Origin of the sequence: Chitinophaga sp. (assembly GCF_019236475.1) — a bacterium.
Taxonomy (GTDB): Bacteria; Bacteroidota; Bacteroidia; order Chitinophagales; family Chitinophagaceae; genus Chitinophaga.
This window is the reverse complement of the sequence record NZ_JAFAIX010000003.1, coordinates 57,672-115,342: the sequence shown is the minus strand read 5'-3', so window position 1 is coordinate 115,342 and position 57,671 is coordinate 57,672. Positions and strand designations below refer to the sequence as shown.

Below are 57,671 nucleotides of genomic sequence, written 5' to 3'. Positions count from 1 at the left end.
CTGGAAGGCGTTTGTTTTTTGTGCGTCCTGGTGAACATGTATTCTACCGGTGAAAACTGCGTTGGCAGTGTCCAAAAGTACGCCTTTATAGTGCTCGTTACTGTTGCAGTTAGGCTGCAGGTGATCCATAAAGGTATGGTTATCTACATGCTGAGAGCCCGTTGCAAGGTACAGTCCTTTCAGGTTTGTTTCAGTGTTGCTGCCTTTCAGGATTACGCTCAGGTTATTACGGGTGAGCGGCGTGTTAGGCAGGGTGAAACTGAAATGATGATAGCGACTGTCGGCACCCTGTTGAGCGGCAGTGGTATTTACATTGCGGAAATTCTCAGCGCCCTGTTGCACGTTATAGTGCCAGAGTTCTGCGTTTTCCAGTACTACCACTTCGGTTACGCTGTTGGCAAAAGCAACGGCTTCCTGTTTAGGGTGCACGGTGCTTTCGATAATAGTGGCCGCCGCGTTTTTGTGCAAGATCCACAGGTGACGTGGCTGAACAAAAGCATGACGGTCGGAAGTATAAACATGTACCAGGTGAATCGGTTTGTCTATCACAACATTTGCCTGGAGTTCGATGAACAGACCGTCAGCGAAGAGGGCAGTGTTGAGGTTAGCCAAAGATTCAGTGGACAGGTGTTTCTGTTGGTTGAACCATTTGCTAAAGCCAGGAGCATCCGTGCTAGCGCTCATTGCGCCGATGTGGATGCCCTTTCCTTCCGGCAGGTTGGAAAGGCTCGCTTGCAGATGGCCATTTACAAGAACAATACGATAGCTGTCCAGTCCTGCGATGGCTGCTTCATCAGCAACGTTTGCAGTGGTGGTAGCTGGTGTATTTGAAAATTCATATGGATACTCTTTCAGGAACCGCTGGATGTTGGTGAAACGCCATGCTTCCGTTTTCAGGGTAGGGAGACCTGCTGCTGCAAAACGTTCCAGTGCTTCGCGGCGTGTATCCTGCAGGCTGTCCTGCGGGGCCGACAAAGCAGTTACGTCTTCCGTTAAAGCCTGGTAAAAAGGTATCATGATATCGCTTGTCATAATTGTTGCTAACGCTTTTTAATAAATTACGAAATATGGTTTCCGTAATTTGATTATACTGATTCTTTCTCGTGTTCTGCTTCCTTCAGCCAATCGTAACCTTTTTCTTCCAGTTCCAGGGCCAGTTCTTTGGTTCCGGTTTTAATGATACGGCCGTTGTACAGTACGTGTACGAAATCAGGAACGATATATTCGAGCAGACGCTGGTAGTGGGTAATCACTACGAAGGATTTCTCTGCATCGCGCAATTTGTTTACACCGTTGGAAACGATACGGAGTGCATCGATATCGAGTCCGGAGTCAGTTTCATCCAGGATGGCGAGCTGAGGATTCAGCATAGCCAACTGAAATATTTCATTACGTTTCTTTTCACCACCGGAGAAACCTTCGTTGAGGGAACGGTTCATCAGGTTGGTGTTAAAATCTACAAGCTGTTGTTTTTCTTTGGTCAGTTTCAGGAATTCCTTCGCTTCCAGCGGAGGGAGGCCTTTATAAGTTCTAACCTCGTTTACTGCAGTTTTGAGGAAGTTGATGTTGGAAACACCTGGGATTTCTACTGGGTATTGAAAAGCGAGGAAGACACCTTCACGAGCGCGATCTTCTGGAGACATTTCCAGCAGATTTTTGCCATTGAACCAAACTTCACCTTCGGTAACAGTATAGTTGTCACGACCCGCCAGCACGGATGCCAGGGAGCTTTTACCAGAACCGTTTGGTCCCATGATAGCATGCATTTCACCTTTATTGATTTCCAGGTTAATGCCTTTCAGAATTTTTTTCCCTTCTACTTCTGCGTGCAGATTTTTAATCGTCAGCATGATTGTTTTATTTCTTTCTGTATGTTTAAATAGTTGTCAGTAATCAGTTACTGGTTAATCTTCGTAACCAATTCCCAACTATCCAACGCTTCCTTCCAATGTGATAGATAAAAGTTTCTGAGCTTCTACGGCAAATTCCATAGGTAACTGGTTCAGTACTTCTTTAACGTAACCGTTTACGATGAGCGCTACCGCTTTCTCTGTATCAATACCGCGGGCATTGAGGTAGAAGATTTGATCTTCACCGATTTTAGAGGTGGTCGCCTCGTGTTCGATCATAGCGGTTTTATTCCTAGACTCGATGTAAGGGAATGTATGAGAACCGCATTGGTTACCGATCAGGAGGGAGTCGCACTGTGTAAAGTTACGGGCATTTTCTGCGCGAGGACCTACGGAAACGAGTCCGCGGTAGCTGTTATCGCCATGGCCGGCAGAAATACCTTTAGATATAATACGGCTTCTGGTGCCTTTTCCGATGTGGTGGATTTTAGTACCAGTATCAGCAATCTGTTTGTTACGAACTACTGCTACGGAATAGAATTCACCTTCGGAGTGATCACCCTGGAGGATCACGCTTGGATATTTCCAGGTGATAGCAGAACCGGTTTCTACCTGTGTCCAGGAGATTTTACTGCGCTCGCCTTTGCAGATACCACGTTTGGTAACGAAGTTGTAGATACCGCCTTTACCGTCTTTATCACCAGGATACCAGTTTTGAACGGTAGAGTATTTTACTTCTGCATGATCCAGTGCTACGATTTCCACTACAGCTGCGTGCAGTTGGTTTTCGTCGCGCATAGGAGCGGTACAACCTTCCAGGTAGCTAACGTAACTGTTATCGTCCGCAACGATCAGGGTACGTTCGAACTGACCTGTGTTTTGTGCATTGATACGGAAGTAAGTGCTCAATTCCATTGGGCAACGAACGCCTTTAGGAATGTACACGAATGAACCGTCAGAGAATACTGCACTGTTCAGTGCAGCGAAAACGTTATCTGAGTGTGGTACCACAGTACCGAGATATTTCTTTACTAAGTCAGGATATTCCTGCACCGCTTCACCGAAAGAGCAGAAGATCACGCCCATTTCTTTCAGTTTGCCTTTGAAGGTAGTAGCCACAGAAACGCTATCGAATACCGCATCTACCGCTACGCCTGTCAGTGCTTTCTGTTCATTTAAAGGAATACCCAGTTTTTCGAAAGTAGCCAGCAGTTCAGGATCTACTTCATCCAAACTGTTTAGCTGTTTTTTCTTTTTAGGAGCCGCATAGTATGAGAGTGATTGCAGATCCAGTTCAGGAAGTTCAAAATGCTGCCAGTTAGGGAATTTCAGCTTTTTGAAAGCCTGAAAGCCCTTCAGTCGCCATTCCAGCAACCATTCCGGCTCATTTTTTTTCGCCGAAATAAAACGGATGATATCTTCATTCAGCCCTGGAGGTGCTATATCCATTTCAATGTCGGTGGTAAAGCCAAACTCATACTCCTTATTGGCTATATCATCTATTATTTCGTTACTATTTATCATACGGTTTTGTGATTTAGAGGTTGTTCGGTGGTAGCAAAGCGGTTGGTTGGTTTACACCGCGAAGCTTTCCCCGCAGCTGCACGTTCTGGTTGCGTTAGGGTTGTTAAAGTAAAGCCCCTTACCGTTCAGACCATCGGAATAATCCAGTTCTGTTCCGTATAAGTACAATAAGCTCTTCATTTGTACTACCACTTTGATTCCTTTGTCTTCAAACACTTGGTCGCCTTCTTCCTCTGTATTTTCGAATTTCATCACATATTCCAAACCGGAACATCCGCCACCTTTCACGCCTACACGAACAAAGGTGCCTGGCGCATGGTGTTCTTTTTCCATTAATGCCTTAATATATTCACCTGCTTTCTCTGATACGGTAATCATACTCAGAATTGTTTTAAATAAATAGCCGGTTTCCCGGCCAAAATATTGTGTTAGAATGCACTGCTACCGGATTATCGCAGTGGGCGGGCCAGAATAGTGACAAAGGTTCGCAAAATTACAACCTTTTCACAGAATTTCCAGTCCCATATTGACTTTTAACCTCTCTTTCAGAGGTCGCCGGACAAAAAAACATTTTGTTACCTGATACAAAAATACGAGATTTGACAATAAAACAAGTAAAAACTTGGAAAATCACCCAACTCGAATCAGAAATGCTGCCGACCGGTTATTGACTATACTCAAGACCAGAGGCCCGCTGCCAGCTTCACAACTGGCGGTTGAGCTGGGTATTACCGGTGAGGGAGCCCGGCTCCATCTTGTTAAATTGCAGGAAGAAGGGCTGGTACAGTCCGAAAGCATCTCCCGTGGCGTAGGTCGCCCGCAACAAATATGGAGCCTGACCGCCCTCGGCAATGCTCGCTTCCCTGATACGCATACAGAATTAAGTCTCCAACTGATACAAACCATCAAAACTGTTCTCGGTAAGGAAGCGCTCGCTAACGTAGTGGCTGCCCGTGAACAAAATCAGCAGGAAAAATACCATGCCGCCCTCGAAGGCATTAACGGCATCGAAAACCGCTTGGAAGCATTCGCTACCATTAGAAGTGGGGAAGGGTATTTAGCTGAATGGAAAAAAGAAGATGGGGTGTACTATTTCATTGAAAATCACTGTCCTATATGTTGCGCGGCTACAGAGTGTGATAACATCTGTACCTCTGAAATGAGAACGTTTGTCAGCATAGTAGGTAATGATGCGTCCGTTTCAAGAATGGAACATATCATCAATGGCGCCCGCCGTTGCGTATATAAAATTGTTCCTGACGGAGCGTCCGTGTCTTCCTAAATAATAACTTACTTTAATATCAATACTAAGGTGCCCGCTATAATCAGCCCGGCGCCAATCGCTGTTTTCCAAGTAAGGCTCTCATGTAGAAATACAGCGGCCATAATAATTGTCAGCGCTACGCTGAGTTTATCCACGGGGGCCACCTGACTGACCTTGCCTATTTGTATGGCTTTAAAATAAAAGACCCAGGAAAGTCCGGTAGCAATACCGGACAATACCAGGAATATCAGGCTATGACGGGAAATACTGCCAGTTCCTTTGTACTCTCCTCGAACTAGCACAATTCCCCAGGCCACGAATAAAATAACGATCGTTCGTATAGCCGTGGCCAGATTAGAGGAAATATCTGAAACGCCAATCTTCGCAAAGATGGCTGTAAGCGCCGCAAAGAAAGCTGATAGTAAGGCATAAATCCACCACATAGTAAATAGTTTAGATTTTGTAACCCAGGATTTTCAGGCTCCTGCGCTCACCATCCATGAGGGCAATGTCTGGAAGGTGCGCCCATTCCTGAAAACCTATCTTCTCAAACAATTTCAGACTGGGTATGTTGTGGGCGAAAATAAAACCTAATAATGTATCAATTTTGAAGTTGGGACTAACGGCAATGGCATAACGAAGAATTTCTCCGCCGTAGCCTTTGCCTCTGGCATTTTCATCCAGGTAGATGCTGACTTCCACCGTGCCGTTATAAGCAGGACGGCCATAGAAAGACTGAAAGCTCATCCAGCCGATGTTTACGCCTGCATCATCAATCATCCATAAAGGTCTGCGGTCTGTATCATGGGCGTAGAACCAGTGTTGTCTGCTCTCTACGGTAACAGGTTCTGTATCTGCGGTTACCATACGGCCGGCAATAGTGGTATTGTAAATTTCCACGATGCGGTCCAGATCTTCAATTGTCGCGTGTCTGTAAGTCAGTCTCATTTTTTATCTCCTAAGAATTTTCCCAAAATTGCTCTCTCGCATGTTCGGCTTTCAACAGGCTGTAGATATGTGCATCCACGAAGCTACCTTTTTCAAAGAAAGCATCGCGGAGGAGGCCTTCCTGGGTAAATCCAATCCGCTGCAGCAATTTGGCTGAAGCGGTATTCACTGGGTCCACAAAGGCTTCTACGCGATTGAGATCCATCTCCTTAAAACCAAATGCCACCAGGGCTGCAATCGCTGTGGTCATAATGCCGCGGCCCCAGTATTCCGGCATCAGATCATATCCGATTTCCGCTTTGTAATGCACTTTACTCCATTTATGAAAGCCGCATGTGCCGATCAGTTCATCCCTTCCGGTAAAGGTAATGGCCATTCTAAAGCCTTCGTCTTCTTGTTGTCGCTCTCGAAAAAGGGTGATGATCTGTGCGGCCTCACTGATATTGCTGAAAGAGGCAATGTCCATAAATCGTGTAACCTCATCATTGGAGAACAATTTGAATAATGCCGCTGTATCTTTATCTTTAATAGGACGAAGCGTTAGCTCACCTGTGATTATTTCCGGTACATGCATGGTAGGTCACATTATTTGGATGATGTGTAAAGCTAAGGAATTTAATCCCGCTTTAATAACCATCTCTGCAACATTACCTAATTTCGTTTCCATACAGATCAATTAGCACAACTTATGAAGATTTTGGTTATTGAAGATGAGACTAAAGTAGGCGCGTTTATCAAACGTGGCCTGGAAGAACACCAGCATCAAGTAGACGTAGTAGCCGATGGGCCTTCGGGGCAGCATATGGCCATTCAGGAAGAATATGATCTGATTCTGCTGGATGTTATGCTTCCAGGTATTAATGGTCTTACTATCTGCAAAAACCTGCGTGGTTCGGGATTACAAACGCCCATTCTCATGCTTACCGCCCTCAATGCCACTACCGATGTAGTGGATGGCCTGAACTCCGGTGCAGACGACTATCTCGCCAAACCATTCCATTTCTCCGAATTGCTGGCCCGCATCAATGCATTGGGCAGAAGAAAGAACTTGTTCCGTCCGGAAGCCCCTGTGCTGGCCTTGGGAGACTTACAACTGGATACCAATACTAAAACTGCTCATAGAGAAGGCCGGGAGATTATCCTCACTGCCAAAGAATATGCACTGTTGGAGTTATTTCTTAAAAATGTAGGGAAGGTACTTTCTCGCGCCCTGATTGCGGAATCCGTATGGGGACTAGAATTTGATACTGGCACCAATACCATTGACGTTTACGTGAACTATCTCAGAAATAAGATTGAAAAGGGATTCAACGGCGATAAACTGATCCATACGGTTGTAGGTATGGGTTATGTCATGAAAATTAAGAGCTGATATGAAGATACGTCATCGTTTGTCCCTTCAGTTTACACTGATATCCGGTATATTGCTTACTGTAGTATTTGTTCTGGTATACCTATTGTCTGCCCGCTATGTACGTAATAACTTCTATAAACTACTGCAGGTACGTGCCCTCGTGACTGCCCAGGTCTATCTGGAAAAAGACGAGTTAACCAAAAAGAAGTTCCTGGAAATTGAAAAGAGTTACCAACAGAGTATTCCCGGAGAATCCAGTAATATCTACGATAATAATAATCAAGCCGTATTTATTGAGAAGGTGAAATATACCTGGCCGGTATCCCTCATGGACCAGGTACGAAAACATGAAATCTACCGATTCACCTTTGGAGATAAATATGGACTGGGGATGTATTATCCCGATAACCAGGGAGACTTCGTGGTCATCGTGACCGCCCGCAACTCCCAAGGGGAGCAGCAGTTGCAGTACCTCCTCTGGATCCTGGTATGTATGGGCTTTGTGGCGATGTTGGTAGTATATCTATTAGGTCAATGGTATGCCAGTAGGGCCTTGCAGCCTATTCAAAGCATCAACAGGCAAGTGAAGCGCATCCGTGCCAGTAACCTGCATATGCGGGTGAACCGTGGTAAGAATAAGGATGAAATAGATGAATTGGCCACTAACTTCAATGAGATGCTGGAACATATGCAGCATGCCTTTGAAATGCAGCGCTCTTTTGTGTCTAATGCCTCGCATGAACTGCGTACGCCACTGACCACTATCATAGGGGAGATTGAAGTAACCATGCAGAAAGACCGTTCAGTGGAACAGTACAAAGAAACTTTAGGTACCCTACTGGATGAATCAGAGAAGCTGAAAATCATTACAGATGGCTTGCTGCAACTAACCCGCGTAGATGCGGTGCTAGACCCTGCCCAGACGGAAGACATCCGCATGGACGAATTACTCTGGGAAATCCAAGCCTACTGGCAGCAGCAGGAAAAGCCGTTACCGCTGGAAATACAACTGGCGCAGTTGCCGGAAACCCCTGCCCAACTGACCATTAGAGGAAATCGGCAGCTCCTGGCGCTGGCCATTAATAATATTGTGAGGAATGCCTTTAAGTTTTCCCACAATGCCCCTGTGCAATGCCGGTTGGAAGTCACCAAAGAAGGTATCCTGCTTTCCATCAGTGATAAAGGGATCGGGATCGATAAGGAAGAACAAGAGAAGATATTCCTGCCACTATACCGGGCTACAAATGCACACAGCTTTGCTGGATACGGCATTGGTCTTTCTATGACCCATAAAATTCTACAGTTGCATCGTTCGCGCATTACAGTGAGTAGTGTTAAAGGGGAAGGCACTACATTTCACATTTTTTTCGATAATGACATCTAATTCTAATTTAATTCCAATTTAATTTCTAATTTAATTTTAATCCCGTTCTAACATACTGCTAATAGGCTATTGGCATCTTTGCAACTCAAATTTTGTTGTATGACTAATAGACTAGCATTGTTCGTATTACTAATGCTGTATGAAACCTTCTCTGGCAGTAGCATTTCGGCGCAAAGCAAAGATTCCCTGCAGCTCACCCTTACGCAAGCTGAGCAGTTGTTGTTACAGAAAAATATTCCTTTACTGGCACAACGGTATAACATTGACTCTGCAAAAGCGGGTATTATTACAGCCCGCCTATATGATAATCCGCAGGTGACATTTGAGAATACTTTGTATAACCATACTACGGGCAAATTGTTCGATTTTGGTTATGATTCTGAAAACACCCTCCAGGTGCAACAGTTGATCAAAATGGCGGGCAAGCGTAATAAGGAAATTCAACTGGCCCGCAGTGGGGTAAAGATGAGCGAATTTCAGTTCTTCGATCTGCTCCGTACCCTGCGATTCTCTCTGGCTGATAATTTCTACGATCTTTATTATAAGCAAAAATCGCTGCAAACCTATAGCAGCCAGATTGTTTTCTTACAAACGGTAGTTAAAGTTTTTGAGCAACAAAAAGCAATGGGGAATATCGCCCCAAAAGAAATTATCCGTCTGAAATCATTGCTGTACGATTTACAGCATGATGAACTACAACTGCGTTTAGATATTCAGCAAACCCAGTCTGATCTGGCACTCTTGATTCGTGTGCCCGCCACTGTTACTATTGTTCCGGATGTGCCGGTAGCAGCGCATTTGCCAGTAGTAGCGCAGTACAGCTATCAGACCTTGCTGGATACAGCGATGGAAAACCGCTATGATCTGAAGATTGCAAAGGAGACTGTGAACTACAGTAATCTCAATCTCCGTTTGCAGAAAGCGAATGCCGTACCGGATCTGACCGTAGGTTTCTCCTATGATAAACAGGGGAATTTCGAAAGAAACTATAATGGTCTGAACGTGAGTATGCCATTACCTTTCTTTAACCGTAACCAGGGTAATATTAAGATGGCCAAGGCAGTCCTGGAAAGCAGCAAACTGCAACTGGAAGGCCAGCAGGACCAACTGCAACATGAAGTGATGAACAGTATGAAAGAGGCGTTGCAGACAGAAAAACTGATGTCTGACTTTGATCCCGGTTTCGAAAACGATTATACCGCGATGATGAAAGAGATCGAAAAGAATTACAGTCTGCACAACATCGGCCTGCTGGAGTTCATCGACCTCTACGACGCTTACCGGAGTAATGTCCTGAAGATGAATGAGCTGAAATACAATAGGCTCAGCGCGCTCGAAAAAATCAATTACACCACCGGTTCACAGATCTTCCATCTCTAAACTTTACGATTCAACATGCAAAATATTATCAAATCCTGCTTACCTGCAACTGCCTCTATCATAATCTCTGCCGGCATACTCACAGGCTGCGGCACCAAAGCCAAGACACCTGAAGCTCCTACGCAGTGGGCACTCACCGATTCTTTAATCAAGAAACTGGAAGTAGACACTGCTAGCGTGAAGCAAGTAGAGAACCAAATCTCATTAACGGGAAAAATCACGGCCAATGAAGATAAAATGGCCAGGATTTTTCCCATGGTGAGTGGTATCGTTACGAATGTGAAAGTGAATGCTGGCGACCATGTGCAGCCAGGCCAAACCCTGGCAGTCATTAAAAGCCCTGAGATGGCTGGCTTTACCGCCGATCAGACCATTAGCCAGCAGGATATGCAAATGGCTAAACGCAGTCTCGAAGTAGCCGAGTCTTTCTACAAAAGCGGTTTAAACTCCCGTAAAGACTACGAAGAAGCCAAAGGAAATTACGACAAAGCTATTGCCACCTACAACAAATCAAAAGCCATTGCTGATATCAATGGCGGTGCGCATCAGACTTTCTATAATGTAAAATCACCAGTAGGCGGGTTTGTAGTAGCCAAGAAAGCCGTTGAAAACATGCAATGGCGTCAGGATAACAATGATCCCATCTTCGTGGTGGCAGATCTGGCCAATGTTTGGGCGATTATCAATGTATTCGAATCTGATATTGCTAGTATTCACGAAGGTGATAAAGTGCAAATGACCACTCTATCTTACCCAGATAAAGTATTCGAAGGCCGTATAGACAAAATTTATAATGTACTGGACCCGGATAATAAAGTGATGAAAGCCAAGGTAGTCATAAATAATCCTGGTTACCTGTTGAAACCGGAAATGTTTATGAGCATTAAAGCACAGCGACATTCCGATTCTGATTTAGTGAGTATCCGTGCACGTGGTATCATCTTCGACAGAGACAAATATTATGCACTGGTACTGACCAATCAGAAGCCAGGCGTAGTTATCCGTGAGGTGAAAGTGGACCATACCGTTGAAGGCAGAGCCTATATTACATCAGGTCTCCAGGCTGGCGACAGGGTGATTGCTTCCCAGCAGGTGTTTATCTATGAAACACTGAAGGATCAACAGTAACCACATTTGCCTACTTATCAAAATTTCCGTACATGAATAAGTTTTTGAAGAAAGTCTTTGCTTTCTCACTTGTCAATAAATACTTCATCTTCTTTGCGGCCGGCGTAATGGCGGTGGTAGGCTACCTCAGCTTTAAGCAGATAGGGGTGGATGCATTCCCGGATGTAACCAATACTTCCGTTACCATCATCACGCAATGGCAGGGAAGAAGCGCCGAAGAGGTAGAGAAATTCGTTACCCGTCCGATAGAAATTGCCATGAACAGGGCCCAGAAGAAAACGCATATACGTAGTTCTTCCCTGTTTGGACTGTCGGTGGTAAAGATCATTTTTGCTGATGATGTAGATGATACTTTTGCCCGTCAGCAGATCAATAATAATATTACCTCCGCCAACCTCCCAGATGGGGCCGATTTTGAAATCGAGCCACCATACGGGCCTACAGGTGAAATTTACCGTTATACACTGGAGAGTCCGAAACGTTCTGTGCAGGAGTTGAAAACCATGCAGGACTGGGTAGTAGAACGTAACCTGCTGTCTGTTTCCGGTGTTGCCGATATCGTTAGTTTTGGTGGAGAAGTGAAAATCTACCAGGTAACCATGGATCCTGCAAAGGCTGTACAGTACAGCATTACCGCCCAGGAAATGTTCCAGGCCCTGCAGAAAAGTAATATCAACGTTGGGGGAGATGTGATTGTGAAAAATGCCCAAGCCTATGTGGTGCGTGGTATCGGGATCCTCAACAACGAAGAAGAGATCAAGAATATTATTGTAGACCATATCAATGGAACCCCTATCCTGGTAAAAGATGTAGCAGATGTCAGTTTAGCGGCACTCCCACGTCTTGGCCAAGTAGGGCGCGACAGAGATCATGATGTGGTAGAAGGTATCGTGGTGATGCGCAAAGGGGAGAACCCCGCCAATGTGATCCAGGAGCTGAAAGTGAAAATTGATGAGCTAAATACCAAAATTCTTCCAGAAGATGTAAAGATCAAAACTTTCTACAACAGGGAAGACCTCATCGAGTTCTCTACGCATACCGTATTGCATAACATGATTGAGGGTATCATCTTCGTAACGGTGATCGTATTCCTCTTCATGGCCGACTGGCGTACTACCATCATCGTATCGATTGTTATTCCACTGGCATTGCTCTTTGCGTTTATATGTCTCCGTATGAAAGGCATGAGCGCCAACTTGCTATCGATGGGGGCGATCGACTTCGGTATCATCATAGATGGGGCCGTGGTAATGATGGAAGGGATCTTCGTAATGCTGGACCATAAGGCCCATAAAGTGGGGATGGAGCGTTTCAACAAGCTGAGTAAATTGGGTATGATCCGCAAAGCTTGTATGGAAAACGGTAAAGGTATCATGTTTGCTAAACTGATCATCATTACTGGTTTGCTCCCGATCTTCACCTTTGAGAAAGTAGAAGGAAAAATGTTCTCTCCGCTGGCATGGACATTGGGCTTTGCTTTGTTGGGAGCGCTGATATTGACCTTTACACTGGTGCCTGCACTGGCAAGTGTATTGTTGAGAAAGAATGTAAAAGAGAAGAACAACCCATTCCTGAACTTTATACATACCAGAACCCTCCGCATATTCAATTACTGCTTCAAACGCAGGCGCGTTGTATTTTTCAGCTCGCTCATTGCGTTGGTATTTGGCCTGTACTGCTTTAAATTCCTGGGTACAGAGTTCTTGCCACAGTTGAATGAAGGCGCTATTTATATCAGGGCTACTGGTCCGTTGAGTACTTCTTTGGATGAATCCGTACGTATCGCTAATGATATTCGCCGTAAACTGTTGCAGTTCCCTGAAGTAAAACAGGTGATGTCTCAAACAGGCCGTCCGAATGATGGAACCGATGCTACTGGCTTCTATAACGTGGAGCTGCACGTGGACATTTATCCGCAAACAGAATGGAAGAGCGGCATCAGTAAGGAAGAGTTGATTAAGCGCATGAACGCCAAGCTGGAAGGGATTCCGGGTATTACCCTGAACTTCTCGCAACCGATCATGGATAACGTGGAAGAAGCAGTGTCTGGGGTAAAAGGGTCTCTCGTAGTAAAACTCTTTGGCGATGATTTCAAAATAGTAGAAGAAAAAGAAGACCAGATTGAGAAAATCCTGAAAACAGTTCGTGGTATTGAAGATTTAGGTATTCTGCGGAATATGGGTCAGCCGGAACTGCGTATCAACCTGGATCAGCAGAAGATGGCCTTGTATGGCGTTACGACAGAAGATGCCAACTCTGTCATTGAAATGGCGATCGGTGGTAAAGCGGCCACTCGCATTTACGAAGGAGAGAAATACTTCGATCTGCGTATCCGTTATCCAGAAAACTTCCGTCAAGATGAAACCGCCATCGGTAACCTGACCGTACCTACTCTGCGTGGTAATAAAATTCCGTTGAAGGAGATTGCAGACATCAAACATATTGTAGGTCCGAGCATGATTTATCGCGATAAACATATGAGATATGGGGCGATAAAATTCTCTGTACGTGAACGCGACCTTGGTAGTACGATCGCAGAAGCGCAGCAGAAAGTAGCCGCGCAGATTACGCTGCCGAAAGGCTATAACCTGGAGTGGGCGGGCGATTTCGAGAACCAGCAGCGTGCCACGAAACGATTGACGCAGGTAGTGCCAATCAGTTTACTGCTTATCTTCCTGATTCTCTTCATCCTGTTCGGAAAGGTAAAAGATTCCTTACTGGTATTGAACAACGTACCGTTTGCCATTATCGGGGGTATATTCTCTCTCTGGCTGACGAATACCAACTTCAGTATCTCCGCAGGTATCGGGTTCATTGCCTTGTTTGGTATATGTGTACAGAATGGGGTGATTCTCTTGTCGAAATTCAAGACTAATATCCGCACCTTACCGGATGGGACAGAAGCAAGTCTGAAATTGGCTATTCATGAAGGTGTGGAATCCCGTATACGTCCGGTGGTGATGACAGCCATGATGGCGGCTATCGGACTGTTGCCGGCCGCGATGAGCACCGGTATTGGTTCTGAAACGGCTAGACCGCTGGCACGTGTAGTGATTGGTGGATTGATGACAGATACCGTTTTCAACCTGTTTATCTTCCCGATTGTGTTCTATTGGGCTTATCGCCGAATGGTGACGCATCCGAAGAAATAATATTTTGATTTAGTACAACAAACAAAAAATGCCACCATCGGTGGCATTTTTTGTTTGTTGTTTTTTTAGTGAACCTCCCGCCATTGGCGGTAGGTTTACAGTTCGTTATGTTATTTTCTTGCGTTTATGCCTCGCCTTCAGGCTGGGGCGCAGGAGGAGGAATTTTTTCTTTCTTTTCCTTCTCTTCTACACCCAGTAGAATAGCCCATGGATGCATGCTATCCACGCTTTCGCAAAGGATTTTCACGATAGCGATAATTGGAATAGCGAGGAACATACCAGGAATGCCCCAAAGCATATTTCCCAAAATAACCCCAACGATAGTGGCCAGCGCATTGATTTTTACCTTACTGCCCACGATGCTTGGGAAGAGAATATTACTATCTATCAAGTGAACTGCGAATAGGGAGACAGCCACCTGCAGACCTGCCACTGGTACACTAGTAGCCAGTGTTACGACGGTACATAACAACAGCGCCACGAATATCCCGATGTAAGGAATGAGGTTAAATATAGCAGACATCATCCCCAACAAAATGGCGTATTTAATGCCTAGGATGGAAAAAATGGTGCAGTTCAAAATGGCTACTACCACCATTTCTATCATCAATCCACCTACATAACTTTTAATGATGGAGCGGGTACGATCTACTACGCCCATCAGCGTTTCCCGGTGTTTGGCCTCAAACAGGGATACGAGGAATTTCACCAGCAGCTTACGATACAGCAGTATAAAGAACGTATACAACAGTATAAAAACGATGAATATCAACAAAGAAGAAACCGACAACAGGGTGGAGCTGACAAAGCTAGTAGCCGTGCCCAATGTGCCCATGGCTAGTTTTTCCAGGTAGCTCATTTGCATATTACTGTTGATGTGGAACTTTTCGTTTACCCATGCCTGCATGCTGTTTAAAGTGATGATCAGCTTATGTTGCAACTGGGGAAGATCCGTAATAAATGATTCCATTTGTTTGATGAGCAGCATCATTACCGACAACAACAAAACAATGAAAACCAGCAGGGACGTTATCGCTGCTAACCCTCTAGGGAAGCGCCATTTCTCCAGCAAGCTTGCCAACGGCAACAGCATAATGGAAATGAGAAAGGCAAAAATCAGCGGGATGATAACCTCGCTCCCTGTCCGCACAATCATGACGATCAGTACCAGGGATAACAAGGTAAGAGCGAGTTTGGCGTAAAAGGGTAATTTCAATTCGTTCATGAAGAATAGTATTTACCCAAATTTATTAAATATCAACATTTTTTGCATTAAGATTTTAGTAATTCCGCGAACGGCATCAAATCTTTATTTCCAATGTCTATTTTGTGATCCACCTTATCAAAACCCTTATTTACATGAAAAGTTTAGCAACCATTGTCTTATTGTTAGTTGCAACACTGACAGTCACCGCACAACAAAAAAACAACATCGATTCCCTACCGGTACGTGGTTTTTGTATCGGTTCACCACAAGCTACCAGGGTGGAGTCCTTTATTAAATTCATTCATGAGGAACTGGCGCCCCGACATATTAACACGTTGATATTAAGGGTGGATTACAATTATCAGTTTAAGTTGCACCCTGAATTGCGGGACTCAGGTGCTTTAAGCGAAGTCCAGGTTAAACAGTTGGTGAATGCTTGTCGCCAGCACAATATCCGGCTGATTCCACAGATCAACCTGTTGGGACATCAGTCGTGGCATGGGCATACCATGAATTTGTTGCGGGTATATCCTGATTTTGACGAAACCCCTTGGGTGAAGATGCCAGACAAGTATGAATGGCCTAATCCAGATGGTTTGTACTGTAAGAGTTATTGCCCGTTGCATCCGGGTGTACACAAAGTAGTTTTTGATTTGGTGGATGAAATTTGTGATGCATTTGAGTCCAATGCCTTTCATGCGGGGATGGATGAAGTATTTTATATAGGGGAGGATAAGTGTCCACGTTGCGGAGGGCACGACAAGGCCGAGTTGTACAGTGGAGAGGTTTGGAAGATACGGAACCATCTGGCGGAGAAGAACCGCCAGTTATGGATTTGGGGCGACAGGCTGTTGGATGGCAAAACCACTGGTTTAGGTATGTGGGAAGCCAGTTTGAATAATACGCATCGTGCGGTAGACTTGGTACCGAAAGACATCATGGTATGTGATTGGCATTATGAGCGTCCTGATAAGACGCCGGTATATTTTGCCATGAAAGGTTTAAGTGTAGTTACTTGTCCATGGAGGATGCCGGATAATGCAGTGTTGCAATTGCAGGATATGTTTGATTATCGTAGCAGTGCCACCAAGGAAATGAAGCCTCGTTTCCAGGGCATGATGCAGACGGTTTGGTCAGACGCGGGCTCTTTCTTGGATGAATTCTACGGCGTATGGAAACCGCCAGTGGATACTACCACGGGTAAGCCTTACAAGGATTTGCCTTCGAATTGTTTCAAGGCAATTTTTCCTAAAAAGTAATCAGTAATGTTTTCTTAGCAGTGGAATAAATATTTCGCTGAAGTTTGGCTGGGTAAGGGATATGTAGAAATGATTTCCACTCATTTTGAATATCCCTTCCTTGCAATTACGGCTAATAAAATCGTACATAGGAATCCCTGCTGTAGCGAAGTCCATTGGTAATGGCAAGCGCAGGTAGGTACCTCCAGGAATACGTTTTTTCATCAGGTAGGAGAAATTGCCTTCCAATTGAATCAGTGTTTTATAATCAGTGGCTGGGATTGCGATACCTGCATACATGGAGAGTTGCTCATAATTCGTTACGGGAACGGAGTCCAGCGTGCCGGTGATGATCTTGCTTTGCGGGATATCATACAGCATTCTCATTTTCTGGAAGATGCCGGTGAAGTGCGTCATTCTGGCCACCATTTCCGCGATTGGATTTTGACCACGAGAAATGAGGGAATAATAGAGAATTTTATCTGACAGGGTTACACGTTCACAGCGATCGTAGGAGAAGAAGGAGCTGAGTGGGATATCGCCTGCGGCAGATGTGATAGCCTGTGTGATTTGGATGGTTCTTTTTTCGTTGGGTAGTTCCAGTATTTTGCGGAATTGCAATGGACTCTCTCCGAAATGTTGTTTAAAGGCTTTGCTAAGGGCGGCGGTGGTAGCGTATCCGCAATGATCACTAATTTCTCCGATGTTGTAACCGCTGTGGCGGAGTAGGCCTGCGGCAAGTTCCAGGCGATGTCTTTTTACATACTGCCAGAAGGGTTCACCCAAAACGTCTGCGAAAGTGTGATAAAAATACGAATAGGACATTCCTAAACGCTCGGAAACCTCTTTGATGTTGAAAGGGTCACTCACATGATCATCTGCATAGGACAAACCCTGTAACGCCAGGTTCTCCAGCTGTTCCCTGGTAAAACTGGAAGATTTTAACATAGTGCAACCTATTTAAGGTTATTCATGGGATTTTGAACAATATAATTTTGGTCCTACGGGCATTCATAACAATAATGGAAAATAGATAAAATATTCGTAAAAACGCATATTATTTTAAGCCGGAATGGATCATATTGATAATCAACCTAATGTGAAATAATTCTTCTGATAATTTCAAAAAAAGCTGAAATGGACAAATCTGTTTCAGAATGATTGGATAATTTTAACCCGCAACCACCCCATCATAGTTTTGGTCCATTTAAGGGGAGTGTCATGCGGATTTACCTGTTGTTGAACGATTGTCAACTTTAGTTGTTGAATGTGTTAGTGTTCCAAGAAACATGCTTTTCTTATCACTGAAAAAAAGAAATCATTGTTAGTTCGAATCTCCATAAAGCATTTGGTCCTATCAATCCTGTTTTGGGGTTGCGCGAGTCGCAACGCCTTTGCTAGTCCTCATGGCAGTCATGCTCCTTGGGGATTTTCTGTATCTATGTTGATTTTGCTGGGTATTTTTTTACTAAGCGTAGCTATAGTCCTCTATTTGGGCTGGCAGATATTGGGTCGGCTGGGGCGGAAGCTGCAGGTTGCCAATATTAGTTTATTACAATCGGAGATCAAGGAAGTGACTTATCGTCATCGCATCAACGAGGCCGTAGAAAAATGCCGGCGTTTGGAGCAGAAGTTGCAGGAAACGCAATATGAACTGCTCAAGGCCAAGCAACAGGTCTGAATATACTCCTCTGAAATTTTTCCCCCATCTTAAACCCGAATGAGGCTGTCGCTGTTATGAGCAGTAGTCGTCTCCCTAATCCCCTGAAATATTTTTTTATTTCATATTTGACTGATATTGTTATATTTACAATATGCAAGTCGTATTTCAAATTACATCAACTGCGGAAGATGCGCATAAAGCGATGTTGGGGCAGTTGCATAATCTGTTGGACTACTGTAGGAATCAACATAAAGATATCCGGATAGAAGTGGTGGTACATGGGCAGGCTTATGGCTTATTGCTACGTGCGGAGGGGCCATTGGTGCTGCGGGTGCAGGCTTTGGCGGAGCAAGGTGTAAGGTGGCTGATCTGTAGGAATACGTTGAATGGTAATGACATCAAGGATTCGATGCTCTTTCCTTTTGTAGAGGTAGTACCGGCGGGTATTGCTCATTTGGTGGAAAGGCAGCAGGAGGGATGGGCATATATTAGATGTTGATGTAATTCTTTATGGTTGAATTGTATTATTAGATTATTTTTACATTTTAAATATTAATATTTGTACGGTGTAACGTGAATACATACACGTTAAGCTGCTTTAAACCAATAAAAGAAGCTGGAATTACGTTATATAGCATATTCGTTATTATACCGGACTAACCTCTTAAAAAACTGACACCTTGAAAATCAGAAAAACTACCGGAATACTGTTGTTATTCTTGGCAATCCCTTTTATCAGCATGGCGCAAGACTGGCATTTAGGCGCATTTCTGGGCATCAGCAATTACAGTGGAGATCTCGTGGAGAAGAGGGTGGACTTGCGGTACACCCGACCTGCGTTAGGTATATTGTTGAGAAAAGATTTTAATCGGTACGTTTCACTGAGGGGAGCCATCACCTATGGTACTGCAACAGGAGCAGATAGTACAAATGCAAGTCCTGCTCTGAAAGCGCGTAACCTCAGTTTCCGCAGCCGTATCATTGAGTTTGCGTTGATTGGAGAATTGAATTTGTTGGATATTGATGAAAAAGGTTTCACGCCTTATGTGTTTGCGGGTATAGCAGGTTTTGGTTTTGATCCAATGGCGAAAGACAAATCTGGCAACTGGGTACGTTTACGTCGTTTAGGAACAGAAGGTCAGGGATTACCACAATATCCTGATCGTTTGCCTTATGATTTGTTTACTGTTTCCATTCCATTTGGAGCGGGTGTAAAATTTCTCTTGAATGATCGTTGGACATTAGGAGTAGAAGTGGGTTTCCGTCCTACTACTACGGATTACCTGGATGATGTCAGCAAAACTTATGTAGATAAGAATACTTTGTTGGCATATCGTGGACAGGCGTCTGTTGATATGGCTTACAGAGGAGATGAAGTAAGTGGTAAACTGACGCCAGGTACTTATCCTGTAGACGGTACCATTCGTGGTTCTGACAAGCATAAGGACTGGTATGGTTTCAGTGGATTCACACTCACTTATAGATTGGGCAATAATGGTAATCCATGGGGTAAGGTAAAAGCTACTCGTTGTCCACGTTGGTAACACTAATTAACATTGGCACAGAGTTTGGTATAACAGGCTGACTTTCAAGCCCCCAACAAAGTCCATTTATAAATTAGATCCCTCGCAAATGCGGGGGATTTTTTTTGGCATAGATGTTGGATTTAGTTGATTGAACAGGTACTGATGCCGCCACCAGCTTATCATCTGGAGGAAATCTAACGAATCGCGGAGAGGAGTAAAGTATCAAAATCGAGTGTAAGTTGGGGCGCAACCACCTGTAATCATCATTAAATTGAAAGTGCCATGAAAAAGATATTAGCCATAGCTGCAATGATTGTGATGGTTGGTACAGTGGAAACAAGTAGTGCACAATTCCCGCCGCCGCCACCACGGCCGCCGGTACCAAGGCATCTACCACCACCTCCGGTTCCTCCTAGGCCTCCGTTGCCTCCGAGACCACCACTGCCACCGCCTCCACCATTCGTTCATGGTCATAGGCACCATCATTATTATCCTCCGGGATATTATCACGGACATTATCATCACAGATATCATCACAGACATTATCACCATGGTTATACCGCAGTTGTCAATAAAAATTCCATCGGCGCCTTTGCCGTCAACGGTGTGTACTACTATGGCAGTCATGCATGATTCGCGCTCTAATAATATACCAACCAATCTTGAATTAAAAACCATAGACAAATGAAAAAGCTGATTCTTTTAGCCGTGCTGTTGGGCGGCGTTGTTACAAGCACTTACGCTCAGAGAGGCCACGCCTGGGGACATTACAAGCACAGGGATTGCGACGACGACAGATGGGAACGCAGACGCGAACGCGAATATCGTCATTGGGATGACGACTGTTACAGACCAAGAAGGAGAGTGGTGGTATATGACAGACCTTACTACAGACCTGCCTATTATGTACCAGCACCACCAGTAGTACCCGTACCGGTTCCAGTACCAGTAGGTAGACCTAGAGCTGTAATCCATGCTGGTGTAACCATCGTGAACTGATAAACTGCAAAGAAAAAAGTAGGATGCCTTCCGCTGAACAGCGGAAGGCATTTTTTATTCAGCCCCTGGATAGTTACTTTTGTGGGAATTTGTTAGGAACATGGCATATAAAAATCTCAGGCATTTTATAGATACACTGGAGCAGGCAGGGGAACTGGTTCGGATTAAGACATATGTGAACCCTGAACTGGAAATCGCAGAAGTAACAGACAGGATTAGTAAATCTCCTGACGGAGGAAAAGCATTGCTTTTCGAAAATACGGGGTACGACTTCCCGGTGCTCATCAATTCCATGGGCAGCTATAAGCGTATGTGCATGGCCTTGGGCGTGCAGGAGCTGGACGATGTAGCAAAAGAAATAGAAGGACTCTTTAAAATGCTTTCCAAACCGAAGGAAAGCATTCTTGATAAACTGGCATTGCTCCCTAAACTGGGGCAATTTGCCTCTTGGATGCCGAAAGTAGTGAGTGGTAAAGGCGCTTGCCAGGAAGTAGTGATGACTACGCCTGACCTCAGCAAGCTCCCTGTGATGAAATGCTGGCCTAAAGATGGCGGTCCGTTCATTACCCTGCCAGTTATCCATACCAAGGATCCTAATACTGGCAGCAGAAACGTGGGTATGTACCGTATGCAGATCTTCGAAAAAGATATGACCGGTATGCACTGGCATAAGCACAAGGTATCTGCCAAACATTTCATGGAGTACAAGAAGCTGAATAAACGTATGCCCGTTGCCGTTATCCTCGGAGGAGACCCTGCATATACTTATTCCGCTACTGCTCCACTGCCAGAAAATGTGGACGAATACATGCTGGCCGGTTTCCTTCGTAAGAAGAAGGTGGAGCTGGTACGCTGTATCACTCAGCCAGAAATAGAAGTGCCAGCAGATGCGGATTTCGTGATTGAAGGATATGTAGACCCAGCAGAAGAACTCATCTGGGAGGGGCCTTTCGGGGATCATACTGGGTATTATTCCCTGGCCGATTGGTATCCACGTTTTCATGTAACCGCTATCACGCATCGTAAAGACGCCGTATATCCGTCTACGATAGTAGGTATCCCTCCACAGGAGGACGCTTGGATCGGAAAGGCTACAGAACGTATTTTCCTGGCGCCGATAAAAATGACATTAGTGCCGGAGATCATTGATATGGACATGCCAGTGGAAGGCGTTTTCCATAACCTCGTGATTTCACAGATTCATAAAGATTATCCAGGTCAGGCGCAGAAGGTGATGAATGCCATGTGGGGCGCGGGCCAGATGATGTTCAACAAAATTTTGGTGGTAGCCGATCAAGGTGAAACCATTACGGATTATAAGAAACTGGCGCAATACGTTTTCCGCAATCTCAATCCTGCTACAGATATTTACCTGAGTCAGGGTCCGATGGATGTATTGGATCATTCCTGCTCTAAGATGGGCTTTGGCGGGAAAATGTGCATAGACGGTACGCGCAAATATGAAGAGGAAATCGACAGTGCATATTTACAGGTGTCTTCCCCAACTACTGTTGATGCCAAAGCTATCATGCAACAGTTCCCAGAAATTAAGGCCATCAATAGCCAGTTGTTGGCCATGGATATATCTTGTTTGCTGGTAGCTATTGAGAAGACACGGCCATTCCATGTGAAAGAGCTCACTGAGCAACTGTATACCCTGCCTGCCTTTGCCGGCATCAAAATGATATTGTTTGTAGAGCATACGGTAGATGTGATGGACTTGCCATCCGCTTTATGGCGCTTCTGCAATAATCTGGACCCTAAACGCGACAGCTTTATCATCCACCAGCCATCCCAGCAGCCAGGTAAATATATTGGTGGTATTGGTATGGATGGTACCCTGAAAAACAAAGTGTTGGATGGGTTTGAGCGTGATTGGCCAAATATCATTGTAGCAGATGATGCTACTATTGCCAAAATTGATGCGAAGTGGAATGAACTGAACGTTGGGCCATTCATTGCATCTCCATCCCTGAAATATAAACATCAGATTTATGGTGAAGAAGCTGTTGTGGAGCTGTAGTTGCATGCTCCTCTTGATAGTTGGCACTGCTGTCAGCAGTGCTGCACAAGCTAATATCGCTGATTTCAAATTCCTGGATAAACTCGCCGGCACCTGGACGATGAATACCAAAAGGGGCTCGGTGGTAGAGCAGTGGCAGAAACTGAATGATTCATCCTGGATCGGGAAAACTTGGCGTATAGCCGAAGGAGATAGTTCTCTGCAACAAACTATACATGTTGTCCGACAAGGAGATGCTATGTACTTTATCCCGGATTATGCCGGCAGACAGACGTTTGCGCCTATTAAGCTCAAACTGCGGGTGCTGAAGGCTATTGGATTTGTGGCGGAAGATTTGCATAATGATTTTCCGCAGAAAGTGACATATCGTTTTTCGTCTGCGAAAGTGTTGGAGGCCAGGGTGCAGGGGACTAGGGATGGGACGATTGAAGAGTATATTTTTAAGTTTAACAAATAGTGGAGTTTTTCTTTCTTATCCTTTCCCGCCCGGAGGGGGGGAAAGGATAAAGGCCGGAGTTTAACTGATTATGTTTTGTTATTTGAGCCCGATGGCGGGAATGGCAAAGGGACAGGAGGTTAATTGATGGTGTTTTGATGTTTTTGCTCGCACGGCGGGAAAAGTTGAGAACCGGGGTATAACCCAAAGGTGTGCAGGCCTGTGAAGTTCCAGCCCAGCGGGCTGGAACTTCACGAAATAGCATAAACGAGAGAGGGTCGACAGCGAAGCTGTCGACCCTCTCTCGTTTATAAAAGATATTATTTATGAATTTCCGAAGTGAAATTGAATTGAATATCTGGATTATTGGTTCTTTCCGTATTCAGATACCATTCTGATTGCGCTAGGTAAACCAGATGTCCATCTTTATCTTCCACGATGTTGGAAGATTTAAAGCGGATGAAATCTTCCACTTTATTTTTAGGGCCAGTGATCCAGCAAGCCTTATAGAAAGGCAAGGTATTGAATTCGCAGGCAGCGCCGTATTCTTGGAGGAGACGGTACTGGATAACTTCGAACTGGAGATCACCTACGCAACCGATAATTTTACGGTTACCGCCGTGTTGGGTGAAGAGCTGTGCCACCCCTTCATCTGTTAACTGGCGGATACCTTTTTCCAGTTGTTTGGTTTTCATTGGATCCTTGTTGACCAGTTCTTTAAAGAGTTCTGGAGAGAAGCTAGGGATACCGGTGATGTAGAATTTCTCCCCTTCTGTGAGGGTATCTCCGATTTTAAAGTTACCCGTATCGAACAGACCTACCACATCGCCTGGGAAGGCATCATCCACGATGTTTTTCTCGCGGGCGAGGAAGCTGTATGGGTTGCTAAAACGAACGTCTTTATCCAGACGAACGTGTTTATAGAATTTATTTCTTTCAAATTTACCGGAGCAAACGCGGAGGAATGCGATACGATCGCGGTGGCGTGGATCCAGGTTCGCATGGATTTTGAAGATAAAGCCACTGAACTTGTCTTCATGCACATCGATTTCGCGGGTGCTGCTCATACGATTGCGAGGAGTAGGCGCAATTTCCACGAAAGTATCGAGGAGATCTTTCACCCCGAAGTTATTTACCGCGCTACCAAAGAATACAGGGGCCAGTTTACCATCTAGGTAAGCGGCTGTATCAAATGTATCGTACACGCCTTCAATCAGTTCCACATCGTTGCGGAGTTGGGCGGCATCTTTAGTGCTGAAGTGTTCATCCACGTATTTATCGCTCAGATCGGCGAGTGGCACAACATCTTCGTCGGTTGCTTTTTTGTTGGGGAGGAAGTTTACGAGACTTTTGTCGTAGAGGTTGTACACCCCTTTGAAGTCTTTACCGCCGTTGATAGGCCAACTGAGTGGGCGAACGCGGATGCTCAGTTTTTCTTCCAGTTCATCCAACAGATCGAATGGGTTTTTACCATCGCGGTCCATTTTATTCACGAAGATGATCACTGGGGTATCGCGCATACGGCATACTTCCATCAGTCTTTCCGTCTGGGTTTCCACCCCTTTTACGCAGTCGATTACCAATACTACGCTATCCACTGCGGTGAGGGTGCGGTAGGTATCTTCAGCGAAGTCCTTGTGACCAGGCGTATCCAGGAGATTGACGAGAGTATCGCGGTATTCGAAGGTCATTACCGAAGTGGCAACGGAGATACCTCTCTGCCTTTCTATCTCCATGAAGTCGGAGGTAGTATGTTTTTTAATTTTATTGGATTTCACCGCACCGGCAGTCTGGATGGCACCGCCGAACAGGAGGAATTTCTCCGTCAGGGTGGTTTTACCGGCATCCGGGTGCGCGATGATGGCAAAGGATTTTCTTTTATTGATCTCGTTAACGTACTTCATATAATTGTCCGAAAAATGGCAGCAAAGGTAACTAAATTTTTTATCCGGCTATATTTCGTGTTCACCGGAGGTGATACTGTAAATAAATCCATTAAATTTGAAATATGATCGCTACCCTGAAAATTTTATGGAACAGTCTGAAAATGGCAATGCAGGAGCTGCGGGTAAACAAGCTGCGGACCTTCTTGTCATTATTGGGCATTACAATCGGCATATTCTGTATAATATTCGTTTATACCCTTACTGGCAGTCTTGAAACCAACATCAGGAGCAGTTTAAATGAACTGGGGGAAGATGTGATTTATGTCCAGAAATGGCCCTGGGGAGGCGGTGGTGAGTACGCCTGGTGGAAATATATGAACCGTCCGGAGCCTGAATATAAAGAGCTGAAATTGGTGGAAGACAAGGTGCAGGGAGCGGGATTTAGTGCTTTTGGATTTGATGTAGGCGGGAAGAAAGTAGAGTATGGGGATGATTATATGGATGGTGTGTCTATGGTCAATGTGAGTCAGGATTTTAACCAGATTCAGCAGTTACAGATCATGGATGGTCGTTATTTTGCCAATGCAGAGAGTAATAGTGGCGCCAATGTAGCTATTTTGGGAGCTACCATTTGGGATGGACTTTTTGGTTCGGCGGAGGCTGCTTTGGGCAAAACGGTGAAAATATTGGGCCGGGATGTGAAGGTGATTGGTGTGATGAAGAAAAAAGGGGAGAGTATGGTAGGTGTGGCCAATTACGATAATGCAGTCATTGTTCCGTATAAATTTGGGCGCACGTTGATTGATGAGCGTCGGAACGGGAATACTTATATCCTCGTAAAAGCGAAGCAGGGAGTGACATTGGAGCAGTTGAAAGATGAACTGAAAGGCGTGATGCGGGCAGCGCACCGTTTGCGTCCTACGCAGGAAGATGATTTTGCCTTGAATGAGATTACTACTACCAATCAGAACTTAACCGCCATGTTTGCGGGGATTAATTTGGGAGGAGGGTTTATTGCCTTTTTCGCCCTGTTGGTAGGAGGTTTTGGAATAGCCAATATCATGTTTGTGACCGTGAAGGAAAGAACAAATATCATAGGTCTTAAAAAGGCCATAGGCGCTAAAAGGGGAATCATATTACTAGAATTCTTGTTGGAAGCGATATCTCTTTGTTTGATGGGAGGGATCATTGGATTGCTGTTAGTGTTGCTGGTAGCTACTTTGATCAGTAACTTCACTAGTTTCCAGGTGATTCTGACAGTGGGTAATGTGGTATTGGGGCTGGTGATATCCGCCATGGTGGGGATGATTTCTGGGTTTATTCCAGCTTATACCGCTAGTAAGCTCGATCCGGTGGTTGCCATAAGAAGCAATTAATTCGTAAATTTGCCGCTTATGTCAGTGAAAATATTAGCAATAGAATCATCATGTGATGATACAGGAGCGGCAGTATTGGTAGATGGTAAGATATTATCCAATCAGATAGCCAACCAGAAAGTACATGAAGAATATGGCGGCGTGGTACCGGAGCTGGCATCCCGCGCGCACCAGGAGAACATCGTACCGGTGGTGGATATTGCCCTGCAAAAGGCGGGTGTAAAGAAGGAAGAGCTGAGTGCTATTGCCTTTACGCAGTCGCCGGGCTTGATAGGCTCTTTGCTAGTAGGCAGTTGTTTTGCCAAATCATTGGCGATGGCCTTGAATATTCCGTTGATAGGTGTGCATCATATGCAGGCCCATGTACTGGCCAATTTCATTGACGATCCCAAGCCGGATTTTCCTTTTCTCTGTTTAACAGTTTCCGGAGGTCATACCCAGATTGTATTGTGTGAGAGTCCGTTGAACATGCGGGTAATCGGCGAAACGCTGGATGATGCAGCCGGAGAGGCGTTCGATAAGAGTGCCAAGCTGCTGGGACTTCCTTATCCTGGTGGGCCATTAATAGATAAATACGCCAAAGAAGGCGATCCCAATAGATTTAAATTCCCTGAACCAAAAATACCGGAGTTGAATTTCAGTTTCTCCGGCCTTAAAACTGCCATCCTTTATTTTATACAGGAGAACCAGCAGCAGGATCCTCAATTTATAGAGAAGCATCTGGCAGATATCTGTGCGTCTATACAGCAGCGGATTGTGAGTATTTTGTTGAACAAGGTGGTAAAGGCCGCGCAGGAAACCGGTATCCGTGATATCGCGATAGCTGGTGGCGTGAGTGCCAATAGTGGCCTGAGAAACGCGTTGGAAGCCTATGGCAACAAATACAACTGGCGCACTTTCATTCCCAAATTTGAATACTGTACGGATAATGCTGGTATGATTGCCATTACTGCTTATTACAAATACCTCGCAGGGGAGTTTGCTGGACTGGATGCCGTTCCTACGGCTAGGGCCGCGTTCTAACCCTTATGGGTATACGTAGGCCAGCCAAGTACGTGTCTGCCGAAGGCGTAATAAATAATACTACTTTAACGATTTAGCACTATATTGTTTTCATAACGTCAACTTGGTACATTATGAAGAAACTTGTTATGGGGTTACTGCTCCTGGGCGGATTATCGGCTAGGGCACAGCAGCATGATGCCCTGACAGACTGGAAGAACCAGAAATATTCCATGTTTATTCACTGGGGTGCGATCTATAGCACGCTGGGAGGTGTTTGGGAAGGTAAGCCAGTTACTCGTGGTTATAGTGAGCAGATACAGTCGCATGCCGGCATTTACAGTGATGTATACGGAGATGTAGCTAAAAGGTTTAACCCAACCTATTGGAATGCTGATTCTATTGTACTGTTGGCAAAAGCGGCTGGGATGAAATCTGTTGTGATGACTTCCAAGCACCATGATGGCTTTTGTATGTTTCATTCCGCCTTTACGGATTATAATGTTGTAGATGCGACACCGTTTAAGCGGGACGTATTGAAGGAATTATCGGATGCTTGTAGGCGTCATGGGTTGAAATTCGGGATGTATTTTTCGTTGATCGACTGGCATTTCCCGCAAGCGTATCCTATCAGTAGCAGTAATAGTGATCCGATTACGCCGGAGCATCATGCCTATAACCTGCAACAGGTAAGGGAATTGATGACTAACTACGGACCGGTGTCTGAGATTTGGTTTGACATGGGATCATTGACCGCGCAGCAGAGTAGGGATTTAGCGAGTTTGGTGCATGAGCTGCAGCCTGGATGTATGGTGAGTGGTAGGTTAGGAAATGATGCCGGAGATTTTTGTGTAATGGGAGACAACCAGTATCCCGACTATGCCATTGCCTCACCATGGCAAACGCCAGCGTCTGTATATGATGAAACCTGGGGTTACCGCTCTTGGCAAAAGCATGGCAAGGCCGAAGATAAAGCAGATGAGAAACTCCGTGGGCTGATAAAAGTAGTGAGTAGGGGAGGTAATTACCTGTTGAATATTGGGCCACGTGGGGATGGGTCTGTAGTAGATTTTGAAAAAGAAGTATTGATATTGAATGGTCAATGGCTGGAACGCAATGGGGAAGCCATTTACAGCGCATCTCCAAATCCATTTGACACCACTTTTGCTTGGGGAGAAGTGACTGCCAAACCGGGTAAAATTTATCTCTCTCTATTACAACAACCGGTAGGAAATTCGATTTTTCTGCCTGGATTGAAAAATAAAATTACGGCAGTACAAGAACTCGGGGCAGCAGGTCCTTTAGCTGCAAATGTTACAGCGGTGAATGGTGGCGTGCGTATACAACTGCCATCAGGAGTGCTGCAGCAGGCACATATACCCGTGATCGCATTGAGTTATGAAGGAACACTGGATATTCAGCCAGTGCATTTATTATCGCAGCCATCTTTGCTGGATCGTGGGAATGCTACTCCCTTGTATAGTTTTTCCGGCATTGATTATGAAAGTTATTATCGCAGTGCGGTAGGAGATACTTGGGCGTTTGTATCATCGAAACCTAAGCAGGTAGTAGCGAGATACAGCGATGCAGAGAAAGGCCGTACGTTGGCGTTTACGCTGAATGGTCAGTCGCAAGAGATCTTGTTGGTTGGTGGTAAAACGATTGCATTGAAGAACGATTTTCAGCAGTTGAAATTTGGGTCTATGTATGTGGCTGGACCGTATCGTGGCGGTATTGGCGGGAGTGCTGGCGATCTTCATAATATTCGTCCTGCCGCCGCATGGGCGGGTAAGGATACTGCATGGATACAGCATCCGGAGTGGCGGAATGATCAGGTGCAAACGTTAGCAGGAGGTAGGCATACCAACTGGTATGTAATGCAGGAAATTACATCAACGAAAGGTGGCGAATACCTGATAGGCTTTACCAGTGGGGATGGTATACAGGTGTATGTGAATGGAGAGGAGCAGGTTATTCATAATCATCCTGATAGGGGAACTACTCAATCGGAAGTAGTATTACTGCGCTTGAAGCCAGGTGTGAATCAGATAGTCGTGAAATTATACACACGTTTTGCGAAGGAGTTGCAATGGGCTATTAATAAGAATATTTCACAGCAGTTGTATGAGCAGGTATTGCCCGTGGAAATCCGCAAGGATGCAGCGGTACAGCATATTACCATTCAGGATGCCAAAGCAGTATCTCCGCATCGGAACATGAGAATGCCTAATCTCTCCCTATCTTTGCGGGCAAAATAGGGTATGGCCAATACATTTTTTCAGTTTAAGCAATTTATTGTGCACCAGGAGCACTGCGCCATGAAAGTCTGTACAGACGCCTGTATACAAGGGGCTTTCACCGCGCAGTACCTCCAGGGAGCAACACATGTGCGCACTATTCTGGACATAGGTGCTGGTACGGGTTTGCTTAGTCTGATGTTGGCGCAGGCGCATCCGGCGGCTATTACCGCCGTAGAGTTGGATGCAGGAGCGGCGAGGCAGGCGAGAGAGAATTTCGCGGCATCTCCATGGGGAGATAGATTATCCTTACTGGAAGCCGATGTACGGGAGTTGCAGCCCAGTGCATTATATGATTTTGTGATTACGAATCCGCCGTTTTATGAAGTGGCATTAAAGAGTGGGCATGCGCAGAAAGATCAAGCTATGCATGCAACGAATTTGGGCTATGGCGCGTTAATACAAGCCATTGATGCGCATTTAACACGGGATGGCGCATTTTCTGTATTGTTGCCTTATCAGGAGTTTATTATTTTCCGGGAACTAGCCGAGCAGGCCGGTTATCATTTAGGAACGCATTTGCAGGTGAAGCAAAGCGTGCGTCATGGATATTTTCGGAGTGTGGGTATCTTTTCTCGTGAGTCGAAACCCATGTTGGTGCAGGAGTTGGATATACGAGATGCCCACAACAACTATACAACGGCATTTATAGCCTTATTACAGCCTTATTACTTGAAGTTATAGTACATCCTCCACATAATCTTGCAGATAGCTGAATTTCGCAGTTAGCTGTCTATTTTGCGTAATGGTAGCATTCAGCAGCATTTCGCTGTTATCTTTCAATAATTCTTCAAAGACATATTTCATCAGTTGATCTCCGAAATATTGGGAAGCATCCCGGGGTAATTCATTGGGGAGATTGCTGACACACATCATATCGACGGTATCTTGTAGGTATGGTTCGGTGCGGGTATTGGTTTGTTTATTGACGCCGTAGACGGGATCTTCGATGGTGCTATCGCCGAGATTGGAGGGGACGGAGCCATTGGTATCGTCTGTGATATCTGCGATCACTTGGATGTGGAAGTTATCTTTTTTCAGGTCGTTGGCAGTGAATAATCGGGGTATATTCTGATCCCAGTAGATACCGTTCATGAGGATATCGCTCACGGTAACATAGGGGAGGAAGCGGCAGTCGTACATTTCCGGGTGTGCGTGGAAATCGGCGCGACTATAAGTTTTCTCACCTTTGCGAAGATATAGTTCACCTGCTTTCAACTGCGTATATACGGGATAGTTATATTGGTTCATGAGGTATTCTTCTGGTGGGAGGTATTTAATACCAAGGAGTCCCATTATTTCCAGGATGCCGGCGGCTACGCGTCCGGAGCCGGTGACAACGATTTTTAGAGGTGGTAATTTCACACCGAAATAGTGGGTGATGAGTTCTTGGAAATCGTGGCATTGGTGTACAGGCTTCAATTTGAAGGTGCCGGTTTTATGGCCGTAGGCCATTAGGCCGTTGTGGGCGCCTACTACGCCCGCGAAGAAGCCGAAGCCGAGGATTCGTTGTCCATCGGGGTGGACGAGGCATTCGTAATCTATCAGGCGGATATTTTTTTGCAAGATGGCTTGCAGCATTTTACGGTTATGTGGTTGTTTCTTTTTGGTATGGCTGAAGAAGAGATATGTTTTATTGGGGATGAGGAATGGAGGAGGCACTTCTTTGATGCCTAAGAGGAGGCTGCATGCGCTGAGATCTTCTGTAATAGACACGCCGGCTTTAGCGTATTCTTCATCTTTAAAGCAGCGATGCGGAGAGGGTTGGGCATGTACCATTACGTGAGGGTAGTGGTGCATGATCCACTGGCATTGTTTGGGAGTGAAGGCAGCGCGGTTATCGTGCGGTATTTTTTCTTCCCTTATGAGACCAATGTGAAGCGTCTTTTCCATCTTATAATTTACGAAAAAAAATAAATATTTGTTTATTTCAAATTAATATCTACATTTGCATCCCGTTAACGCGGGAACGCATTGCGAAAGGCAATTGCCCAGATGGCGGAATTGGTAGACGCGCTAGACTCAAAATCTTGTTTCGGCAACGGAGTGCAGGTTCGATTCCTGTTCTGGGCACAGAAACTACCACAAGGAAAAGGCTCTCGGAAGAGGGCCTTTTCTATTTTACGAGCTTGTATATATAGATATGCATACAAACAAGTTGACAGCATATTAAAGAGCCAGATTTCAAAAGTACCTCATTCCATCTGCCTAAGCATTTATCCTACTGCCGGATCAAATCCGAGTTATTACGCATAAGGTAGGCCAACGCTTCTGTCAAAGCCTACTCCGTATTTTTGGGATTAAAACCTAACTCGTTTCTTGACTTGGAAATATCAAAGTCCTGTTGTAGGCCAGAAAACATTGCAATATCTTTTGTAGTGAGTACCGGGGCTTTCCCACTTAGCTTTGCAGAAAATTCCATCAATCCGGCAATGGCATACAACATAAATTTAGGTACTGATCCGGGTACTTTGAGTTTCAGTTCGGGATATAGTTTTTGAGCCAGTCTGGTGGTATCTGTAATGGTCATACATTTTTCGTTGGCAAGAATATAGCGTTCTCCTGAACGCCCTTTTATTGCTGCGAGGTAACAGCCTTCAGCCACATCCTTAACATCAATCCAGTTCAACGTGATTTTGGTATCCATCGGAATTTGTTTATTCAAAATCAGTTTCAATACACCATAAGAGACATTAAGAGGAAGAAATGCTTCACTGCCAATCATCGCTCCCGGCATAACGGATACCAATTCTATTCCCAATTTTTTTGCCATTGCGAAAGCCAGTTGTTCACCATCATTCTTGGAATTGTAATACATATCTCTACGGTCAGGATTGTAGCCGTTGCTTTCTTTTGTGGGCAGTGTAGTATAGTTTAACGCTGCAATGGAGCTGACATAGACTATCCTCTTTACACCTGCTTCCGCGGCAGCCTCGATTGTATTTCGTGTTCCCTCTATGTTCACATCGTAGATTTCCTTTTTGGGATCCTTAGCCCATAATTTGAAAGCAGCGCCTACAGCATAAAATGTATCCACGCCTTGCAGGGATCTTATAAAAGAAGCCTTGTCTGTAATATCAGCCTGTACAACCTCGCAGTTCAAACCGTCGAAGGGTGTTTTGTTTTTGATGTTACGTACGGATGCCCGTACAGGGATACCTTTTTTTAGTAGTAATCGGACTAAATTATTACCTAAATGTCCGTTGGCACCGGAAACCAGTGCTAAGTTTTTCTGTTCCATTCCAATGATTTTAAATGACAAGCCAAAGGTCAGCCTTGCGCATTCAAAAACACTTCACAAATGTTACCTAATAATCTGTTTGCGGATACGACTTAAACTTTTAGGGTTCATACCGAGAAATGAAGCAATGTATTGCATCGGAACATGCTGAAGAACATCGGGATGTTCATTCATCAATTTCAGGTAGCGTTGTTCAGCACTAAGCGTAGCCAGCTCTTTGGAACGCTTTTCATTATAAGTTAAGGCTTGCTGAAACACCAACAAACTGAAATCTTTAAAAGCCGGGCTTTGTTGGATCAACAAATCGAGGTCTGGTTTTGTAATTCTTAATAGTTCACAAGCTGTAATACACTCCAGATTTTCGTCCGACTTGCTTTGACTCACAAAATTGGAGTAGGAAGTAATAAATCCGGGGGGACAATTGATGTGTGTTGTTACCTCTTCACCTTTGTCGTTGTAATGGAATAGACGTACGAACCCCGAAACAACAAAATACAGATAACAAGGGATTTTCCCTTCTTCTTCAATAATACGATTCTTGGGGTACAACACTGGTTCGAAGAATTGCACACACATATCCTTTTCTACATCAGAAAGCGCTACGTTTTGTCTAATAAGATGGATAAGTTGATCGTGCATAATACAAAGGTAAAATAAAGGGTGGTGATTTTGTCCGGATCTTTTGAAAATTGAAGCCAAAGGATCGTCCTTGTAGTAGTCTCCTGGTGTGAATATCTTAAAATAGTGGAGGAGCAGTGATCTTAGCATAAAAAAGTTGATTTTTGCAGTTATCTTTAAATACTATGAAAAAGAAAGCTGCTATCAAATTGCTGCTAAGCATGCACCCGTTAGAGAGGGTCACAGTAAGTTTAGGGTTGACCTTATTGGTATTTGCCTTATTTCATTTCTGTCACATACCTTTTAATCCATTGGTGCTTTCGGTGTTATTATGGGATGTATTTGCTCTTTCGTTTATAACGATGGGGTGGATTATATTTTTTAGCAGGAATGTTGATGAGATAAGAACCTGGGGTAGAATAGATGACGGTAACCGGGTATTTGTCATGACTGTCGTTATAATCGCCTCGGTTGCCGGTCTGGTAATTGTTTTATTAATGTTGTTATCAAATGATTTAGGACCTTCAAAAGGAGTATATGTGCCTGTTGCAGTCGTTGGGATGTTGGCCTCCTGGATTATGGTTCATACTACCTTTACCTTTCATTATGCAGATATTTATTATGACGATGATGTTACTGACCCAACCAGGCATGCAGGTGGGCTGATTTTTCCTGAAGAAAACAATCCTGATTATATCGACTTTGCCTATTTTTCGTTTGTGATAGGTATGACATTCCAGGTATCTGATGTGGAGGTCAGCAGGAAGCTATTGAGGAGGATCGTACTGTTTCATGGCCTTATTTCCTTCATCCTGAATACCTTTGTATTAGCACTCACTATTAACCTGATTGCAGGGTTGAGATAATGTTAAAGGACAGACTTGAGCAATAGTTTCAGCATCTGATACATAAACTGGGCATCGAAGTCCACAAACCTTTTAATCAGCCAGGGGCATGCCAGTCGGTCAATTTTAGGGCGTTCACGGGTGATCCAACATGCAGAAATCCCATCCAGGGGGAAGAGATTTTATCTCCCCCTGCAAAATTAGTATATGAAATGGTCAATTTGTTGGAGAGAAAAATGAGGAATTTTTTGCACCTTCGTCAACCTGATATTTCCGTTTATATAATACAGATACAACCAGTGAACATTTAGCATAACGTGCTCCTTGCTATTATTCAAGGATAATAGTTTTCCCGGCCAGGATACGTTATCGATTAAAAACACCAATTATTATTGAATGCAACCACTTTGGTGTGGTTGGCAGGGATATTTTGCCTGCACTATTGCCAAACAACTGACCGCAAGGTGGTGCGCATAATTTTTTATTGCAGCAATGAAATCAAATAGTTTGATGTTTGAAAGAACGACTGCTGTTGCCGGTTGGCTCAGCATATTAATCATATTGTTAACAAGTAGTCCGGGAAATGCACAGGTACGCTCATTTAATACTGGCTGGAAATTTACCGCAGTTGAATTTGCCAGCAGTGAGAAAGTAGACTCTTTCCGGCGATTGGGTATAAATTGGAGCGATCAGTTCCTGATTGAACAAACAAATGAAACTGAGGGTATCCAGGCAATGGATACAGCGATCGACAAGCAATGGTCGGCGCTGAAAGATCGTCAATGGTATCCCGTATCACTGCCCCATACTGCATTCCCGGAACCGTTGGTGATTGTTAAACCGCGGGAAGGAGTGGCTTACTACCAGAAAAAATTTGAAGTGGCTCCCGCCTGGAAAGGCAAACGTCTAACCATAGTATTTGAAGGTGCGATGCAGGTAATGCAGGTATGGATAAATGGAAAATACATGGGCCGTTTCACAGGCGGTTACCTGCCCTTTGAGGTAGATTTCACGGATGTAGCAAGATATGGCGCGGAGAATATGGTGTTGGTAAAACTCAACAATAAAGCTAATCCAGTGGTTCCCCCAGGAAAGCCGGTGGGGAAAATGGATTTTATCTATTATTCAGGAATTTACAGGGATGTATGGTTGCATATCCGCAATCCTCTTCATATTTCCAGCAGTATTACTGCCAACAAAATAGCAGGAGGTGGCATCTTCGTGACTTACCCGACTGTTGCCAAAGAACAGGCTACCGTGGAGGTACAAACGCACCTGGAAAATAATAGTGATCAGCCGCAAACTTTTTTCATTGAACAGGCAATTATTGATAAAAGCGGTAAGAGCGTGGCTATTGAAAAATCAACACCCTATAGCCTTTCCGCTGGCGCCGAGAATCATTACCTACAGCAGTTGACTGTATTGCGGCCTTCACTCTGGCATCCAGACCATCCTTATTTGTATCATCTCAGAACAAGGATCTTCCGTGGTAAAGAGATGGTGGATGAGCAGATAACGCAAATAGGCATACGAAGTTTTGATATCAGCGCCCAAAAAGGGCTGTTGATCAATGGTGAACCTTTCCGGATTGCAGGTACTAACCGGCACCAGAATTATCCTTATATCGGAAATGCTATTTCAGATCAGGCATCTTACCGTGATGCATGGCTGATCAAAGCAGCGGGGATGAATGCTGTACGCGCCGCCCATTATCCACCTGATCCCTCTTTTATGGATGCCGCTGATGAGTTAGGAATACTGATCATCAACTGTATTCCTGGTTGGCAGTACTTTAATAAGAACCCGGCCTTTGAAGACAATGTGATGAGGGATATACGCCAAATGGTACGGAGAGACCGTAATCATCCCAGCGTTGTGCTGTGGGAGGTGAGCCTGAATGAAACCTATCCATCGGCAGCATTTCGTTGTCGCCAGGCAGAAGTAGCCCGCAGTGAATGGAGAGGCGGAAAAAACTTCTTTACCAGTGGAGATTCCTATTTTACCAAAGCATGTTATGATGTGCCTTACGATGACTGGAATGGAGATCCTGGTGCCCGCAACAATACCACTTATCCCGATCACGCATTCCTGATCAGGGAGTATGGCGATTATGAATTCGGAGGAGGTAACAGTACCAGTCGCCAACTGAGAAGTACTGGAGAAGCAGGTTTGCTGGCACAGGCCTGGAATCTTCAATGGTCGCATAATAAAAACCGGAAGATTTATCCACGGGCCTTGGGCGATCTTAACTGGGCTTTTTATGACGGCCTGGCGGGTGTTGTAGTAGGTATTGAAGGATGGGGTGTGGCAGACATATTTCGCATACCAAAATACAGTTACTATATGTACAAAAGCCAGCAGCCATTGGCACTGAACCCTATGTTACCTTTTGCCAGCGGCCCTATGGTGTTTATTGCGTCTAACTGGAATTCCCAATCAGACCCTTCTAAAGTGGTGGTATATAGTAACTGTGAAGAAGTGTCTCTCTATCTTAATGATAAATTGATAGCAACACAAAAACCGGATCATGGTCCTGAAACAGAGCATAACGACTATAGTCCGCAGGGACACGGTTTTGATGGTGGCAATGCAAGTAACCTACTGCATCCGCCGTTTACCTTTAGTATAAACGGTTTTGTTCCGGGTACGCTTAAAGCTATAGGGCTGGCCGGAGGAAAGCCGGTGACGGACTACAGCATATCTACTCCTGGCAAGCCGGCAAAAATACAGCTCGAAGCAGGGATTAATGGTAAACCATTTCAGGCAGGTGGTGATATGATATTTGTATATGCACATATCACTGATGAAAAAGGGCAACTGTTGTGGGATACACATCAGCCAGTAAACATCAGTATCACGGGAGATGCGCGCTTATTGAGTCCTGCTACTGTAGACGCAGAAGCAGGTATTGCCACTTTTATCGTACAATCCGGAGAAAGCAAAAATGCTATTATAGTGCAGGCTACTGCAGGAGGGCTTAAAAGCCAGCCATTTTTGCTGAAGGCTAGTGGCAAATGATATAAAGATTTTTGTTTTGAAATTTCACCTGGAAGCTGGCGACAAAATTGGCGCCGGAATAATGCCAATGCCAGCGTTATAAAGACAACAATTACCAATAGGTTTTCCGTGAAATGTAAGTTTTAAATAAGTATTAAATGAGAAGCATATTACATCTTGTACTCCTGTTGATGGTTTATGTGACTACTTATGGTAGCGCAATGAGCCAGGATACAGTTAAGACGAAGTACTTTCCGCATCCCGACAGGATTCGCTATGATGGCGACTGTATGACTATTGATGGAAAGGATGTATTTATTTATAGTGCGGCTTTTCATTATTTCCGTTGTCCGCAGGAACTCTGGAGGGATCGTTTCAGAAAAATAAAGGAGGCAGGGTTTAATACGGTGGAAACCTATATTCCCTGGAACTGGCATGAACGCAGTATGCCTAAAGATATCAGTGACAGGTCGAAATTTAATTTTAGTGATCTGAAGGCCTGGTTGAAAATGGCGCAGGAAGAATTTGGCCTTTATACTATAGTACGCCCTGGGCCATTCCTCTGTGCTGAGTGGTCGGGTGGAGGATATCCCCGTTGGATCAGTTTATTGGGGCCAGGTAAAGGTGATCTCTGGTTGCGTAGTGCAGATCCGGAACATATCAAATGGTCAGTACATTGGATAGACGCGGTATCGCGGGCCGTGGCAGGGGAGCAACTTACCAGGAAAAAGAAAGGGCAGAAAGGAATTATCCTTTTTCAATTGGAAAATGAATATGATGCACATGGTACACTGGATAAGGAAGTGCTCCTAAAATCGTTGTATCGGTCGGCAAAAAGCAATGGCATAGATGTACCATTGTTTACGTGTCTTACACAGGAATGTCGTGCCAGTAAAGATCCGGAGTTGTCACAGGTATTTGATTGTGATAATTATTATGTAGGACTTACAGAAGCGCCCAGTTGCGCGCGTCGGATGGTAAACCTGCGGAAGGTCCAGTCAAATGCTCCTGGTTTTGTAACAGAATTACAGGGAGGTTGGTTTTCGCTGGTGACACAACGTTTGAGCGAAGGGCATTATTCCGACGACCGGCATTTGAATGCCATTAGTCTGATGTCGATGTTGGGAGGGGCTACCGGACTGAATTACTACATGTTTTATGGCGGTACTCATTTTGCCGGTTGGGGTGCCAGAGGGATGACGACCAGCTATGATTATAATGCCGCTATCAAAGAAGATGGTGCTGTAGGTGCTAAGTATGAGGTGGCAAAAAATATAGGTGCGTTTATCCGTCAGTATGGTAAACAGCTTGCACGTGCTACAGGTGGTCCTTGTGAGTTGCAGGCGCCCGGAAAAATTTTCGGTGGTGTACGTATAGCCGCTGACGGTACCCGGTTTGTGTTTCTCCATAATACTGATCCGAATCATGCCGTGCAGGGAATGGTGACACTAATTCCGGGAAAGATAGGTAAACCTACTGCCCCGATGTATAACATTAATCAGTATGGAGAAAAAGTACTGATAAAAGATGCGGATACATCTTCCACCACTTCTGCGTTAACAGGTACGTTTACTGTAGCTGCAGATCTGCCGGCTCTTGGCGCACGGGTGCTGGTGATACCTCCTGGTGTAGCGCCGGAGAAAGGTGAGTGGTGGCCTAAAACGACTAATCCGTATGTTCGTCCTGAGGTGAGTCTACAACCGGTACGTATTGCTGTTGCCATGCATACGGAAGATCCGGTAAGTAAAGCAGTATGGAAACCTTTACCAGCGGCTACTTCATTGCCTGCATTGGATATTAATGATTTCAGGTACAGTCTGTACCGGACATCCTTCCGATTGTCATCCCAGGCAGTGGCCACGGAGAAATACTTGCTATTTAACATGTTCACAAGGGATATTGTATCTGTTACCGTAAACGGACAACCAGCCAAAAGGCTTTTCCCCGAGAAAGCGGATGCACAGACCTGGGTAACACGGGGTGCCGGGGAACGTATTCAATCCAATGAATTTGATAACCGCTTTGATGTATCCGGGCTCCTGAAAGAAGGGCCGAATGAAATAGTGGTGGCCTATGAAAATTTGGGTCATGCACACGGGTATGTGCCCATGGAGGAAGGCGCAGGTATCAGCACTGCGGGGCTATCGGTGACGGATACACTGTTATCGCATCCATTAAATTGGGAATATGCGGCTGACGTAGCAGGTGTTACACAAAATTATTGTCAACCCATCTTTGATGCTTCCACTTGGGAACGAATTGCATTGGATACCACCGGTGAAATACCCCGTAAAGGAAATGGGGTGCAACCTAAAGGAACGCAAACAGGTTTGTTTACCTGGTACCGCATTGAGTTCTATCTGCCGGATACTCCTTCCGGCGTATGGCTACCTTGGATGGCAAGGATCAATGCCTCCGGTAACGGATACATGTGGCTGAATGGACATAACATTGGCCGGCACTGGGAAGCAGGCCCACAACGGGAATTCTGGCTTCCTGAATGCTGGTTGAATATGGGGGAGAAGAAAAAGAATGTACTCGTATTGGGGCTTAGGCAGACCATTAATGGCGCGGAACTCCATGCTGTAGAAATCAGACCTTGCCCGGAGGATGCCGCATTTAAAACCGTAAAGTAATCAGTCATGATGAGGAAAATATTCATCCTATTTTTTTTATTCACGCCATGTACGATTTTCGCGCAAAAGGCGAATAGTTCACATGAATGGACCGCTGATAATGGCAACGGAACATTTAAGAATCCTCTCTTATGGGGCGATTGGCCCGATCCGGATGTAATCCGTGTGGGCGACTGGTTTTATCTGATATCCACCAGTATGCACTATGTTCCCGGCTGCCCTATATTACGCTCCAAAGATCTGGTAAACTGGGAAATGGCTGGTTATGCAGTAGATCGCTATGACGAAGATCCCAGATATGATATGAAAGGTGGCACGCTATACCTGAATGGTTCCTGGGCAGCTACCATCAGACATCATAATGGTCTTTTCTACGTTGGATTTTGTACGCCTTATGGATGGGGTACAGAGAAGGGGAATTTTTCTATCTGCACTGCAAAAGATGTGAAAGGTCCCTGGAAGCGGACAATTTTTCCCGAGTTCCTGTATGACCCGGGATTGTTTTTTGATGATGACGGAAAAGTATATGTTGTACATGGACAAGGGACACTCTACCTGACCGAACTCGCATCCGACGCACTGTCGGTGAAGGGAAAGGCGGTGAAGATCTGGCAGGGGGGAATTAAACGTCCACAGGGATCTTCAGCGCCCAATGAAAGTTATGGCATGGAAGGGTCTCATGTTTACAAAATCAATGGCTACTATTATATCACCAATCCTGCCGGTGGTACAGAAGGATGGCAGGTTTGTCTGCGCAGCAAAAATATTAACGGACCTTATGAATCAAAAATCATTTATCAGGATGAAAGCTCATACCCCAATAATGGTCTTCATCAGGGAGGCATGGTACAACTGAAAAATGGTGACTGGTGGTTTATCATTATGCAGGATCGTGGTCCTATTGGAAGGGTACCGCACCTGTTGCCTGTTACATGGGTAGATGGATGGCCCATACTGGGAGAAAACGGAAAAGGATATATTATCGGGAAAAAACCGGATGTAGGTAAAACATTCCCTATAACGGTTCCAGCTACTTCAGATGAGTTCAATACAAGTCAGTTGGGACTGCAATGGCAATGGAATCACAACCCTGACAATAGTAAATGGTCGCTTACCGAGCGAAAAGGATTTTTGCGCTTGCATGCCTCTTATGCAAGAAAAATAAAAGAGGCACGCAACACGCTTACACAGCGAGTGCAGGGCCCATCCAGCATGGGTATTGTAGAAATGGATATTAAAGGATTAAAGAATGGTGATGTGAGTGGATTGGGTGTTTTTGAGGAGCCATATGCTTTTATTGGTGTCAGAAAAGAGGGAGGTAATGCTACTTTGATAATGGTGAATGATGGTAAAGTGGTGGATAGTATCACAGGTGTATTACAGACAAAAATCTGGTTTAGTGCTGCCGCAACGCATACCGGATTTACTGTTAACTTTTCGTATAGCCTGGATGGTAAACATTTTATTCCTTTTGGCAATCAGTTGAAAATGGGACTGGGTCTTCCATGGACGGCGAACCGTTTTGCCCTGTTTAATTTCAATACGATGCAGGAACATGCAGGTGGTTATGCTGATGTTAACTGGTTCCACTTTAGTGGCGGTTCGCAGTAAAGGCTTGTTTTCTAGTAACCTGTTGAATCACTAAGTATAAGCCTCCCGTTTTTTCGGGAGGCTTTTTTAGCTATTAAAAGTGCCTGTGTCGGTAAAAAAAAATATAAATAAATCAATTTTGATGTAGTTTTATAGAGTGTCGCCCGATACTTTAGTGAACATTGCGATTTTATCCTAGCGAAAGAAAAACAGCAGCTACAAAGAGACATGTCTGACTGACCTTATCTGGCAGTTTTTTCAATTAACTGGAAATGCATATTTTTTTAATTTACTAACTTAAGGTGCTGGCCAGGCTATGGTTTTAGAAGTATTAGATGAAGAGGGTTGTTATAACCGGTTGAAGGCAGGTGATGAGGCTGCATTTCGTCATCTTATTGGTGTTTATGGCCCGGTGCTTTGTCGCTATGCCGACAGAATGATCATGAATAGCGCAGCGGCGGAAGACGTTGTAACAGAGGTATTACTAAAGGTATGGCAGAAACGGGAAACGTTTAACTCTTTTAGCAATATAAAGCGCTTCTTTTATGTAGCTGCCAGAAATGCTTCACTGCAATATATAAGAGACCGGGAACGGGAACAACGAAAGTTCGAAGCTTTTAACGAAGTAAGTGCAGCGGTGGCTGTTGATGAAGTGATCTATGCGGAAATGATGGTGGAGTTACAGAAAGCCATTGCTGAATTGCCCGCCAAAATGCGGGAAGTATTTATCCTGGGATATGTGCACCAGTTGAGTAACCAGGAAATAGCAACACAATTAAACCTCTCCGATCAAACGGTTCGTAATCAGAAAACGAAAGCACTCTCCATTATCCGAAATAAGATGGGCAACAGGTCTCATCTGGAAATTTATCTCGCCTTACTATTGCTATTTCGCTAATGCTTAAGGGCTTTTACCTTTAACGACGCCATTTTTTAAATATCCTCCCGGCGTTTGTATTCTCTATAGAAAAAAATTATTTATTCCGATGGTACAAAATGCCATCCGCGGCATTATAACTATATATAGCAAATTCCTTTACAGGCCATGAATGATGAAAGAATAGAAGAAGCATTGCATATAGCGGCGCTGATACAGCAATTGAGAGAAGGTAAAATAACAGCGGAAGACCAGGAAATATTGCATGCATGGGTGGCAGCGGATAAGGAAAATGAAGCCATATTCCGGCAGATCAGCGATCCTGCACACTGGGAGCGTGAGCTGCAGGCTATTGAAAAGTATGATGCCAACGTGCTTACACAACGGGTATTTACAGCGGCAGGATTATCGCAGCCAGCAGCATCAGTAGCCACCAATCGTTCTATTTTCCATTTGCGGAATTACTGGCAATTGAGTATAGCCGTAGCCGTGATAGGTATTGTGGTGATAGCCATCCGCCTGCATATGCAGCAACCGGAAAGGCCTGCAATCACCAATAAACCGGTTGCCAGCACTGTTGCTATTAATCCCGGAGGTAACAAAGCCACATTGGTATTAGGAAATGGCGCTATAATGACATTAAAGGATAGCGCTGAAGATACCGTAGCCTTGCAGGGGGGCAGCCTCATTGCACAGCAGCAGGAAGGCGTACTGGTATATCATAAAGCCGCTGCTACTGCGCAGAACGAAAGCATCTGGAATACCGTATCCACACCCAAAGGAGGTAAATATGAAATTGTATTGTCGGATGGTACCCACATTTATCTCAACGCAGCATCCTCTGTTAAGTTTCCCGTATCCTTTAATAATAATTATCGTGAAGTGGTATTGTCGGGGGAAGCTTATTTCGAGGTAACACACCGTATGGCGGAAAAAGGAGCATGGCCGTTTCTGGTAAAAATACAGCGTGCAGGTGAAGATGAAGGAGAGGTAAAGGTCTTGGGTACTCATTTTAATGTGATGGCCTACGACGACGAGAAAACGGTGAAAACCACACTGGTAGAGGGCTCGGTGAGCATGCAAAAAGGAGCGAATGCAGTGCTGCTTAAACCGGGTCAACAATCGGTATGGAATCCCAAGGCCAATAAATTAGAAGTCAAACCAGCCGATATCGAAGCGGAAATTGCGTGGAAGAACGGGAGGTTCCTGTTCCGGTCTACAGATATAAAAACAATTATGCGGCAGCTCTCCAGATGGTACGATGTAAGTGTGGACTATAGCGGAGATATGACGGATATTCGGTTTGCCGGAAATATAGAACGAAAAGAAAATATCAGGGAATTAATAGAAATACTGGAAGCGGACGGCCGGTTGCGCTTCAGTATCTCAGGAAGTAAAATTATTGTATCACGCATTCAGAATAAGGAGGAACAATGAAATAAGACCATTTAAAACCACATCAACGTATCAACCAAAATAAACCGGAACCCGCGGCCAGGCGGTATTCCGGTAGTAATGTCCGCTTTTTGACAAGGCGTAGAAATTCCTGTTATCAAAAACGAAACAATACAAATATATGTATTTGCTAGTGCAAAGTGCCCTCTCGTTCTACAGAAGAGTGCGCAGAACCAAAATCCTGTCTCCCATCATTATGAGACTTGCCTTCTTTATATTGTTGGTCACCTGTCTGCAAGTCAGGGGCAACGCTTATTCTCAGAGAATTAATTTATCGGGGAAAGAACTTTCCCTGGAAAAAATTTTGTGGATGATCGGTCAGCAGAGCGGTTATCAGATTGTTTATAATCCTGACCTGGTAAAGAATGCCAGGAACCTGGATTTGAACGTAAAGGACGCTCCTTTGCGGGAGGTACTGGATCTATGCCTTAAAAATCAAGGACTCAGCTACCTCGTCAGGTATAACACGATTATACTGAAATCTGCCACAGGCGTCGGTGAAAAAGAAGGAACCGCTGCTCCTCCGGTAACTGTAAGGGGGCATGTTACGGACGACAAAGGTCAGCCACTGGAAAGAGTAGGGGTACAGGAAAAAGGAACCGCCAACGGTGTTTATTCCGATAAGAAAGGGGATTTCGAGATTCATGTGAAGGATGGAAATGCAGTGCTGTTGTTCAAATATCTCGGATATACGCCCAAAGAGATGCCGGTGAATAACCAGCCCTACATGGAAGTGCAACTGATACCTTCGGCCATAGGTATCGATTCTGTAGTAGTTACTGGTTTTAATACCAAACAAAAGAAGATCAGTATCGTAGGCGCCATCACGACTATTTCTCCGCAGGAGTTGAAGACGCCCTCCAGTACTTTGTCTTCTTCCTTTGCTGGTAGATTATCAGGGGTGATTGCCCGTCAATCTACCGGAGAACCGGGCAGCGGTGCTCAATTCTGGATCAGAGGCGTATCTACCTATGGAGGTACTGGCGCATTGATTTTCCTGAATGGTGTAGAAATATCTTCCGGCGACCTCAACAGTATTGATCCCAGCAATATAGAAAGCTTTTCTATCCTGAAAGACGCGTCTTCTACGGCGTTGTACGGTGCCAGAGGTGCCAATGGGGTTATACTGATCGAAACCAAGCATGGTAAAATCCTGGAGAAACCCAGGATTACAGGACTGGTGGAAAGCGCTGTATCTTCTCCTACAAAAATTGTAAAGTTTACAGATGGTGTTTCCTATATGAAGCTGTATAACGAAGCGTTGCGTAACGACAATCCTTATAATGCCGATCGCTACTCGCCCGAAAAAATCAATGGTACCGCGCAGGGATTAGACCCTTATATATATCCGAATATTAACTGGTACAAAATGCTGTTTAAGGACTATGCGTTCAGTCATCACGCTAACCTGAATGTGCAGGGCGGTGGACAAGTAGCGCGTTATTACATGGGGGTGGCCTATTATAAAGATATGGGTATACTCAATAATGGGTTGCTTACCGGTTTTAAAAACAACATCGATAATAACCGCTTCAACTTCGTGAACAATGTTAGTGTAAAAGCTACAAAAACAACAGAGCTGGAGTTGAATATCAATGCCGACTATTACCGGAACACAGGCCCCGCCACCAGCGCTTCCTCCTTATTTGGCAGCGTAATGGGCGCCAATGGAGTAGACTTCCCTGCATACTATCCTACACCTGCCGACGGTGCACTGGACCATATTTATTTTGGTAATAAAACAGATGGTTTCCTGGGCGCTAATACGCGTGATAATCCTTATGCAGACATGATTAAGGGATATAGTCAGTCTGCCGCGTCTACACTCTTAACTACATTAAGAGGAAAGCAGCAACTGGATATGATCACAAAAGGACTGAGCTTTAATGCACTCATCTCCTTTAAAAACTGGTCCAGCAGTAGTATAAACAGAACCTATACCCCCTACTATTATACGCTGGATAGTTACCGCAAAGATCCTGATGGAAAATATGTATATAATCTGAACTGGATTGCAGCAGCCGGAGGTTCTACCGCATTGGGACAGTCGGGCGATAACAACGGAGACAGAACGCTCTATATGCAAACCACGCTTAACTATAACCGGGTATTCCGGGATAAGCATGATGTAGCAGGTATGTTGGTGTTTTTAAGAAATGAATACAATACCAATACGCCTGGTGATAATATAGTAGACGCATTGCCTTCCCGCAAACAGGGATGGGCAGGCCGCCTGGCTTATGGTTATGATTCCCGCTATTATTTAGAAGCGAACCTCGGTTATACCGGTTCTGAGAACTTCGCCGCCGGGCATCGTTATGGTTTCTTTCCCGCCGGAGGTATTTCCTGGGTGGCTTCCAATGAGATGTTTTTCAAAGCTGCCACATGGACAAGCCATATTAACCTGTTGAAGATACGCGCTTCCTATGGTTTATCCGGTAACGATCAGATTGGGGGCGATCGCTTTCCTTACCTGAGTGTAGTGAATATGAGCGGTAAAAATGGTTTCACCACCGGATACAACTTCGACAATAGTATGTCAGGTATCCAGATTACCCGATATCCGAATAATAATATTCAATGGGAGATCAGTAAAAAGTTGAATATAGGTCTGGATTTGGGCTTGTTTAACGACCTTACCCTTAATGTGGACTGGTTCCGGGAAATGCGTAGTAATATTTATCAGCAACGGGGTACCATCCCCGCTACCGCTGGTGTGTTGAGTGCATTACCTTATTCCAATATCGGGCGGGTACTTAACCATGGGATAGATGCGACTTTACTATACAATCGTATGATCAACAAGGATCTGGCGATTTCCTTCCGTGGCACCTTTACTTATGCCCGCAATAAGATATTGTACTACGACCAGCCAAATTATGCGGCACTAGGCCTTGGTAACTTGTCATACATAGGGCATCCGTTGAACACTAACTTTGGCCTGATAGCAGAACGATTATTTATTGATGATAAAGAAGCTGCCAACAGCCCTGTATTTATTGCTTCCCATGCTGGAGATATCAAGTATAAGGATCTCAACGGCGACGGAACGATCAATAACAATGACCGTGTGGCGATGGGATGGCCTAGAGTGCCTGAAATTGTTTATGGCGCCGGGTTTACGGTTACGTATAAAAAAATTGATGTAGGTATTTTCTTTCAGGGCTTGTCGCATATGTCTGATTATATCAGTGGATTCCGACCTTTCGGACGTTCTCAGAATAACATGATTGCCGCCATTGCTGATAGTCACTGGTCGCCTGATAATCAAAACCTCTATGCATTTTACCCCAGGTTAACAGCGTTGGAGTCGGCCCCCAACAATGAACAGTCTTCTTCCTGGTGGTTGCGCAACTTCTCTTTCCTGCGATTAAAGCAGGTGGAAGTAGGCTATAATCCTGCAAAGTTTGCCCGTGTATACCTGAGAGGGATTAATCTGCTTACGTTTTCTAAGTTTAAATTATGGGACCCCGAGCAGGGAGGAGGGAATGGTTTAGGATATCCTCCACAGGAGGTTGTCAACTTAGGCGCGCAGTTTAATCTCTGATAAACATCCATTCATCCGCTGAAAAAAAGATTTATGAACTTATTCAAACGCAAATATATATTCGGGGGCGTTTTTGTTTTTCTCTTTATAACAGGATTATTGTCCTGCAAAAAGTACCTCGACATTGTGCCGCCCAACACGGCAACCATCAACACCGCCTTTCAGAATTATAATACAGCATTGCGGTTTCTGTATTCGTTGTATGCTTACATGCCCAGAGAGAATGATGCCAGCTATGGAAATATCAGCGCCTGTGCAACAGACCAGGCTATTACAGTATGGCAGAATAACGTCATTTCACGGTTATTAAGAGGAGAACAAAATTCTTCCAATCCTCTGTTTAACTATTGGGAAGGGAAGAACAGTATTCCCGATATCAGCCTGTTTGAAGGGATACGGCAATGTTATATTTTCCTCGACAATGTGGAAAGAGTACCTGGTATTACACCTGATATAGTGAAACGTTGGAAAGGGGAGGCTATTTTTCTCGCTGCCTACTACCACTACATCCTGATGCGTCAATATGGTCCCATTCCACTAATTGATCATCAGATCGATTTCAGTGCTACCAGTGGTACCGACATCTTCCCCTTCCGTCAGCCTTATGATACCTGTGTGAACTACATCGTACAGCGCTTTGATGAAGCGGCAGCCATGTTACCATCCACTATTCCTGCTCAGAATGAGCTGGGAAGGGTAACTTCTGTGGCCATAAAGGCCATAAAGGCGAGATTACTGCTCACCGCCGCATCACCCTTGTTTAATGGTAATAGTGAATACTACGCCAATTTCAAAGATAAGAATGGGAAGTCACTGATGAATATTTCCTATGATAAGGAAAAATGGAAACATGCTATTGATGCGATCAAAGATGCGATAGATGCGGCTCAGCAAAACGGAAGACGTCTCTATCAGTTTGCCGATTACAAGGGACCGACCAATTTCTTTGACAAAACACGTCGCGACACGGGCATGATTGCCTATCGTTTTGCGATGGTAGATCCCTGGAATATAGAGTTGATATGGGGATACTCTGTACCGGAAGGACAGTATCAATGGCAACAGAACGCTACTCCGCTGTCAGGCAATTCCTACAATGGCATCGGTCCAAGTATGAGAACGGTAGAAACTTTCTATACAGAAAATGGATTGCCGATAGATAAAGATCCTACCTGGGCTTATACAAAAAGATACGATGTAGATCCTGATGCGCATACCATGAACGTAAACCTCCATCGAGAACCCCGATATTATGCATCTGTTGCCTATGATAATGGTAAATATCTGGTAAATGGTACTGCTGAAACAATGCATTTTAAAGCAGGAGAGGATCAGGGCTGGCGTTCCGGCGCTACCAACTATTCCCTGACTGGTTTCCTGGTGCAGAAAGTAGTGCATCCGCAAACTGTGGCGGACGACAACAATTTTACGCTCGTTCGTTACCCCTGGCCGATCATCCGTTTGTCAGAGTTATACCTCTCTTATGCAGAAGCATTGAATGAATATTATGGAGTAGCACAACAACAAACCGTGTTGGACAACCTGAATATGATCCGACAACGAGCCATGTTGCCTACTATACAGGATTCCTGGGCTATTGCCAGTCATGCTCCTGTGTTTACACAGGATGAAATGAGGGACATCATTCGCCAGGAGCGTACCATAGAACTGGTGTTTGAAGGGCAATACTTCTGGGATGTGCGTCGTTGGAAACTGGGTGATAAGTACCTGAATCAAACCATTTACGGTATGAATTTCCAGGGCACCGATGAAAGTAGTTTCAACCAGGTTACGCCGGTAATCAACCAGCTATTCAAAACACCTGCCAGTTACCTTTTTCCCATCAGTGTACAGGAGTTGAGCAAGAATACCAACCTTGTTCAAAATCCAGGGTGGTAGCGCTTTTTTAAAACACTTTATTTATCCAAACAACTTTCCTTTATGCTGCATAAAAAACTATTAGCGGGTATGTTATCAGGGGTGTTATTCCTCCACCTGATGAGTTGTAAAAAGAAGGAGGATGTAGGTATGCCGCCTCCTGTGTTGAGTAATCTGAAAGGCACAGCGGGCTATGGTGAGGCTGTTTTCACCTGGGACCCTATTGGTCGCACGCCGAAGGATTCTGCCGATTACCTCTATACCTCCATTAGCTATACCGATAGCACGGGTAAGATCAACGAAACGAAATTCAGTCGTTATACCGATACAGCGGTGGTGGGCAGTTTAATAGATCGGCCCTACACTTTTACCATCAAAACAGTGGGGCCCTTAGGAGCGGTGGGCGTTCCCGCTATGCTGTCGCTCACTCCTAAGCCACCAGTATACATCGCTATTGCCAATACCCTCAAAATTGAGGCTTCCATTGGAGGCGCCAAGATTTCATGGGATAATAACTCCGGAAAAACGGTTATTGTAAACGCCGCCTATACAGATCCCACCACTAACAAGGTGATGAGCAAATCCTTCACCTCCGCCCAACAAGCAGGGGTAGGATTTCTCTCTGGTATTCCAGGTGGTAGTCCGGTTACAGTGGTAGTAACGGTAACGGATATATCCAGACGTCAGTCAAATCCTGTGACGGCTACTGTCACGCCACTGACAGAAGTGAAGATTTCTCGTGCGGGCTGGTCCATTGCGGGCTTCAGTGACCAGGAAGATGGAGGGGAAGGACCGGTGAACGGATATGCTACTGCAGCGATAGACGGTAATATCAACACTTTCTGGCATACCACCTGGTCCTCTGCCGAAACGCCGTATCCGCATTGGATTGCAGTGAATATTGGTCGATCCGTGACTATTTCAAGGGTGGGCCTCGTGAACCGCCAGGGGCATAAAGACGGACAAACTGAAATACAACTGATGGGAAGTACCGATGGACAAAACTGGACAGACCTGGGTACCTATCCCTTTCAACAGAAAAATGAGGAACAATTTTTCCCGGTACCCCCTCAGCAATGGAATTATGTGAAAGTAGTACTCACCAAAGGCCCTAATTTCTTTGGTTTCCTGGCGGAAATCAATTTGTATGGAGCACTGTAAAAAGCAAGTTTTATAAAAAGACTCAAATAAAACCGGGTGGCCAAGAGTCACCCGTTGCTTTAAATAAAATACGAACTTTTAACTTTCACCTTTTATCGAGGGCCTTTTTTATTTTAACAAACTCCAACCCTAAGACCCCACCCATTGATCAATTAGACTTCCCATTAGTTTGGTGAACAAGAAGGCTTACGTATTGTTATGCGGTAGATCATTTTTATAAATAGGTTTTAATTAATACACCAAAACTATTATTGATGGAAGGACCAATTCTGATTGCGATCATCACCGCAATTACTTCATGTGTTGTTGCAATTGTTAGTCTAATTTCAACTAAAAGTACGAGTAGGAGCAGTGGGCATATGGCACTTGAACTGGAAAAACTAAAATTCGAATTAGAGCAAAAAAGGAAAGCTCATGAGCTTAAATTCGATTTAAGCACAAAGCAGATTAGTTCTATAGAAAGGATCATCACCGTTACGCAGGATATTAAGGAGATTTTTCGTCAGATTGTATTAAGCAGTGGTGGTAATATTGCGACGGAGTATTTTTTAATTCGGTTAAAAGAATTGTCTTGCCAGTTGACAGAGATATACAGTAATGAGAGTTTCAACTTTGATAATGATACTAGGCAATTAACACATGACCTTAAAAGTTGGGTGTGCAATTTAGAGATTTGCACCAGCTTCATGGTAAAAGGGGCATTTGTTAATCTATCTGATTGTCAAAAGTCACAACTTTTAAACGCACGAAAAAGATTGACTCGATTTCAAAATGCTTTACAGGAAAGGAGGAGAGGTCTTGTTGATGCGAAGATTGGGAAGTGAAAAATTAATAGTTGTTACAGAAATAATATTTGGAATTAATAAAAACATTTTTACATTTGCAGCCCGTTACGGCGGAGATGCATTGCGAAAGGCAATTGCCCAGATGGCGGAATTGGTAGACGCGCTAGACTCAAAATCTTGTTTTCGCAAGGGAGTGCAGGTTCGATTCCTGTTCTGGGCACGAAAGGCTTGTAAGGATTGACTTACAAGCCTTTTTTGTTTGTACGATTTTCTGCTTATTCTTCCTAATAGGTGGAGATACTATAGAGTATCGTTGCTGAATATATCTCCTTAGGTTTTCCAACAAGGTCTTTGCTTTTTGAGGCAGGGATTTGGTAACGGATATTTACGGTTGTCTGGCCGTTTGGGTTGTATCCCTGCACAAGAATCTGATTGGTGGTTGTCATTTGTACTGTACGGATACTGGTACCTGAAATACCTCCTACGTAAAGGTTTCCAATTGGAAAACTACTACTTGCGGAATTGAATGTCGCATCCAGCGAACGAACCGAAAGGTTCATCCGATAATTTCCTATCCATAGCAAATGTCCGCGCTGGTCGGAAATAACCCCATTCTGATAATCTTCTATTGTTCCAAAAGTGATATCTACATGTTTGTCAGTAGCAGCGAAAGCCATCACTTCATCCACTACTACTTCGAGTTGAACGGCAGTTTGTTTTACTACAGTTGGACTCGCAGGATCGTCAGCTATTTGAAGGTTAAGGGTAGTGCGGTAGATTCCAGGATTATTAAAATAGCGCTTTAAATCCTCGGCTGATATAGTAAAACGTTGCCCAAGATCCGTATGGTTACCTACTGGGATCACGTTATTGGTATATGCGGGTTGACTCGTTGTATTCAAGGCAATGGGGGGCACGCCCCCGTTGCCACTCAATTGATATTTGACGGCCCCCACAGATGCCTTGATGTTGGTAGCCTCACCGGTTCCTATAAATGAAAAATAGGGAGCATCGGTGCCGGCGCTAATATTTAAGGGAAGTGTATGTATGATACCCAGTTCTTCCAGACTTGGTGATACATAACCAGTCAGGTATTGTTGGGCATCATTGATATGGAGTCTGATTAAGGATGGAGTGTGTTGCACACTGAGCACAGGCGCCACTTCAACTTGCAGCCCTGTTGCCAACGACCGGTGCTGCTGTCCTTTCCCACTGGTAATGCCAGCGACCAATTCTGTTTGGTATCTTCCGGCTTTCCATGCATACCTGGAAAGGTTTTCTATATCAAATCGAACAAACAATGGATCATCGGCCGACTTGTTAGGGTTTGGTGAAAGAAGTCTTACATTCTGTTCGTTTTGACCTAACGTAACTGATCCCCGTTCTGTATTATCTTGTATGGGCGTAACACGGACCTGGTTAACAGGAATGCTACCAGTTGCACCATTTAAGTTTGGTGACTGGGAACGGATAACAAACCTCGGATCGGATGTTACCGGGTTAATGTTAGCAACTGTTGTGCTGGCGCGATCTCTGCTAAGCTGTGATTCGCCTAGAATAATAGTAGCCTGTTGTCCCCGCACGGTTTGCCCGTTCAGTGAGAACAATGCAGCAATTAATACTGCCCATATGCTATTGGATCTGCTACTCAACATGAAAATTTTTCTCTCCAACTTTTAATCGATACCCTGCCCCGGTATCCAACATGCCAACTGCCAAATAATCTCCTTTTGGAAGATCAGCCGGGAGGACAACGTTGATGAATTGCTTGCCAAGGGGCATAATGGCGACCGGCGATGGCTGCAATTTGATTTCTTGGCCTGTATGCTTATTGGTGAGTTCCACCCTCAATTGGCCTGTCTTGTTGATTTCACCGGTATTATGATATCCCACCACTAGGGATGAAGGTGTATTTTTATCCGAAGTTGGTTTGTAATCAAAACTATCAAACTCCACTTCCCCTTTTTTAGCCAAGTTAGAATTGTAAAACACCTGGATAGCAAACTCGTAACCTATTTTAATGCCAATGGCACCCTGTGCAGCACTTTTACGTTCTGAAGGGTTGGTCTGTGTAAAAAAAAGCATGCTATTGGTGGCAATAGGATCATTCGCCTGGGGAATATCCATATAAACTGTTACTGTTTTGCGTTCATGTGGCGCTACCACGAAATGCGTTTCTGTTAGGCGCACCTGTTCCGCATTGCTATGCGGTAAAGTACCTGCAGGTTGATACAGTTTGTTCCCTATAGCGTCCCGCTTCCAATCTTTTACACTGGTAACAAATTCAAAATTGGTATCCCCGCTATTGCTAATTAAAACTGTTTCGCTTACTGTCTGTCCCGGTTCCCCGTGAAAGGTAATCCTAGCAGGGGAAATGGAAATTTGCTGGGCACCGGCATGGACGGATCTCGCCAGTATCAGCATGATTGCAAAAGCAACAATTTGATATTTAAAATTTTTTTTCATCTCTTTAATTATTTGGGGTTAACACGGATCAAAGAGTGGGGTTGGTGTTATTTGTTCCACCAACCTCTTTAATCTTATTCAGCAGCCACTGTATACGTCAATGTAACGTTATAAAGTTCTTTAGGGGCTTCTACCATTGTTTGGTTAGGAGTAATTGTATAGTTAAAATCGAAATCATCACCCACTGTAGCCTTACCTCCTGTATAGATTAGTTGATCTACGGTAGTTGGGGTAACGTCTGTTTGGTAAGAACCGCCATTTGACTGTTTTGCAGCAATGGTTAAAATATTCAGTGGCAAGGTTGCTGCGGACTCTGTAGAATTGAATGCTGGTGTTTCAGCTCTTACGGTAATCTTGTAGTTCTCCGTGCTTACCACATGCAATTGCTTATTTTTATTTTTTTGATGGGGGTGTGTATAGTCGTCCGCATTGTTAAATTCAAAGGTTGGCAGATCAGTACCGCCATCACCAGGAAATAAGCCCATTGCATCCTTCAGGTCCACATTAACGATCACCTGTTGTGATTGTGGAAGCGCCTGTGCCATCGCTTTGTTACTTCCAAACGCTAATCCTGCTACTACCACGGCTGCTGTCAAAACTTGATTTTTCATTCTATCTGCTTTTTAAAATTAGTGACTACTTTTTTACGCTATTGCTGAGCATATGGCTTCTGCCTGTATTGAAAATGCAAAATTACGATCGTCCTTATCCAAGGCTTTTGCACCATTGCCTGATAATCTTGTACTATTTATAACTAGATTCGTTTTAGTCGATGAAAAGTTTGCCCTTTGCTTTACCATTTGTATATGACCGATGCCGGACTTCATATATATTTCGCTGGTCCTTTTAAAACCAAAAGAAGTGTAGAACTTCCGTCCGTAGCATGGTGTGCTGATCCTAATGGGATGATCTCCATAGTACCTATAGCAAGCAGCAATTACTTTTTCGGTTAATATGTGCCCGATATGTTTACCACGGTAGGAAGTGGCAACAACAAATTTATCTGCGGATATTTCATCATAAACCAAGCCTGGTGGCAGCAGCCTTGCATATCCGCATATCTTATCGTTTTTATACAACAAAAGATGACGGGAAAAACGGTCTTTACTATCCATGCCTTGCTGCCCCAAATGCTGCGCTGTATGGAATACCTCATTACGCAGCACCTGAATTCTTGACTGTTCCTGCTGCGTAAGCTCATCAAAACATTTACATTTAACACTTATTTTCATCCTGCACTGATTTTATTCTTTATTCGTTTTCATCATATGCGGCCATCATCAAAATTTTTTCACATCTACTTCAACACGTTCGTCTTTATAATGGAAAATAAGAGGGTGTGTGTTTTCCTTATCCACCTGGATGGATTGGTGTTCTTCGGCAACAGAAAAAGTTTGTCCGACCGTGTCTACGGAAATAGTATAGCGATTCTCCGGTAGATAAAAGGTGAACTGTCCTTTATTGTCAGTTAAGGTTTGGTAAGTCTTCCCGGATGCAGCTACTGCATGGATACGGATACCTGATAAAGCGTGTTCACCGTTAATATAACCCCCTGAAATCTTTTCGAGATTGCCTGTTAGTTTCACGGACCTAACCAGTGGAACCTCCACTGTTTTATTACGGTTCAGCAGTATCGTATAATCGACTCCTTGCATCCAACCATCGGTAGAGAGAATGGTCGGTGTATAGCCTTTGTCTGCAGGGGCATCAAAGACCACCTTTCCTTTTTGATCTGTAACGGCTGTCAGGTGATTGATTTTCACTAGCAGGTCACTTACGGCTGGTTCGTTAGCATCCCGAACACCGTTACCGTTGCGGTCTTCAAAGTAACGGAGGGTAAGTTTATGGTCGCGGATATTTCGGTTCTTGCCAAAGCGCTTTACAATGCCCACGGTAATCTGTCTGGAAGTCAGTAAACTGGCCTGGTCACCAGTGTATTGTGGTGGTATTGGGTTCAAGCCAGTCTGCGGGTCATACATTGATAGCTGACTGAGTTTGTTAAGCCCCAGGAAAACATCCGCCTTCAGCATCCAGTTATTGGGGAGTTGGTAGCGTGCATCTACATTCAGTACATAATTTTGGCTGTGGTTGTACCCGTAATCGTAATACCTAACTGAAGTATTTACCCCAAGCCGGTCTTTGAGCGCAGTAAACTGGCCTTTTAACCCCAAAGAGAACACGTTATAGACAGTGCCTGGCTTGCTCACAAGCGCGTCTGAAAGAAAATAGGGATTGTGTTGGTAAAATCCATCTAATCCCCAAAAACGGTAGTTATAATTTATATTGATCCGTGCTGAGTAAAAAGGCGCTTCTGGATGGCCGGAGGTATTCTGATAAGTAAAACCCTGGTCCATGTCAAAGTAAAGACTATGGGTCCCCTTGTTAAAGGTTGCGTTGAATTTAGCCCTGACGGAGCTAGAGCGCCACATCTCCCCGCTAAAGGTATCTGCCGGAAAATAATTTCTCGGCTCCATATATTGTCTGAAATAATAAGGATTTACGGAGAAATGCCATGATGATGCCGGGGTGAATCGGATACCTGCTTCGTAAATCTGGTTTCCGTATGCATTCGTGCGCATCAGGAAGTTATTAAACTGCCTGACAAGGTATTTTGGACGGCTGTCTAAGACACTGATCCTACCGCTGATAGCAGTTGTAGCATTCAGGCCATAAGAGATCATATTTTCCGACTGGAACATCCCGCGCCGGATACCGCCATAGTAAGGAGATGCATAATATTGACGCGTCGTCACGGTCATATCAGGTTGCCTGTAGGTATAATCGGCACCGAGCGCAAAACCATCATGGTGTTCATTACCTTTACGTTCGTAGGATTCTGTACTGATTCCGCCTTCTATGTTCAGTTGCTCTTTGCTATTATGCAGGATCTCTTTCTTGGCAGAAGCCAGTTCCGTTGTTACATGATCCAAAGTGTTTTTATTGGTTAGGGCAATAACACGGGTCTTTTCGTGGTTACGGTCACCGTCGATGTATTCTGCTGCAAAGGTGCTGCCACCAACGCCAGGGTTAAGGCCATCTGCATACAATAGATAGTTGTTCCTTAGTCCGTAAATATTGATCCGCTTTTTGTCATTAAAATAATAGGAGCCTTTTGTGCCGATACCGTTGACATTAAAGTCCAGGTCTTCATAAATATTACCAGCCCGGATGCCATATTTCCCCCGACGGTAGTCAACAAACGTGTTAAACATCGTGACCTTGTTTTCACCGTTCGTAAAATAGTTCAGATTTAGATTATAGCCCAGGTGCTCTTGCTCACCTAGCTTGTAATGGCCGTTGGCCGATAGTTGTACAGAAGAATAGGTATTTGCATTGACATAACTAATCGACGCGGTATTGGGGATGCTCGAAGAGAGCAAATCGCTTTCAGGGCTACTAAGGCTCCTGCGGTTGGAGAGGGACATCACACGGAGGGCCTTACGGTCCAGTTGCCCCTTTACGCTGTCTATAGCCCTGATGATTACTGAAAAATCCGCCGCCTTGCCGGGTCCGCGTTTGTCTTTTAAGAGGTAGGATTGCGTTACCTCTTCACCACCTGCAACAGTTATAGGCCCTCTTTCACCAATGATTTCCAGGCCCTCTGGGACTTGTTCAAAGTCCAACATAAAAGTTTTGGACACCAGGCTGTTATTGAGAAGCCTTACAGGTATAGTTGCTAGATGATCCCGTGTACTTAAGTAAATTTCGGGAGACGTTGTTCCGATAACGATACTTCTGCCTTCCTCTATTTTCGTATAAAATACGGCTGGCGAACCTGTTTGAATATTGTGTTTCACGTCCGTAAGTGTAAGGATGAATTCCTGGACCTGTTGATGAATGGTAGCCGCTTCTGCGAAAAATTTTACGGGGATAGATCTTGTTTCTTTGGGAGCTAGTAGGATGCTGTTAGGAACCCTTAATATGCCACTGTTCATGGC

The 57,671-nt window shown here is 44.5% G+C and carries 47 protein-coding genes and 2 tRNA genes (2 of these 49 cut by a window edge); 30 read left to right on the top strand and 19 right to left on the bottom strand.

Going from position 1 to position 57,671, the window contains the following annotated elements; genetic code table 11:
- From sufD to JO154_RS02600, 4 genes are all read right to left on the bottom strand, one after another.
- Positions 1-1,032, bottom strand: the 5' portion of a protein-coding gene (sufD, locus tag JO154_RS02615; protein WP_291941592.1) for a Fe-S cluster assembly protein SufD. It extends 273 nt beyond the left edge of the window; 1,032 of the gene's 1,305 nt are visible here — the first part of the coding sequence; it begins with the start codon at positions 1,030-1,032; its stop codon lies off the left edge, out of view.
- A gap of 53 nt (positions 1,033-1,085) precedes the next feature.
- Positions 1,086-1,850, bottom strand: coding sequence for a Fe-S cluster assembly ATPase SufC (sufC, locus tag JO154_RS02610; RefSeq protein ID WP_291941591.1), 765 nt, complete (start codon positions 1,848-1,850; stop codon positions 1,086-1,088).
- Between the two features lie 78 nt (positions 1,851-1,928).
- Positions 1,929-3,374 carry a Fe-S cluster assembly protein SufB gene (gene sufB / locus JO154_RS02605; protein WP_291941590.1) on the bottom strand — a complete coding sequence of 482 codons (1,446 nt, stop codon included), beginning with the start codon at positions 3,372-3,374 and terminating at the stop codon, positions 1,929-1,931.
- A 51-nt stretch (positions 3,375-3,425) separates the two neighbouring features.
- Entirely contained in the window at positions 3,426-3,752 is a 327-nt protein-coding gene (locus tag JO154_RS02600) for an iron-sulfur cluster assembly accessory protein (RefSeq protein ID WP_199073021.1), read from the bottom strand.
- Positions 3,753-3,996: 244 nt separating this feature from the next.
- Between JO154_RS02600 and JO154_RS02595 the strand changes: the two genes are divergently transcribed.
- Positions 3,997-4,656, top strand: a complete 660-nt coding sequence (locus JO154_RS02595) for a metalloregulator ArsR/SmtB family transcription factor (protein WP_291941586.1) — start codon at positions 3,997-3,999, stop codon at positions 4,654-4,656.
- Positions 4,657-4,664: 8 nt separating this feature from the next.
- Here JO154_RS02595 and JO154_RS02590 read toward each other — a convergent pair whose 3' ends face one another.
- Genes JO154_RS02590 through JO154_RS02580 form a run of 3 tightly spaced genes read right to left on the bottom strand, consistent with a single transcriptional unit; the run spans position 4,665 to position 6,160 of the window.
- Positions 4,665-5,081 carry an EamA family transporter gene (locus tag JO154_RS02590; protein ID WP_291941585.1) on the bottom strand — a complete coding sequence of 139 codons (417 nt, stop codon included), beginning with the start codon at positions 5,079-5,081 and terminating at the stop codon, positions 4,665-4,667.
- Between the two features lie 10 nt (positions 5,082-5,091).
- Positions 5,092-5,586, bottom strand: a complete 495-nt coding sequence (locus JO154_RS02585; RefSeq protein ID WP_291941584.1) for a GNAT family N-acetyltransferase — start codon at positions 5,584-5,586, stop codon at positions 5,092-5,094.
- A 10-nt stretch (positions 5,587-5,596) separates the two neighbouring features.
- A complete protein-coding gene (locus tag JO154_RS02580; protein WP_291941583.1) occupies positions 5,597-6,160 on the bottom strand; it encodes a GNAT family protein in 564 nt (187 codons plus the stop codon).
- Positions 6,161-6,274: 114 nt separating this feature from the next.
- Here JO154_RS02580 and JO154_RS02575 point away from each other — a divergent pair, with 114 nt between their 5' ends.
- The 5 genes from JO154_RS02575 (at position 6,275) to JO154_RS02555 (ending at position 13,984) form a co-directional block, all read left to right on the top strand.
- Positions 6,275-6,958: a response regulator transcription factor gene (locus tag JO154_RS02575; protein WP_291941582.1), complete on the top strand. Its 684-nt coding sequence runs from the start codon at positions 6,275-6,277 to the stop codon at positions 6,956-6,958.
- A gap of 1 nt (position 6,959) precedes the next feature.
- Complete coding sequence (locus tag JO154_RS02570) at positions 6,960-8,324, top strand: HAMP domain-containing sensor histidine kinase (protein WP_291941581.1); 1,365 nt, start codon at positions 6,960-6,962, stop codon at positions 8,322-8,324.
- 99 nt (positions 8,325-8,423) lie between these two features.
- Entirely contained in the window at positions 8,424-9,704 is a 1,281-nt protein-coding gene (locus JO154_RS02565) for a TolC family protein (RefSeq protein ID WP_291941579.1), read from the top strand.
- A gap of 15 nt (positions 9,705-9,719) precedes the next feature.
- Positions 9,720-10,832: an efflux RND transporter periplasmic adaptor subunit gene (locus tag JO154_RS02560; protein WP_291941577.1), complete on the top strand. Its 1,113-nt coding sequence runs from the start codon at positions 9,720-9,722 to the stop codon at positions 10,830-10,832.
- 32 nt (positions 10,833-10,864) lie between these two features.
- Complete coding sequence (locus tag JO154_RS02555; protein ID WP_291941575.1) at positions 10,865-13,984, top strand: CusA/CzcA family heavy metal efflux RND transporter; 3,120 nt, start codon at positions 10,865-10,867, stop codon at positions 13,982-13,984.
- Between the two features lie 124 nt (positions 13,985-14,108).
- Here the strand turns inward: JO154_RS02555 and JO154_RS02550 are convergent, their stop codons facing one another.
- Positions 14,109-15,209, bottom strand: coding sequence for an AI-2E family transporter (locus JO154_RS02550; RefSeq protein WP_291941573.1), 1,101 nt, complete (start codon positions 15,207-15,209; stop codon positions 14,109-14,111).
- 134 nt (positions 15,210-15,343) lie between these two features.
- Between JO154_RS02550 and JO154_RS02545 the strand changes: the two genes are divergently transcribed.
- On the top strand, positions 15,344-16,450 hold the full coding sequence (locus tag JO154_RS02545; RefSeq protein ID WP_291941571.1) for a family 20 glycosylhydrolase: 1,107 nt from the start codon (positions 15,344-15,346) through the stop codon (positions 16,448-16,450).
- On the opposite strand, the gene JO154_RS02540 is transcribed toward JO154_RS02545, so the two are convergent.
- Complete coding sequence (locus JO154_RS02540; protein WP_291941570.1) at positions 16,451-17,377, bottom strand: AraC family transcriptional regulator; 927 nt, start codon at positions 17,375-17,377, stop codon at positions 16,451-16,453.
- A 493-nt stretch (positions 17,378-17,870) separates the two neighbouring features.
- On the opposite strand from JO154_RS02540, the gene JO154_RS02535 reads away from it, so the two are divergent.
- The 7 genes from JO154_RS02535 to JO154_RS02505 all read left to right on the top strand — a co-directional run bounded on the left by JO154_RS02535 (position 17,871) and on the right by JO154_RS02505 (position 23,097).
- Positions 17,871-18,110 (top strand): hypothetical protein, encoded by a 240-nt coding sequence (locus JO154_RS02535; protein WP_291941568.1) that lies wholly within the window; start codon positions 17,871-17,873, stop codon positions 18,108-18,110.
- Positions 18,111-18,243: 133 nt separating this feature from the next.
- Positions 18,244-18,591 (top strand): DsrE family protein, encoded by a 348-nt coding sequence (locus JO154_RS02530; RefSeq protein ID WP_291941566.1) that lies wholly within the window; start codon positions 18,244-18,246, stop codon positions 18,589-18,591.
- Positions 18,592-18,772: 181 nt separating this feature from the next.
- On the top strand, positions 18,773-19,636 hold the full coding sequence (locus JO154_RS02525) for a DUF6089 family protein (RefSeq protein WP_291941564.1): 864 nt from the start codon (positions 18,773-18,775) through the stop codon (positions 19,634-19,636).
- A 264-nt stretch (positions 19,637-19,900) separates the two neighbouring features.
- Positions 19,901-20,251 (top strand): hypothetical protein, encoded by a 351-nt coding sequence (locus tag JO154_RS02520; protein WP_291941562.1) that lies wholly within the window; start codon positions 19,901-19,903, stop codon positions 20,249-20,251.
- 51 nt (positions 20,252-20,302) lie between these two features.
- Positions 20,303-20,617, top strand: a complete 315-nt coding sequence (locus JO154_RS02515) for a hypothetical protein (RefSeq protein ID WP_291941560.1) — start codon at positions 20,303-20,305, stop codon at positions 20,615-20,617.
- A 100-nt stretch (positions 20,618-20,717) separates the two neighbouring features.
- Positions 20,718-22,640, top strand: a complete 1,923-nt coding sequence (locus JO154_RS02510; RefSeq protein ID WP_291941558.1) for a menaquinone biosynthesis decarboxylase — start codon at positions 20,718-20,720, stop codon at positions 22,638-22,640.
- The gene (locus tag JO154_RS02505) at positions 22,612-23,097 is read left to right on the top strand and encodes a DUF6265 family protein (protein ID WP_291941556.1); all 486 of its coding nucleotides are present in this window, start codon (positions 22,612-22,614) and stop codon (positions 23,095-23,097) included. The genes JO154_RS02510 and JO154_RS02505 overlap by 29 nt, the downstream gene beginning before the upstream one ends.
- A 299-nt stretch (positions 23,098-23,396) precedes the next feature.
- Here JO154_RS02505 and JO154_RS02500 read toward each other — a convergent pair whose 3' ends face one another.
- Entirely contained in the window at positions 23,397-24,980 is a 1,584-nt protein-coding gene (locus JO154_RS02500; protein WP_291941555.1) for a peptide chain release factor 3, read from the bottom strand.
- Between the two features lie 104 nt (positions 24,981-25,084).
- Between JO154_RS02500 and JO154_RS02495 the strand changes: the two genes are divergently transcribed.
- From JO154_RS02495 to JO154_RS02480, 4 genes are all read left to right on the top strand, one after another.
- Positions 25,085-26,338, top strand: coding sequence for an ABC transporter permease (locus JO154_RS02495; protein ID WP_291941554.1), 1,254 nt, complete (start codon positions 25,085-25,087; stop codon positions 26,336-26,338).
- An 18-nt stretch (positions 26,339-26,356) separates the two neighbouring features.
- On the top strand, positions 26,357-27,361 hold the full coding sequence (gene tsaD / locus JO154_RS02490; protein ID WP_291941553.1) for a tRNA (adenosine(37)-N6)-threonylcarbamoyltransferase complex transferase subunit TsaD: 1,005 nt from the start codon (positions 26,357-26,359) through the stop codon (positions 27,359-27,361).
- 113 nt (positions 27,362-27,474) lie between these two features.
- Positions 27,475-29,598: an alpha-L-fucosidase gene (locus tag JO154_RS02485; RefSeq protein WP_291941552.1), complete on the top strand. Its 2,124-nt coding sequence runs from the start codon at positions 27,475-27,477 to the stop codon at positions 29,596-29,598.
- Positions 29,599-29,601: 3 nt separating this feature from the next.
- The gene (locus JO154_RS02480) at positions 29,602-30,321 is read left to right on the top strand and encodes a methyltransferase (protein WP_291941550.1); all 720 of its coding nucleotides are present in this window, start codon (positions 29,602-29,604) and stop codon (positions 30,319-30,321) included.
- On the opposite strand, the gene JO154_RS02475 is transcribed toward JO154_RS02480, so the two are convergent.
- On the bottom strand, positions 30,316-31,530 hold the full coding sequence (locus tag JO154_RS02475) for an NAD(P)-dependent oxidoreductase (protein WP_291941549.1): 1,215 nt from the start codon (positions 31,528-31,530) through the stop codon (positions 30,316-30,318). The genes JO154_RS02480 and JO154_RS02475 overlap by 6 nt on opposite strands.
- Positions 31,531-31,626: 96 nt before the next feature.
- On the opposite strand from JO154_RS02475, the gene JO154_RS02470 reads away from it, so the two are divergent.
- Positions 31,627-31,710: transfer RNA gene (locus JO154_RS02470), tRNA-Leu, on the top strand.
- 208 nt (positions 31,711-31,918) lie between these two features.
- On the opposite strand, the gene JO154_RS02465 is transcribed toward JO154_RS02470, so the two are convergent.
- The gene (locus JO154_RS02465) at positions 31,919-32,878 is read right to left on the bottom strand and encodes an NAD-dependent epimerase/dehydratase family protein (RefSeq protein WP_291941548.1); all 960 of its coding nucleotides are present in this window, start codon (positions 32,876-32,878) and stop codon (positions 31,919-31,921) included.
- 63 nt (positions 32,879-32,941) lie between these two features.
- Positions 32,942-33,517: a Crp/Fnr family transcriptional regulator gene (locus tag JO154_RS02460; protein ID WP_291941546.1), complete on the bottom strand. Its 576-nt coding sequence runs from the start codon at positions 33,515-33,517 to the stop codon at positions 32,942-32,944.
- A 164-nt stretch (positions 33,518-33,681) separates the two neighbouring features.
- On the opposite strand from JO154_RS02460, the gene JO154_RS02455 reads away from it, so the two are divergent.
- Positions 33,682-34,362 (top strand): DUF1345 domain-containing protein, encoded by a 681-nt coding sequence (locus tag JO154_RS02455; protein ID WP_291941545.1) that lies wholly within the window; start codon positions 33,682-33,684, stop codon positions 34,360-34,362.
- A 2-nt stretch (positions 34,363-34,364) separates the two neighbouring features.
- Here JO154_RS02455 and JO154_RS02450 read toward each other — a convergent pair whose 3' ends face one another.
- Complete coding sequence (locus JO154_RS02450; protein WP_291942069.1) at positions 34,365-34,487, bottom strand: chromate resistance protein ChrB domain-containing protein; 123 nt, start codon at positions 34,485-34,487, stop codon at positions 34,365-34,367.
- A gap of 364 nt (positions 34,488-34,851) precedes the next feature.
- Here JO154_RS02450 and JO154_RS02445 point away from each other — a divergent pair, with 364 nt between their 5' ends.
- The 10 genes from JO154_RS02445 to JO154_RS02400 all read left to right on the top strand — a co-directional run bounded on the left by JO154_RS02445 (position 34,852) and on the right by JO154_RS02400 (position 51,487).
- Positions 34,852-37,359 (top strand): glycoside hydrolase family 2 TIM barrel-domain containing protein, encoded by a 2,508-nt coding sequence (locus JO154_RS02445; protein WP_291941544.1) that lies wholly within the window; start codon positions 34,852-34,854, stop codon positions 37,357-37,359.
- A 137-nt stretch (positions 37,360-37,496) separates the two neighbouring features.
- Entirely contained in the window at positions 37,497-39,974 is a 2,478-nt protein-coding gene (locus JO154_RS02440) for a beta-galactosidase (RefSeq protein ID WP_291941541.1), read from the top strand.
- A gap of 6 nt (positions 39,975-39,980) precedes the next feature.
- Positions 39,981-41,585 carry a glycoside hydrolase 43 family protein gene (locus JO154_RS02435; protein ID WP_291941540.1) on the top strand — a complete coding sequence of 535 codons (1,605 nt, stop codon included), beginning with the start codon at positions 39,981-39,983 and terminating at the stop codon, positions 41,583-41,585.
- A gap of 295 nt (positions 41,586-41,880) precedes the next feature.
- Complete coding sequence (locus JO154_RS02430; RefSeq protein ID WP_291941539.1) at positions 41,881-42,462, top strand: RNA polymerase sigma-70 factor; 582 nt, start codon at positions 41,881-41,883, stop codon at positions 42,460-42,462.
- Between the two features lie 147 nt (positions 42,463-42,609).
- Positions 42,610-43,878: a FecR family protein gene (locus JO154_RS02425; protein ID WP_291941538.1), complete on the top strand. Its 1,269-nt coding sequence runs from the start codon at positions 42,610-42,612 to the stop codon at positions 43,876-43,878.
- A gap of 139 nt (positions 43,879-44,017) precedes the next feature.
- Positions 44,018-47,443, top strand: coding sequence for a TonB-dependent receptor (locus tag JO154_RS02420; RefSeq protein WP_291941537.1), 3,426 nt, complete (start codon positions 44,018-44,020; stop codon positions 47,441-47,443).
- A gap of 33 nt (positions 47,444-47,476) precedes the next feature.
- Complete coding sequence (locus JO154_RS02415; protein ID WP_291941536.1) at positions 47,477-49,342, top strand: RagB/SusD family nutrient uptake outer membrane protein; 1,866 nt, start codon at positions 47,477-47,479, stop codon at positions 49,340-49,342.
- A 42-nt stretch (positions 49,343-49,384) separates the two neighbouring features.
- Entirely contained in the window at positions 49,385-50,482 is a 1,098-nt protein-coding gene (locus JO154_RS02410) for a discoidin domain-containing protein (RefSeq protein ID WP_291941534.1), read from the top strand.
- A gap of 254 nt (positions 50,483-50,736) precedes the next feature.
- A complete protein-coding gene (locus tag JO154_RS02405; RefSeq protein WP_291941532.1) occupies positions 50,737-51,306 on the top strand; it encodes a hypothetical protein in 570 nt (189 codons plus the stop codon).
- Positions 51,307-51,403: 97 nt separating this feature from the next.
- Positions 51,404-51,487, top strand: a tRNA-Leu gene (locus JO154_RS02400).
- Between the two features lie 64 nt (positions 51,488-51,551).
- Here JO154_RS02400 and JO154_RS02395 read toward each other — a convergent pair.
- From JO154_RS02395 to JO154_RS02375, 5 genes are all read right to left on the bottom strand, one after another.
- Positions 51,552-52,922, bottom strand: coding sequence for a hypothetical protein (locus tag JO154_RS02395; protein WP_291941530.1), 1,371 nt, complete (start codon positions 52,920-52,922; stop codon positions 51,552-51,554).
- Positions 52,912-53,733, bottom strand: coding sequence for a hypothetical protein (locus JO154_RS02390; protein WP_291941529.1), 822 nt, complete (start codon positions 53,731-53,733; stop codon positions 52,912-52,914). The genes JO154_RS02395 and JO154_RS02390 overlap by 11 nt, the downstream gene beginning before the upstream one ends.
- A gap of 74 nt (positions 53,734-53,807) precedes the next feature.
- Entirely contained in the window at positions 53,808-54,344 is a 537-nt protein-coding gene (locus tag JO154_RS02385) for a hypothetical protein (protein WP_291941527.1), read from the bottom strand.
- Between the two features lie 33 nt (positions 54,345-54,377).
- Positions 54,378-54,965, bottom strand: a complete 588-nt coding sequence (locus JO154_RS02380) for a GNAT family N-acetyltransferase (protein WP_291941526.1) — start codon at positions 54,963-54,965, stop codon at positions 54,378-54,380.
- A 48-nt stretch (positions 54,966-55,013) separates the two neighbouring features.
- Positions 55,014-57,671, bottom strand: the 3' portion of a protein-coding gene (locus JO154_RS02375; protein ID WP_291941525.1) for a hypothetical protein. The gene runs 264 nt beyond the window's last position; only the last 2,658 of its 2,922 coding nucleotides appear in the window; its start codon lies off the right edge, out of view; the stop codon is at positions 55,014-55,016.

Coding starts and splice junctions, on each gene's coding strand:
- JO154_RS02545 (WP_291941571.1), top strand. CDS start 15,344: ATGAAAAGTTTAGCAACCATTGTCTTATTGTTAGTTGCAACACTGACA.
- JO154_RS02460 (WP_291941546.1), bottom strand. CDS start 33,517: ATGCACGATCAACTTATCCATCTTATTAGACAAAACGTAGCGCTTTCT.
- JO154_RS02485 (WP_291941552.1), top strand. CDS start 27,475: ATGAAGAAACTTGTTATGGGGTTACTGCTCCTGGGCGGATTATCGGCT.
- JO154_RS02390 (WP_291941529.1), bottom strand. CDS start 53,733: ATGAAAAAAAATTTTAAATATCAAATTGTTGCTTTTGCAATCATGCTG.
- JO154_RS02455 (WP_291941545.1), top strand. CDS start 33,682: ATGAAAAAGAAAGCTGCTATCAAATTGCTGCTAAGCATGCACCCGTTA.
- tsaD (WP_291941553.1), top strand. CDS start 26,357: ATGTCAGTGAAAATATTAGCAATAGAATCATCATGTGATGATACAGGA.
- JO154_RS02530 (WP_291941566.1), top strand. CDS start 18,244: ATGCAAGTCGTATTTCAAATTACATCAACTGCGGAAGATGCGCATAAA.
- JO154_RS02580 (WP_291941583.1), bottom strand. CDS start 6,160: ATGCATGTACCGGAAATAATCACAGGTGAGCTAACGCTTCGTCCTATT.
- JO154_RS02550 (WP_291941573.1), bottom strand. CDS start 15,209: ATGAACGAATTGAAATTACCCTTTTACGCCAAACTCGCTCTTACCTTG.
- JO154_RS02420 (WP_291941537.1), top strand. CDS start 44,018: ATGTATTTGCTAGTGCAAAGTGCCCTCTCGTTCTACAGAAGAGTGCGC.
- JO154_RS02435 (WP_291941540.1), top strand. CDS start 39,981: ATGATGAGGAAAATATTCATCCTATTTTTTTTATTCACGCCATGTACG.
- JO154_RS02600 (WP_199073021.1), bottom strand. CDS start 3,752: ATGATTACCGTATCAGAGAAAGCAGGTGAATATATTAAGGCATTAATG.
- JO154_RS02505 (WP_291941556.1), top strand. CDS start 22,612: ATGGTGAAGAAGCTGTTGTGGAGCTGTAGTTGCATGCTCCTCTTGATA.
- JO154_RS02425 (WP_291941538.1), top strand. CDS start 42,610: ATGAATGATGAAAGAATAGAAGAAGCATTGCATATAGCGGCGCTGATA.
- JO154_RS02540 (WP_291941570.1), bottom strand. CDS start 17,377: ATGTTAAAATCTTCCAGTTTTACCAGGGAACAGCTGGAGAACCTGGCG.
- sufC (WP_291941591.1), bottom strand. CDS start 1,850: ATGCTGACGATTAAAAATCTGCACGCAGAAGTAGAAGGGAAAAAAATT.
- JO154_RS02555 (WP_291941575.1), top strand. CDS start 10,865: ATGAATAAGTTTTTGAAGAAAGTCTTTGCTTTCTCACTTGTCAATAAA.
- JO154_RS02415 (WP_291941536.1), top strand. CDS start 47,477: ATGAACTTATTCAAACGCAAATATATATTCGGGGGCGTTTTTGTTTTT.
- JO154_RS02495 (WP_291941554.1), top strand. CDS start 25,085: ATGATCGCTACCCTGAAAATTTTATGGAACAGTCTGAAAATGGCAATG.
- JO154_RS02565 (WP_291941579.1), top strand. CDS start 8,424: ATGACTAATAGACTAGCATTGTTCGTATTACTAATGCTGTATGAAACC.
- JO154_RS02510 (WP_291941558.1), top strand. CDS start 20,718: ATGGCATATAAAAATCTCAGGCATTTTATAGATACACTGGAGCAGGCA.
- JO154_RS02430 (WP_291941539.1), top strand. CDS start 41,881: ATGGTTTTAGAAGTATTAGATGAAGAGGGTTGTTATAACCGGTTGAAG.
- JO154_RS02395 (WP_291941530.1), bottom strand. CDS start 52,922: ATGTTGAGTAGCAGATCCAATAGCATATGGGCAGTATTAATTGCTGCA.
- JO154_RS02410 (WP_291941534.1), top strand. CDS start 49,385: ATGCTGCATAAAAAACTATTAGCGGGTATGTTATCAGGGGTGTTATTC.
- JO154_RS02480 (WP_291941550.1), top strand. CDS start 29,602: ATGGCCAATACATTTTTTCAGTTTAAGCAATTTATTGTGCACCAGGAG.
- JO154_RS02405 (WP_291941532.1), top strand. CDS start 50,737: ATGGAAGGACCAATTCTGATTGCGATCATCACCGCAATTACTTCATGT.
- JO154_RS02520 (WP_291941562.1), top strand. CDS start 19,901: ATGAAAAAGATATTAGCCATAGCTGCAATGATTGTGATGGTTGGTACA.
- JO154_RS02475 (WP_291941549.1), bottom strand. CDS start 31,530: ATGGAAAAGACGCTTCACATTGGTCTCATAAGGGAAGAAAAAATACCG.
- JO154_RS02535 (WP_291941568.1), top strand. CDS start 17,871: ATGTTGATTTTGCTGGGTATTTTTTTACTAAGCGTAGCTATAGTCCTC.
- JO154_RS02560 (WP_291941577.1), top strand. CDS start 9,720: ATGCAAAATATTATCAAATCCTGCTTACCTGCAACTGCCTCTATCATA.
- JO154_RS02440 (WP_291941541.1), top strand. CDS start 37,497: ATGAGAAGCATATTACATCTTGTACTCCTGTTGATGGTTTATGTGACT.
- JO154_RS02500 (WP_291941555.1), bottom strand. CDS start 24,980: ATGAAGTACGTTAACGAGATCAATAAAAGAAAATCCTTTGCCATCATC.
- JO154_RS02575 (WP_291941582.1), top strand. CDS start 6,275: ATGAAGATTTTGGTTATTGAAGATGAGACTAAAGTAGGCGCGTTTATC.
- JO154_RS02385 (WP_291941527.1), bottom strand. CDS start 54,344: ATGAAAAATCAAGTTTTGACAGCAGCCGTGGTAGTAGCAGGATTAGCG.
- JO154_RS02465 (WP_291941548.1), bottom strand. CDS start 32,878: ATGGAACAGAAAAACTTAGCACTGGTTTCCGGTGCCAACGGACATTTA.
- JO154_RS02445 (WP_291941544.1), top strand. CDS start 34,852: ATGTTTGAAAGAACGACTGCTGTTGCCGGTTGGCTCAGCATATTAATC.
- JO154_RS02380 (WP_291941526.1), bottom strand. CDS start 54,965: ATGAAAATAAGTGTTAAATGTAAATGTTTTGATGAGCTTACGCAGCAG.
- JO154_RS02585 (WP_291941584.1), bottom strand. CDS start 5,586: ATGAGACTGACTTACAGACACGCGACAATTGAAGATCTGGACCGCATC.
- JO154_RS02570 (WP_291941581.1), top strand. CDS start 6,960: ATGAAGATACGTCATCGTTTGTCCCTTCAGTTTACACTGATATCCGGT.
- JO154_RS02515 (WP_291941560.1), top strand. CDS start 20,303: ATGAAAAAGCTGATTCTTTTAGCCGTGCTGTTGGGCGGCGTTGTTACA.
- JO154_RS02590 (WP_291941585.1), bottom strand. CDS start 5,081: ATGTGGTGGATTTATGCCTTACTATCAGCTTTCTTTGCGGCGCTTACA.
- sufB (WP_291941590.1), bottom strand. CDS start 3,374: ATGATAAATAGTAACGAAATAATAGATGATATAGCCAATAAGGAGTAT.